The following is a 57,671-nucleotide window of genomic DNA, read 5'->3' on the forward strand; positions in this document are numbered from 1 at the left end:
AACAGTATGCACTTGGGTAAGCCGTACTGCCCTGGGTGAAGAACGTCGGAAAGCCGTATGCGGGAAAACCGCACGTACGGTTTGATGAGGAGGGGCTGGCCAACCCAGCCCTTTACTCTACTTAGTTATATAAGACTTTATCGATGACAAGGCCAAAACTTTGTTTCCTTATATCTCATTTGAAGGGAATATATTATCTATTATAGAATTAAATAAACATGGACTGGAAATTAATCATTCAACAATATAGCTTAAGAATTACGGGTAATGAATGGGATGCCTATGACTTGGCGCAGGATGCTTCGATCAAAGTGATCGAGGCTATTCGTGCTAATCCTGAAAGGACAATAACGAAGGCGTTTCTGTTTCGTTTAATCAAAAACTGCGTAACGGAAACCCACCGCCGCCTTTCTGAATCGGGAGTAGAGGTTGGGGAGATTCATTCGTTCGACGGGATGCAAGGATTCCACCTGCTTGATCCTGATGGCAATCTATTTGGTGTCGTTAAATAGTCTCTAACGACGGTGAGAAAGTCAGCGCTGTAGGAAAAATATCCTTTGAGGAAGAATCACCATAATTTCACCAAATGGAAGATTTGATTTATTTGCCGAGAAACTTCGAAATCAGAAATAGTACTCGTTGAAATTTTGTTCAACTAACGGAGAACGATAGTTAAAATTAGACACAACGGCAGCCGGCCAGATGATCGGCTGCCGTTTTCATTAAGCTAAAGCTTCGAAAATATTAAATATTTACAAACGAACGTGTGTTCGTTACCATTAAAAATGGTTATTGATTCCATAATTATTTGTGGGAGGAATACAAGTGACGGACTTTGTTGAAAAGATGAATGCCCGGATTAATAACGCTTTACAGGTTAGATTAGTTTCGGATCTAACGAAAGCTAAAGAATACTATCAAGATGTATTAGGTTTCAAGGTTGATGGTTGGGGACACGCTGAACGGGATGGATTAGGCTTTTTACTACAACAAGCAGAGAGACCCGATGATATTCGACCGAATGCTAGGCCATCGAAAGTAAAATACTCCAAAGATTGGCCAGGCCCGACAACAAGTTGGGATACTTACGCGTATTCAGATTTTGATGGGGTCCAGTTATTGTATGATGAATTTGTGGCTAAAGGAGCCATTATTGCTTATTCACCACAAATTGAAGATATGGGAAGTAACAGGTGGAAAGAGTTTGCAGTTAAAGATTTAGACGGTTATGTCATTGTCTTTGGTGGTAGTAATTAAGTGCTTATTCAACTTCCTCGGTAAGATATAGTTTTCTCACGAATGCTCGCTAATTCATTAGAATGGGGAATTATTCAAATTCATTAAGTCTTTGGGGAGAATCCTTAGGAGGGATAGTCCGAATGTATATGTGTGAAGTAATCAATAAAAGAAGCATGAATTTTGCAGGAATAAATCATTCTGGTCCATTGTCGGATTTTCCTGACGCTTGCGTAAGAGTCGAATTGGAATTGTATTCGAGAAAGCAAGATTTCACTCAAATAATAAATCCACATATCTGTTACAGCCCGCACTATGAAAAAGGAAACCTTGGCACATACTGGGCATGCTTTGAGGTAGAGGGTTCGGTGGCGATACCGCTAGGAGTTACGACCTTTGCACTCCCTGAACAGAAATATGCTGTGGTGGTATGTAACGGTAGTACAATTGCGGAAGCATATCAATGGGTGTATAAGTGGATCGAAGAAACTGGTATTCAAAGAAAGTTGGACATGTACGAAATCGAGTGTTATTACAAAAATATCGAAGACGATACTCTCGAAGAAAAGGTAGAAATCTGGGTGCCGGTTGCATAAATTAATATAGTCGATTACGCTAACGGAGACGTTAGCGTGGAGCTGCCGCAAGGACAGCTCCTCTTGATGTTTATTGAAGTAACGGGCAGAATAGTTTAATTATGTGACTCGATATACATTGTTGCTCGACCAAATTATTGACAGAATATTCCGAATAACTTATATTGAACTTAAATTAAAGTTTTCAAATGTGATGAAGAGGACAAGTAGATCCGGAAACACCGTTCAGAGAACTGCCGGTTGGTGCGAGGCAGCGGGATATCCGAATCAAAAAATCGCCTCAGAGCTGGCCCCCGAAATAATAGTAGACGGGCCCGGGATTCTACCGTTACAAAGAAGCATCGTTGTTGGACGATGGCTAAGAGGGCGTTTTATATAAACGTCAATCAGGGTGGTAACGCGGAGTAACTCCGTCCCTTATGGGATGGAGTTTTTTTGCGTCTTCATAATTTATTATTAAAATGGGGGTTATCGAATGAGTAAGGTGATGGTTACAGAACGTTTGACATTGCGGCAACTTGAGTTTAAAGATGCTGAAGCTCTGGAAAAATTGGCTAGCGAAAAGGATGTCGCGGATACGACATTGAGCATTCCTCATCCATATCCAATCGGTTCAGCTATAACATTTATCAAGTCAAGGCATGAAGCTGAAGCAAGAGGCGATGGCTACTCGTTCGCTATTACTTTAACTGAAGGTAGCGTGTTCCTCGGTGTCGTTGGCCTACACGTAAATAAGAAACACAATATGGCTGAATTAGCATATTGGATTGGTAAGCCTTATTGGAGAAGCGGCTTTTGCACAGAAGCAGCCGCAAAGGTAGTTCAGTTTGCATTTGATGAGCTTGAGATAAATCGCGTATATGCAGCAGCGATGACGCGAAATCCTGCTTCGTATAAGGTTATGGAGAAAATCGGAATGAAGTATGAAGGGGTTTTGCGTAATCATATTCGCAAGGGAGACGTTTATGAGGATCTAAGGCATTATGGACTTCTCCGAAGTGATGATTAAGCTAACGAGAACGATAGCATCATGATCAGGCTGCCAGTATTATCGGCAGCCTATTAAGATATTGGGCAGCATAGTTCGAATGATGTCAACTCCGTTAGGGGCAGTTGAGGTCAACCCTTCTGAGGAGTATCTATTTGATAGACTCTCGCTTCAAATAAATGAGATATATAAAGATAAACAAAGATCTCATTTTCTGAAAATCCCATAATCAGGCAGGGTAGGGCGAATGTACGTTTCTATTCAGAAAGCGAACGTGAGTTTTTAAGGTTTGTCAATTTAGTAATAGTATAATAACATACTTCGCGATAACCAATTATTGTAAAAATAGGAGGAAGCATTACTATGAATTTACCAGGGAAGCGGCTTATGATTACCATTTATGATTGGTTCGGCTATGAATTGCCGATTAAGGAACGCTATCAGTTAATAAAAGAAGCCGGATTTGATGGCGTTTTATTATGGTGGAGTGATGGCTTTGGTCGTGACTGTTTTGATCGGAACGATTACCGCAACGGGACGCAAATTGCTCGAGAAGCGGGTCTTTTTATAGAAAATATTTACACACCAGTCCAAAACGCAAACAACCTCTGGGTTGACAATCTGGACGGTGAAACCGTAACTGATTGCTATTTGCAATGCGTTGCAGATTGCGCCGAGTTTGAGATTCCGACAATGGTGGTGCGCCTTCCCAAAGATTCCAAACCATATAACGAACTGGGACTGGATAGAATCAAGAGAATCACTGAAAAAGCTGAACAACTTGGTGTCAATGTTGCACTGGAGAATTTAAAGAACCTTTCCAATTTGGCATATGTGCTGGAACAAGTGGACTCCCTGCGTATCGGATTCTGTTATGACAGCGGACATCACTACAGCCACTATCCAGACGACGATTTATTATCCATGTATGGTTCCCGGTTGATGGCACTACATTTACATGATAATAACGGAAGTCATGCCCAACACGGGTTACCCTTTGACGGCACGATTGATTGGTCTACAACTATGAAAAAAATTGCGGAAACGAGTTATTCAGGCTCGACTGCAATAGAGGCAATGAATTGGGATTATGAGGATTTATCGGCTCAAGAGTTTTTACATAAAGCGTTTGAGCGAGCAAAAAGGCTGGATGCATTACGCTAACGGATTACGATAGTTCAATCTCCAACTAAGACTAGGCTGCCGATCAATGTCGGCAGCCTAGCTCTGTCTTTGTCGCCCGGCCGATAGCCGGCGCCGCCGGCTATCCCTGACGGCTGCCGCCGTCCAAGAGAAGCTGCAGCTCGTCGTGGTGGTTGGCCTGCTTCCTCGCATATCCGGTTCTTTCTTATCAGGTCGCGGCTACTGTCGCCTGGCGTCCGCAGGGCTCCGGCGTTCACGGCGCGGCAGCAGCTCCTCGCTTCCGGCTGCGCCCGCATCCGGCCGGGCGATCGACCGGCGCGGTCAACAGCTCCTTGCGTTCCGCCTGGCGCTCGCTGTTAAAATATCTGCTCCGAGGCGTTCCCATCACGCATGTAAACCAAGTTTGGGGCATTGATATTACCTATTGTGGCACCCCCACAGGCTTTGTGTATCTGGTCGCTATCATCGATTGGTATTCTCGCTACACCGTCGGCTATGCCGTCAGCAATACAATGGTCCGACTTTATTCTAAGAGCCGTAAAAGAGGGGGTAAGGGCGCATGGCACGCCAGAAATCATACGTTGCTGGAACAGGAGTGCAAGATGAACCGGCAGTGACAAGCGGAGGGGATTGAGGTGGGAAGTTCGGTCGTCCGAAGGGCGAGACTGATGCTGCACTCGATCTCACCTGCGATGAATGGAAGGTTCCAAGATCCTCGTACATCGCGGTTTTTTGCTTTAACGAACCAAGTTCTTGTCCAAAAAATGATGGACAAGAACTTGGTTCAAGCTTTGATCTTGCTTTCAACCCATATCGTGCCGGTTTACGGTTGGTCCTGCAGGATGCGAACCAGCACCACGACGGCTTCCGCCCTCGTGGCCGTACTGGACGGCTCGAAACGGTTATTGGAGCGACCCTCTATAATTTGTGTCTGGGCTGCTTTCGCAACGTAACCTTTCGCCCAGTCCGGAATGTCCGCATCGTCCGCGAACGAGGTCCCGCCGTTTGAAGCCGGCATTCCCCAGCCGCGGATCAGCATGGTGACCATTTCCGCCCGGTTGATCTTCTCGTTCGGACGCAGCGTGCCGTCTTCGTAACCTTCGATGATTCCTGCTTGGATGGCGGCGGACAATTCGGCATCCGCCCACGCAGGAACCGATTCCCGGTCCTTGAAGCTGTCCAATCCAACGGTGCTTCCCGCTGCCGGCAACTTCTTTGCTCTCGCTACCATCAAGGCGAATTGCAGCCTCGTTACTTCATCGTCCGGCATGAACTTATCGTTCGACGGCCCGTTCACGATGCACAGCTCCGAAGCCAATTCAATATCCGATTTTGTCCAATGGTTCTGCACATCCGTCCACGTCAGTTGCGAGCATGCAGCCCCACTCGGCTGTTCCGGCGGCTTCTCCGTATCCGGCTTGCCTACGGGAGGCGTTGTTGGATTAACGGGAGCCGTTGGCGTCGATATGCCGCCGCCGCCGGAATCCGGGTCCCCATCCTCCGTAGGGGTCGAATCCGCACTATTGCAGGTAACGATAACGGTATACGTCTTCGTTGTCTGACCGTCCTGCGCCGTTACCGTCACATCGATCGCGTTTTCGCCTACGTTTAACGGGATAGCTTGCGATGCCGCGCCGCTCGCCGTCGCGTCCCCGTTCACCGTGATCGTCGCATTTGGATCCGCTGTGGTCGGCGTGACCGTCAGGCTGTAAACACTATTCGCCACGGTTGCCGCGTAGCTTGTCGTTCCGACGCCGAATGCCGGACTAAGCACTCCGTCCGACAGCTTCAGGTTCGTCAAGTCGGCGCTGTTGCTCGCCGCACGGGTCACCGTCACCGTATACGTTTTGGTCGTGATGCCGTCCTGAGCCGCCACCGTCAAATCAATTACGTTATCTCCTACGTCCAACAGAATCTCTTGTGACAGCATACCGCTCACCGTCGTATTTCCGTTCACTTTGATCGTCGCGCCAAGATCGGCCGCAGTCGGCGTAACCGTCAATTTGTACACGCTGTTCGCCACTGTAGCCGAATAGCTAGTCGTCCCTATACCAAACGCCGGACTAAGCGCTCCGTCCGAAAGCTCCAGGTTGGTCAAATCCGCACTGTTGCTCGCCGCACGGGTTACCGTCACCGTATACGATTTTGTCGTCGTACCGTCCTGCGCCGTTACCGTCACTGTGATCGCGTTCTCTCCCACGTTCAACGGAATCGCTTGCGATGCCGTGGCGCTCGTAACCGTCGTCCCGTTTACCGTGACGGCAAAGGTGCTATAACTCGCGGTCGGCGTCACGGTGATCGCATACACGCTGTTCGTCACTGAAACCGTGTAAGCGAGCGAGCCCGAAGCAAACACCGGACTTAAGCTGCCCTCGCTCAACGTCAACCCGCTCAATTCCGGTATCAGCTTATGAAAAGTGTGACCGTTCGCAACCGCATAATCTTTGGCCGGTGAGGGGTCATAACTGATGAAGGTCAGATCGCCCGGGGACGCTTGATTGTTTACGAAAGCAGCCCCCCCGATACTTGTCGCATTTCCGAGGATGGTAACTTGAGTCAATGCATTATTAATAAATGCATAATGCTCGATACTCTTCACGCTTTCCGGAATTTCAATATTTGTCAGTTTATTACCATCGAATGCATAACTACCGATACTCTCTAAATGATCGGGAAGCTCGATGCTGGTTATTTGGTTGTATCGGAAGGCTGAACTCCCGATCCCCGTCATGCTGTTCGGGAACGTGACGTGCGTCAATTGGTTTCTATAGAAAGCGGAGTCCCCCACATACTCCAGGCCCTCCGGGAGAATGACGCTGGTTAGCTTGTTGTTAACTGTGAATGCATAAATCCCGATACTCTTCAAGCCATTCGAGAGCGTCAGACTGGTCAAACTATTGCTCAGAAATGCATAATCTCCAATCGTCATCACACTATCCGGAATCGTGAGACTTGTCAGGTGGTTGGATCCAAAGGCTCTCACTCCGATACTGGTTAAGGTGTCCGGAAGGGTGACACTGGCAAGATTTCTGCCAAAAAAGGCATCTTTCCCGATTCCGGTTACCGCTAGTCCTTCCAATACACTCGGAATGATCACGTCCGTATCCGTTCCCATGTATGACGTAATCGCCGCTGTTCCATCCCCGTTATCCGTGTAACTGAAGTCGCCTGACAATGCCGCTTTGGCTTGTTGTCCAGGGACTAGCGTCCAGACGGCGGTTAGAAAAGCCAACAATGCCATCGTACGAAGCGCCGCTCTTTTCAACATTATTTTCCCTCCAGTTGGGTAATTCTAGATCGCTAGATCCATTCCGCAGTATACCAGACCGCTATGAAAGAATTATAAAAGAAGTATAAAAACATGCAAAGAACCGCCACCCGATCCCACGGAGACCAGAAGCTAGCGGGAAACGAAAGCGCAATAATAACATCAAGAACAAAGGCTGCCGCGATGTGATCGGCAGCCTTGTTGCGCTTACGGGCAGTTTAGCGCAAAAAGTCTTGCTTTAGTGGATATATATGGTAACATAAAATGAGAATGTATGTTCCTAATAATAGAAGGTATCGGATTCTCATGAAGTCTAAATTTCGTAATGAAAGAACAGCAATCAAAGCGAAAGGTGGTTTAATGAATATCTTGAAAAACAAAACCGAGCTACGAATTATGATCGATGAGCCGTGGCAGAAAGAAAGTATTGAAGAAATCGCAAAACGCTTTGAGGCTCTAAATCCGGGAGTAAGCGTGATAATCAATGTCGTTGATAACGGTGTAATCCGCTCCGAACTTTATGCTGGCGAATCCAAAGTAGACATCGTGCAGTTATTTTGCGGCGATATTACGGACGGAAGTCGGGACGGATTGTTGCTGGATTTGTTACCGTGGGTAGAAACGGAAGGTATCGAAGCACTCTTTCACCCTTCGATATTGCGGTTTGTGCGAAATGGCGAAAGCATTGCGGCTATGCCGTTAAGCGCTACAATGAAAGGCATATTTTACAATAAGCAATGGTTCGATAAAGCCGGGATCCCGTATCCAGAAGATGGATGGACTTGGGACGAATTTCAAGAAACGGCACTTAAGCTTCAGAGCGCGAACGTAAGTCCGGGTGAAGAACGTTTTGCAGCCCGAATATCTTTTCACAGGGAATATATGCGTCTTCTTCTTTTAACAGCCGGCACCGACATGCTATCTCCCGACCAGACAAGGGCTACAGGTTACATGAACAGTCCAAAAGCGGTTGAAACGATCTCTTGGGCAGTCGATCTCGTTCGAAAGCACAGGGTAGCTTGGGCTACTCATGACTATTTCAAAAACAGTGATTTGCTTGAAAATAAAACCGGGATGATCCTCGATTACTTCATTATGCTGCATGAGATTGAGCCTAAACTGAAGGAAAACCTTGGGATGGTTGGTTTGCCTTATTTCCGAGGAGGCGTAAGGGTTAATGAACCTTGGGTTTGTGGATTCGGGATTGCATCCCGAACCCAGTATCCGGAGCTTGCCTGGCAACTGCTTCGCGAACTCACTTGCACAAGCAATGAACTCACGCGGCTTGTAACACAGGGCTTTATCGCTCCACTTCATTCGGTTTACAAGGAAGTTGGGCACGAGACTGATCCGCTTCGGCGTGTAGTATTGGAAGAGTTTGCTTATGGAAGCGCTCTCCCGGCTTCAGCAGCAAACACCGATTTCTGCCACTTTCTGGATAGACATTTGAATCCGGCTACTCGTCGAATCGTTTATGAAGGTGCGGACGTTAAGGAGATGCTTGAAACGATCACGGTAAGAATGGACGAAACGCTGGAAAAGAGAAGGCTGATTTGATATACAGCGCGGCCACATTCAAGTTCGAGCAGAACCTTTAGCGAAACTGCGGCGAATCACCACAGCAGAATGGAAAATCCCATTTTATGGGGGCTATAAAATGAATGATACGAACAGTAAATTTCGGGAGATTTGGCCCAACTCCACGGTTCGAGCAAGTAATTTAACAGAAGTATATTTGGAAGGTAATGCGTGGTGGGATATGTGTATTAATCAATGTGATGTTTTGGTTTCATTTTTCCAATGTCTCTCTCCAAGATAATTTGCTGATATGAGGCTTTTCCATTGCGGGGACTAGCTTGTGCAGCAACTACTTATTTGGTAGAGCATGGATTAGGATGGGCAGAAGCCAGGGTTCGATGAACATAACCTTTGAGCGAATATCGGTTTAAGCTGGGAGAGCGTTGCGAAATAGCTATCAATCGCATGATTAAGGTCTATTGCTCCATTCTGGAAAGGCAGTGATTCGAAGGTTCGCACATGACTGTAGTAAAATTTTTCATCCCGTTTGGGCTGTTTGTAGATGGATGGCGGAGTATGCGTGACAACGTCATATGGATTGGCAATACGGTAGCTGTTCTGTACATACTTTGAAAAAGTTTTCGCGAAAGCCGGATCTCCTAGGCGAGGAGATCCATACGTAAACAGTTTGGGCGAGTTGTAAACGGTGTTCGCCGCAATATCAAAAGCGCATAACGTCGCGAGTGCCGCACCGAGACTGTGACCTGTAATGTATAATGCCTTATTAGGTGACAACTCGGCGAGCGCGGAGATAATCCCGTTCCTACCTGAAGAATAGATATTTGTGAAGCCGCGATGCGTATAACAGTCTTCATTAATAAATTTAAACTTCGTTTGTGAGGCCATAATATCAGAAATCCAATCGCTTGTTGAATTGGACCCGCGAAACGCAATAATGATCTCTTTAGGAGATTCAATAATAAATCCGAATCGTTCCCATATATTAGCGACCGATTTCATTTGAAACGTATAGTTGACTGAATAATGTAATGGAACAACGAAGGAACCATCTGTATTGGTAAATTGGGTATAGGTTTGACCGCAGATTGCAGCCAGAAAGATCGCCCGCTCTACATAAACATCATTAATAACCATTTGCATCCCGCCCTTCTTTCCTACCCAATTTATGAAAAGAAGACGTGATTGATGTTTATTATTGAAGCGTTTGTTATCTTCAATTTTGCAATTGGCCGACCGGCTTCCGTTATTTCTTGACTGCATTACTTCTTGCGGTATTTTTTAATAAAGTATTAGACTCACACGGCAGCGCTGAACTAACTGGCAGGATAGCGCAGTAATTGATTATTGGCTCACATACTATTTGACGTTACTTCATGTAAATGTTACTTTTGTGTAATACCCATTTTATGGGTTAAAATTTAAGGAGTGTATGGCATTGAAGTTACCTGTACACGAACGGTTCATTGAGCAGGCAAAAGAGTATGTAAGACAAGATCATCGACTTACAGGTCTCCTTGCAGGCGGTTCCATGATACACGGAGCAATGGATAAGTACAGCGATCTGGATTTAATAATCGTCTACGATTACGCTTTTCGAAATGAGATCATGGAACAACGAATCCGGATAGCAGAAAGGCTCGGCAACTTACTTTCGGCATTCACCGGTGAGCATGTCGGAGAACCCAGATTGCTTATTTGTTTATATGGACCGGCACCTCTTCATGTCGATCTTAAGTTTGTTCTAGTGGAGGAGCTCAAAATACGAGTCGAGAACCCGTTGATTCTTTGGGAAAGAGGTTCAGATATTACAACGGTACTCAGCAAAACAACCCCGACTTTCCCTTTCCCTGATCCTCAATGGATTGAGGATCGTTTCTGGGTATGGGTGCATTACGGTGCGACTAAATTAGGGAGGGGCGAGTTGTTCGAACTGATCGATCACCTAACATTTATTCGAAATGATGTGTTAGGGCCGTTGGTTCTCATTCGCAACGGCCATTCTCCGCGAGGAGTTCGAAAGCTCGAGATATACGCATCAAAAGAACTGGAAGAACTTAAAGGAACGATTCCTTTCCACAGCTTCGAAAGTTGCTACCGCGCGCTAAAAAACACGATTAAGATGTACCAACGATTACGGACTGCTTCAGAGATTGTAACGAAAATGGAAGCTGAACGCGTCTCAATCGAGTTTCTTGACAAAATATATTCAGATAATTCTAGTAGCAACTTGTTCAACTAGGAGACGATAACGGAAAGTAACAAAAAGACTCCTTGGTATGATGTTTATAGGTCCCAGATGCTGGCCAGCTTCGGATCCAAAAACGGCAATCACGCAGGAAATCGGCCTTAATGAGGTGAGTAAGGGGTTCACATGCCACTTGGACTCGTATCTGTTATACTACCTATTAAAGCAATCTTGAAGCGGAAAGTGTGATTACGCATGAAGGTAAGGCAGTATCACGTGGATCAAAACGGACTGCATCAGTTTTTCGGAACGTTGGAAGCCCGAATTATGGAACTGATGTGGAGATCGATGGAAAAGAAGAGTGTCCGGCAGATTCATGAAAACTTACAGCTTGAAGGCCCCATTTCGTTTAATGCTGTAATGACCGTATTGAACCGATTATGGGAAAAGGATTTTGGACAAGGAATCCAAGGTCAGGGAAGAACCAAAACGTCTTATTTTCAGCCCCTTCAATCCAAGAAGAAGGAATTCTCCATGAAGCTATATATGTCCTTAAAAGGCGTGTTTCTTACTATCACCGGATTATCCGTTTGGATCATGTTGCAAATGGGGATATCCGTCTATCATCAAATTAGCGACGTCAATTACTACCCCGATGTATAAAGGGAGAAATGCCTCTGATGATGCGGATGTTGCGGCCGCTTATAGCCGTAATGGGCACCGACATCGGCCGGGATTACGGGCGATCCTTAAACCACACCTTGGACGGCTGATTATTCGAGAGAACAGCCCGGCCCTGTTCGGGGAAATGTATCGCAAAATCGTGCTTGAGCGTAAATGTCTCCTTGACAGCCATGAGAATTAATAAATCCCGCCTGAATGGTTCACACCAATCGGGCGGGATTTGTTTAAGGGAATTCTGAATGCTACTTTACTCCATTTATCAATCCAAGTGCCTGTAATGTCCTTATGAGCACAACAGCCGCTTGTGCGCGAGTCGTTTCGCCTTTCGGATTGAACGTATCTTCGCCTGTGCCTGTCATGATTTGAAGGGCGACCATCGTGCGAACGTCCTCTAAATAGGCCTTATTAATGTTTCCGATATCGTTGTAGCCATTTAAGCTAGCCATTTCCATCGGAAACGGCAGCTTTTCAAGGGAAATGACGGCCGTCAGCATGTTCGCCATTTCTTCGCGAGTCAGCGGTTGATCGGGCTTGAAGCTATTGTCCTTCACGAAGTTCAGTAATCCCAGCTCCTTCGCTTTGGCTACCGCATCGAAATACCATGTGCCGGACTTTACATCGTGATATGGCGCCGTGCCGATCGTTGGTTTGCCGCGTCCCAGCGCCCGGATTAACATAGCGGTAAACTCCGCTCTGGTTACGGTTCGATCCGGGTCGTACAGGCGGTCGTCCACTCCGTCAACAAGTCCTTTCGCTGCGGCAAGCCGGACGAACGACCCACTCCAATGATTTTGCACATCGGAAAAGCTTACCGTATTTTCCGCCACAACGTACACGCTGTTTGAATAAGAGCGGATCATCACATACCATACATCGTCAATCTGCACCTTCTTGGCGGCGACAAACTCGAATGTTCCCGTCGTTTCGTTAAAGCGGAATGCGCCCCATTGCTCCGGCAAGCTGTTCACATTTTTCGGCATCGGAATAACTCTGGTCAGTGCCTTACTGAACTTTTCTGCCGATCCGATAGTTTGCCCGCTCTTCATTATGATAATTTCTATGTTGAAATCGACAATAGCGCCTAAGACTTTACCATTCGGCAGACCGCTGTCAAACGCCGCAACAATATCCTTATCCCCGGTTTTGTCGGCCAAGGTAACTTTGAAGCTGATATCCTCGGCTTTAAGGTTGTTTGCTGCAAGCAAATCTTGCAGCCCCGGAATGAGCGACGCCAGATTGACCGGCACCTGATAGCTTCCGTACGGGGTCTTGATCTCGATGAAGAAAGTGGCGTTTTTGCCCTCCAAGCTTGTCAGGATACTTGCCGGGATGCTGGCAAAGGCCACCCCGTCCTTAGGCGTCGCTTCGAGCGTGACGGACGGCTTCGAAGTGTCGATTTTGCCCGGATCGAGCATGGTTCCATTCAGGTCGATCGCTGGCCCGCCAACGACAGGCTCTGAATCGTATCCGCTGTAGCCGCCGGATTCGCCGTTCACTGTAACCGTCGTGGACTTTCCCGCAACCTCCGCTCCATTAAGATAAACCGTCAACGTATAGGTTTTGGGGCTTGTATCCGTGTTTGGCGGTATAGCGATCGTTGCTTTTGCACTTGTCGCACTAGTTATGGCGGCTGAGGCTGCTTCTGTTCCATCCATATATATTTTAACGGACTGTCCTATAAGATTTGAACCCGTTACGGTGGCTATTGTGCTGCCCCCCGAGCTGGCAAGAGTTGCCGGTGTTATTGTAATATTTCTTACCGCAGGTACGGCTACGGTAAAGCTTGCACTTGCCTCGTCAAGTGTATTGCGGTAGGCGTTTTCCACGATATCGCCGGCAACTTTTACCTTGTAAATGCCATCTAGAAGAGGGGCGTTAAACGTTAAAGTATACGTTCTGGAAATTTCATCATAACTAGCCGTATAACTTGAAAATGGCAAATCGTCCTTCTCCATGATGAACAGCGAAGGCGCATCGGAAGAAGTCAACGGCTTCCCATCCGCCACCCAAAATACGGGTTCGCTGACTGAAACGGCAATTGAGGCGGGCGATACGGTAAAGATCTGGTTGGCCGTGAATCCGACGAATGCAACGGTAGGCTTGGTGCTATCGTACATGAAACTCAAAGTATTAGACTTGGTATTGCCGTTGGCAGCTGCATCGGTTGCTGCGTCCGCCGCAACGTTTACCGTTACCGCCTGACCGCTCGTGGACGGAGTAATCGTGGCGGTGTAATTAAACGCACTGACGGCAATAAAATTGGAAACCGTGCCGTTATCGACAAAGATGTCGTTCGCATTAAAGCCGGTTACAGCTTCGCTAAAGGTGACGGTAATCGGGAAAGCGGCATTTACCGTCGCGCCGGCTGTGCTTGATAGGATAACCGTCGGCTTGGTGCTGTCGTACATGAAACTCAAGGTATTGGACGCGGTATTGCCGTTGGCAGCTACATCGGTTGCTGCGTCCGCTGCAACATGTACCGTTACCGCCTGACCGCTCGTTGTCGGAGTGACCGTGGCGGTGTAATTAAACGCACTGATGGCAATAAAATTGGAAATCGTGCCGTTATCGACAAAGATGTCGCTCGCATCGAAGCCGCTCACGTCTTCGCTAAAGGTGACGGTAATCGGGAAAGCGACGTTTACCGTCGAGCCGGCTGTGCTTGATAGGGTAACCGTCGGCTTAGTGATATCGTACATGAAATTCAAAGTGTTAGATTCGGTATTGCCGTTGGCAGCTGCATCGGTTGCTGCGTCCGCTGCAACATTTACCGTTACCGCCTGATCGCTCGTTGTCGGGGTGACCGTGGCCGTGTAATTAGACGCACTGACGGCAATAAAATTGGAAACCGTGCCGTTACCGATTACGATGTCGCTCGAATCAAAGCCGGTTACAGCTTTGCTAAAGTTGACGGTAATCGGGAACGGTGCGTTCACCGTACTGCCTGCCGGTCCGGACAGATTAACGGTTGGCCGGGTAGCGTCAACGGTAAAAGCAAGCTGCGGCGCCGCAACTGCCGGATTATACGTATCCTTAACCGTAATATGTAAAGTATAAGTTCCGCTGCCGAGCCCTGTCAGCGGGATCATACGGTCGATCGATTGCGTACGGCTGCCGGCATATACGCTATACGTTACGGTTGTAACGGTGGCATTCAAGCTATCCCGAATCGTATAATCGACGGTTAGCTGCTCACCGATACTGTCGCCATATACCGTACCTGTCACTGATAATTGGTTCTGGCCGGGGGATAGGTTATACAATGTTACAGCAAGCGGATCCACTGCAAGTCCCGGCTTGAACGCAAGCAAATACGGATACCTATCCCCATCGCGAAAGCCCCAAATCGAGGTATTCCAACCTGCGAAGATGCTCGTATCTTTCATGCGCTCCGTGGTGACCCCGGTTCCAGCCGCACTGGTGGACTGGCCGGAAGTTTCCGTGTTCCAATACGAGCCCGGGAATGTGTTGCCGGTATCATTCCGGCCCACCAGGCCACCAACCCGAGAGCTCCCGGTTACATGGCCCGCTGCATATGAATTTTCGATAGAACCTGAATTGTGATAGCCTACCAAGCCACCTACTTCTTCGTCCCCGATTACATTGCCCGCTGCATAGGAGTTCCGGATCGTGCCGGCGTTCGTGCCCACCAAGCCGCCATGCCTCCATGACGCCCCGCTGACATGAACGAGCGCATACGAATTCTCGATCGTCCCTACGTTGACGCCCGCCAGACCGCCGGCGGCAGCATCAGACCCGCTCATGCTTATCCTGCCGGTTGCAATCGAGTCTAGAATCTTACTACCGGATAAGAGGTTGCCTACCAAGGCGCCCCCAGGCGCACTGATCCTAGGCTCACCCCTGCCGGTCACATTGATATCGAGCAAACGAATATTCTTCAATTGAGCATTAGCGCCTATGACCCCGAAAAGCCCAACTTGTATAAGAGGACGGTCGATCGTCATATTACGGATCGCATATCCTTTCCCGTCCAACGTTCCTTTGAACGGGCTTGAGCTAGTACCGATTGGCATCCATCCTCCGTTATCCGGACCGGCTCCGTCGAAATCATAGCCGGACAGATCGATGTCCCGCCCCAGTTTGTAATGTTTCGACAAACCATTGCGGATATCGGACAATTGCTGAGCGTTCATGATGATAATCGGATCTGCAGGCGAGTCACCGGGCGCCGCGTGAACTTCACTCGTCCGTATGGCAAGAGAAAGCGTCTGAAAGACGAGCATAAACAAGATTACTGAAACAATTGTTTTTCTCATTATTTTATTTCCTCTCTATCAGGATCAAATCTAACATGGCAGCTCAATAGATCAAGACATCAGCTTGACGAGTCCTTGGATAAGCACCTTCGCATCCGTCCCTCCGAAAAGAACGGAAAAAAGCGTATATCCTTCGTTGAACGCAATGACCTGCCGCGCGATTAGAACGGGATCTTTGTCAGGCGGGATCCACCCTTTCTCTTGCAGGACTACTATCAACTTTTCGATTCCTCCGACCCATTCCCTGTATTTCTGCTTGAGCGCGCTCTGAATGATAGGGTCTCCTTTCGTTTGTTGATAGAAATCGGCCAGCACGACGATCCAATTATCGACCCCCTTGAGCATCTGCCCGAGCCGCGTAAGGACAATCGTGATTACCTCTTCCAGCGTAGTATCCTCCGGGCTATATTCCTTCGGCACGACTGTCCAGCCGTTCGTTATTTGCATTTGGTAATCCAGAACATGCAAGAATAGCTGTTCCTTGCTCTTAAAATGAACATAAAATGCGCCCTTCGTATGGCCGGTCAACTCTACAATATCTCCGAGCGTCGTAGAAGCGTACCCCTTCGCCGAGAAGCTCTTCATACCGGCCTCGAGAAGTTGTTGATAGGTCGCTTCCCTTTTCAATTGAAACTTATTTTTCTTCATCGATAGCTCCTGACAAGTTATTTTTAATTAATTACATTCTGTATAGTATGTATTCTAGTTGCAAAAAATGTAATCTGTCAATAACAGTATTTATCCTATACAGTATGAAGTCGGGATGTATTAATCATGACTTATCTGGAGTCTTATAAGGAATGGGGCGAAATGAGGGCGGGTGAGTTGGTGCAAAGTGTGAGAGTCGAGATCCCCAATGAGTACGGCAAGATAATGGGCAACTGCTCTCTTTATTACTAAGTTAAGAGCATCATTGTTCAATATAATGATTCTTTCAATAGGTCTGCATGGAAAAACTCGGTATACTTAATGAGAGTTGATGAAGTGATTCTGCAGGGAGTGGATAAGTCTGCATTCAGAAAATGATTATAAACAAATTGCGGCCGAAGCCTTAAAAAAATACTCGATAAAGTGTGATGAGCTTGTTTACTTGGGTAAAGGTGACAATGCAACATTTCGCGTTAGTACAAGCTTTTCAGATTTGAAATATCTTATTAAAATTCATTGTTCCACTATGGAAATAATAACGAAAGAGTTTATCGAGTCTGAGCTTTTATGGCTTGAAGCGTTGGCAAGCGTTCCGAATCTTGTCCTACCTACTCCTCTTAGAAATCAAGATTATGAACTAATCACAGAAGTACGAACTAATAATGAAGGATTATGGAGAGTCACATGTTATAGCTGGGTTAATGGCGAAGTACTGAATCGACAACCAACAAGTAAAGAAACAGCACGGTTAGCTGTTTTGATGGCAACACTCCATAAACATTCTATTCAATGGGATGTCCCTAAAAGTTTTGATAGACCCGTATATAATTCCGCGAATTTACTTTCATCACTTACCAAATTAAGACATAACTTTGATCTGATGACTATTGAGCAATTTACTTGGCTCGAAAACACAGTGCAAAAAATTAGAAGTGATATTGAAAAACAAATCGTAACTCGGGATAACTGGGGAATTATCCATTCTGATCTTCACGAGGGCAATTACGTGTTTGATCGAACTCATCCCAGACCCATTGATTTTTCCGCTTGCGGGTATGGATTTTATTTATTTGATATTGCTGAGACTTTCTTACATCTCTATCCTGAAAATCGTAAAATATTTATCTCAACCTATAACAAGGAGCACCAACTTCATGAGATCGATGTAAACCTTTTAGAATCGTTTTTTATATGGGCTATTATAAGGAACTTTGCTTTTCTTTCAGCAAATCCGATTGAATATGAATTTTTATCAAAGAGTATTCCTTCTGTAATCCAAAACTATTGTAAAAAATATCTTAAAGGGGAAAGTTTCCTATTAAATTAAAGCCAGAAAATTAATATGGGCTCGTTTATTTTGAATGGGCAAATGGAGGGAAACATGGTCAGGATTTTGCATGAGATAGCCGATTTGGTTAGGAGCGAAGATAAAAGATTCATCATTGGAATTTCGGGTCATGGTGCGTCTGGGAAGACAACGTTTGCCCAGAATCTCTTAAACATTCTAGGAAATGATAATGTAAATTATATCAATACCGATCCTTATATTATCGGCTCTCATCTTAGGAAGTACACTTTAATCGACTATGAATATAGGAATGAACAGCATCAAGAGAAAATGACAGCTTGTCATCCTGCTGCTCATCATGTATTCGCGCTTGAGAGAGACATGCGTATGATGAGAGATGGTTTAGACTTTTATACAATAGGTTCGAACAACGCAAAGAGTATGCTGGTTTCTTCCGAAAACCAAATAAATATTGTAGAAGGCATGACCGTTGCCTTCACCGATCCCAATTTGTATGATCTAAAAGTTTACTTCTATACAGATGGGGAAACGGAACTAATGAGAAGAAGTATACGCGATGTTACTGAAAGAGGAACAGATCTTAATTATTTAAAAAAATCTCATGAAGAGCGAAGAATTCAATATGATATATTTATGCACCCTTATCATCGGAATTTTGATATAGTTTTAAAAAATTCGAATGAAGGTTACATTCTTGAAAAAGGTAGTAGTAAGTAAGGTTGAGTACCACGTTGCAGTCTGCCGACATAGAACAGCCAATTCAGATAACGAGCACGCTAGCGGAGAGTTCCTGCGAGGGTGCTCCTTTTTTGTTTGTTGACGGGGGCAGTGAAGGAGATGGTTAAATGAAATCGAATGATACATGTGGGTTGTAATTCCATTTTATGGAGGGGTCTTATGTATCATTGGGCATCCCTTAGGAAGTTTCTTGATGTCCCCGCTAATGTAACAGGAAAAGGCGTGCGTATTGCAATCATTGATGGCGATTTTCCCGCCCATCCTGACATTAGTACTGATGCTGTCCGTAAAACGTACTTAGTACGTGCATCCGATCCTAACCCCGCCCCTACCTTGTTGGAATCGACAGAAGGACCTTGGCCCCGCGGCGATCATGGGTTATGGGCAGCAGCGTCGGCAGCCGGCTCTGGATTTCTGTGCCACGGACATTATTCCGGAGTCGCACCGGAAGCCGACTTATTTCTTGTAGCCGGTGGATCAACAAAACAAAAACTGAATGTGGAAACGAGTATTTCCAATGCTCTAAACTGGGTAAAATCCAATTGGAACAAATACAATATTCGTGGTGTTTTAGTAGCGACCTATGGGAAGAAGGATACCGGCTTATTACCGTGGCAGGTCGATCCATTGCGTGTACTTTGCGAAGAAATTGCTAATGAGGGCTTATTGGTCATGGCTGGAACAGGAAATCATTCCGATACAACCTCTGGCGTAACCCAAGCGGCCGCCCCTTCGGTTCTTTCTGTCGGAGGCGTTATTATTCCTGTAAATGGAGACCCAGTCTCGGCGGAACCCTATCATGGCAGCAGGGGGTACACTTTTGAAGAAAAATGGGTTCCTGAAATGTTGGCGCCGGCTGAGAATATCGTATTTCCTTACGGAACTGAAGAACAGTTTGAATCTCATCTATACGCCCGCTCGGATCATCTCCCGAAAGGGTATGCCCGTATCAATGAAGGAACTTCTTTTGCGGGACCCATTGCTTTGGGTGTGGCAGCATGTCTGTGGCAGGCTCGCCCCGAATGGACAACTGATCAGATAAAAGCTGCATTGATAAATACGTCTACTTCCAATATGAAATGGAGTCAGCTCAAGGCTGGATTGCCATCAATAAAAAGAGCAATTGAATCAGAAATAGGCGGAGCATCCTTTAATCAACAGCTGAATAGTTATCGAACTTGGAGAGAGTGGCGTGAAAAGCCATTGTCCTTGCGGCTGCAATCCCTAATGAATCATAATGAAGAAACGGCAATGCCGATTCTTTTATCTTTCTTGCCTGGTGAGCTGCCGAATGAAGCAGCCGGTACAGTAAAAAAGTTATAGTTCATCCATTATTTCGTGTACGTACAGCAGCAATCTGTGTAATGGCAACAAAACCGGATTTATTGACAAAGGAATCTATGATTTCAGCCTTTAAAGACGAATCACCGAATGTCAGATTGGCGGCAATATTTGCACTTCTACAGTGCCCCCGGTTTTGGGCGGACATGAGCGGCCACTTGATTCAAACCTTTACTGATCCGAGTCTTGATGTCAGATGCGCAGCATTTCGACTTGCAGCCATAATAAAGCATCCTGATTTCGTTGAACAGCTTGTGCAGGGATTAGAAGATGATGCACACAACAAAAGGCTTGCAAATTATAGCGCGCGGTGTACAGCCTTAACCTCAATAACCGGCCATCAAATACCGGCTGTACCCGGATGGCAGCCGGGTGAATGTCCATATTCGGAACGCAGCTTTAAAGCTCGGATCATTACGGCGCAGCAATGGAAAGGCTGGCTCTTGACCAGTAAGCGGGCCGAACAATGATTTGGAATTTTTCGCTTCGCGGGGGTTGACCTGGAGTCGCCTCCAGCATGTAGGATGAGGAATGAAAGGAGGCGGGGGGTGTTGTACACGATCGGTCAAGTCGTAGAGATGACGGGGTTCGGACACGATACGCTCCGGTATTACGAGAAAATCGGGCTGCTCAAGCCGAGGCGCAAACGGTCAGGCGGTGCGCGCGTGTTTAGCGACGACGATCTCCGATTGCTGTCCGGACTAAAATGTTTGAAACGGCTGGGATTGTCTTTGGAAGAAATCAAGGCGTTCACGAGTACGAACCGCTGTGTGGTCGAACGCTCGTCGATGCGCGACGGAGACGAAGACATGCTCCGGGATCGAATCAGCCTGCTGACGGACCACTTGGCGCGGATGGAGACGCAGCGCCGCGAACTCGACGAGCTGATCGATCGGACGAAAACCAACATCCTCCTGTACAGCAAGCTGTTGGACGGGACGCCGTAAACGTTTCGAAAGTTCCGGCGTTCGAGCCTCCACAAAACACATGCAGAGGAGATGCGAGCGTGAACATTGCAATGATCGGGTCAGGACATATTGGCGGTACGCTAGGGAAAGCATGGGCGACGAAAGGTCACCGGGTGACGTTCGGCTCGCGAGATCCGCAAAGCGAAAGGATGCGCGCGCTGCTGGGGTCGATTGGCCCGAGCGCCGCCGCGGTGTCCGTTAAGGAAGCGGTCGAGTTCGGCGAAATCGTCGTATTGGCCGTTCCCGGCACGGAAATCGAGCGAGTGCTGGAGGAAGCGGTCGATCTGCGGCGGAAAATCGTCGTGAATGCGACGATGTTGTTCGACGGGCGGTCGGCGGACGCGGAAGTGCGGAGGCTCGCGAATGGCGCTCGCGTCGTGCGGGCGTTCCATACGTCGACATGGGAGGCGCTCGCAAACCCGCAGTTCAGCGGGGGGAACGTCACGCTCTTCATGAGCGGCGAGGACGAAGAAGCCAAGCAAACCGTCGCTTCGCTGGGCGCAGAAGCAGGATTCGACATGGTGGACGCGGACGGCGATGAAGCCATGGCCGAGATCGAAAAGGCGCTTTTTTCGTTCTGGACCGCGCTTTCGCCGCGGTTCGGCCGCGACTATGCAATCCGGGTGCTGAGGAGGGAAGAAGCGCAACCGTTTTAAACCTGCCCTTTACGAGCGAACGTACGTTTGGTAAACTTAAAAAAAGTGCGGGAGCGTGAAGGGTTTGGACAGTTCAACGATAGTGATTGACCATCTCTTAAGGAAATACAAAGCAGACCAGAAGTGGAACCGCATTGCCATTGAACAATTGTCCGATGAGGATATCGTATGGTCGCCAACACCTGAGAGTAACAGCATCGCAAATTTGGTGGCTCACATATCGGGGGCTTTATATCAATGGTTTGAAGTTGCATACTTTGGTGCTCCGCATATTGGAGATAGAAGTAAAGAATTCGAACGCGGTCTGCAAATGACAAAAGAGCAAGCATTGGAGCTTGTGAAGAAATCGTACGATAGCGTTATACAAGTACTTGAAATCATAAAAGCAAACCCAGAAAAGTTGCTGGATCAGCCTTATTTAAACTTTCCTACGTTCAGCAGTGCCGGCTTAGACAATCAATCTACCGTTCTAGAAATGCTTCTGCATCAATTCAGACATTTGTCCAGTCACACAGGCCAAATCATCTATATAGCAAAAATGAGGAAAGGGAATTTGGTTTGGGATTGAAGCATGAATAAGGATTGGAGCAGGCGCCTCGGCGACCTGCTTCAGCTCGTTGAAGTAAGGGCAGGAAGTTTACAGGCTTAGGAATACGGCGTGCGCATGAGGTGATAAGCGCACGGTGAACGATGTCCATGCTGACGAGCATGAGACTTACTTAGTTTCACGATAAACAGTCAATAGCAATGCTCCAATTAAACGAGGGGAGGTTGGTCCAATTAGGAAAGTTAAAACGATACTTTACGTCACCGTTGTTCTTATGGCGGTGATGATTGTACTTCTCTGGACATCCGGGTTATTCGGCTTATGGTTTCATGGAATGGCTTTTGTTGCAAACAATACCAAGCAATTTACAGAAAAGGGTCATCCGGTAGAGGGAGCCTATTCGTTTCAAGTTGATTTGTCGAGCTTGGAAAGCAACATTGGAAAAGAGATCTTTAACGACGGGGAACACAGGATATATGTATCCTGGCTGCAAAAGACATACAACGGAGGATATGATATCGGCTTTAGATCAAGCGGACAGTATTCTTTAGCGGGTGCTACGCTTATCTCCGGTGTTCATCATGAGACGATTAACGATCATTCCTTTACCATGTCCTCAACAGCAAAATTAACAGCAGAATACAAAGGGAACCTATACAACACTCAAGCTACAGGGCAATGCGGCTTGAATTATAAGGACGGGGATTGTTTTTCCTTCTCTTTCTTTTTGAGTGATGGAGCCAATAAAGAAAACGTTGAGAGTCCTGGTATAGTAAGGCTTACGATTACCGATCTCTATCAAAATATTTGGCGGAAAAAATGAGAAGCTGAACATGTCTGTACAATAGCATGATTAAACAAAGAAAAGCGTCTGTTGGTGTTAACCTGCAGTACGCTTTTCTTTCCTTCTATACATGAATTATACCATAAAATAGGTTAAAGAAAGACTGTTCTTTTGTCAGCGTATCGAGTAGATTAGACTTTATTCCAAGGAATACCAGTCGCTGCAAACTAATTTGACGAGTTGATTAAAAGCAAAAACTACGGGTGATGAATCGGCGGTTTTCACCTTTTGCGAACATACGTGCTATAATCATAGTGAATGCAATGAAGGGAGGTGTGGCCGAATTGGTATCAAATCAGGATGCTGTGCCACACAGCTTCCTTCCTTGAAACAGCAATAGGAATGGCTCAAATCCGTCGATAGTATCGCCTTACAATCCGCTGTTCGAAACGTCGCAGACAGTTTTGATCGATTTTTCAAGAAGCAAAACCAAGCTCCACGTTTCAAAAGTCGAAAGAGTCCTGTGCAAAGCTATACGACCAAATACACCAATGGGAATATTGCCGTCGAAGGAAGCTGCCTTAAACTTCCGAAGCTTGGATGGATTCGTTTTGCCCATTCCCGATCTATCGAAGGACGAATCCTATCCGCAACCGTTCGTCGGAATGCGGCGGGCAAGTATTTCGTATCCATCGTCTCGGAGGTGGAGATCCAACCTTTGCGGCGAGTCGCCAAGGAGATCGGCATTGATCTTGGACTCAAGGAATTCGCGGTCTGTTCAGATGGGATGCGGGTTGCCAATCCGAAAGCGTTTCGCAAATTCGAACCCAAACTGGCGATGTGGCAACGCCGTTTGGCTCGCCGTACAAAAGGTGGCTCCAATTGGCGAAAAGCCAAGCAGAAAGTTGCTCAGATCCATGAGATGATTGCCAATGTCCGCAATGATTTTTTGCACCAATTCACCACAAGTCTGATTCGTGAAAACCAAACGATCAGAAGCAGTCGAATTATTAAAACAGGTGGGAAATGGAACAAAGAGGTAATCTCGTTTTACTTAATAAATCCCAAAATTTACTTTGCTCTGATTTCATTAAAATGAAACTGTCACGAAAGCTAGCAAAGGGGAAACAGAATTTACAAAAATCATTGAATAGATGTGTGAAAAATGAGTACAACGTTCATATTTTTTTATATTGGGGATGGTGCTTGCATGGACAAAAATTCTGTTTCCAGAACAAACATAATAGGCGGTAGTGAGGTTGTCGCTATCTCGGTCGACATGGATAAGAGCGTTATTCATGAAACAAACAGCTTATTTTGGGATACAAAAGGAAATGAGGTTTTAGGAGCAACCTCACTTCCCCTTTATGGAGCTTTTGTCTCAGAAGAAAATTGCCAACTTTTTGGCGATGTATCAGGAAAAAAGACGCTGGAAATAGGATGTGGAAGCGGTCACTCTTTGCAATATTTGGGGGAACGCAAAGCATCTGAACTATGGGGGATGGATATATCGGAAAACCAAATCGAAAAAACAAAGCAACTTTTGACGGAGTGCGGTCTTTCAGCTACATTAATCTGTTCCCCCATGGAAGAAGAATGTGGCATACCAGAGGATTATTTTGACTTTGTTTATTCGGTTTATGCAATTGGCTGGACAACCGATCTTGAGGGTACTTTTCGCCGGGTTGCTTCATATCTAAAAAAAGGCGGCGCTTTTATTTTCAGTTGGTCTCACCCTATACACAAATGTGTTGTTGAAGATAATAATGCTTTTGTTTTTAAAAAATGTTATTTCGACGAAACCTGGTATTCGTCATCTCTTGAAGAAAGTACGCTAACTTTATCTGACCGTACACTATCAACCTATGTGAATGCGTTGGCAAAGGCGGGCTTTTTAATTGAACAAATGATTGAGCAATCGGATGATGAAATTATCCAATCGCGGGGGAACAGCAAATTTGCCAAAAAAGCAAAGATGCTTCCTGTTACTTTTGTAATCAAAGCAAGAAAACTGTAGTTAGCGATCTCTGAATCAAGAAAATTATAATAAATCGCGTAGGTCCATAGTGAAATTGAGCAGGCTGCTGCAAAGCGGTCTGCTTTGTCATAGAAATAACGGACTGGATAATTTAAGCCTTGACGCATTTCAATATTATGGCTAATATTACCATTATGTTAGTGAAATGGGGTAATCAAATGTATAATTTGATTTTGAAACAACCTCATCATCATGAGAGGCGTTAACACATTCCTAAAGATCAGGGATGGGTTAACGCTTTCTGCGCTTCCCATCCTGCGACATACAACGCGCAGGACTCAATGGGTCTAGCGCGTTTTTTGTTTCAGCACATAAGAAAACGGAGGGTTAAAGAAATGGCAATCATGACAGATGAAAAGGGAAATGTCTTCTTAGAATTCATAAGAACAGAAGAGGAACAGTTAGATTTAGCTTCACTCGATGCACCACTAACACATTCTTTGATTGTGGTAAAGTGTCAGGATGCTTTTCTTTTTATGTATAACAAATGGAGGAGCAGTTGGGAATTACCTGGTGGTGTTATTGAAAAGGGGGAAACTGCTAGGCAATGTGTTATTAGGGAGTTATTCGAAGAAACGAATCAAAAAATCAGCATTGTTGAATTCAAGGGCTTAATGAAATTTAGACTTCAACCAAGTTATCATGGACCTGAGAGGACTGAGTATGGCGCTTTGTTTTCGGGAGAACTAGATGTACTAGATGCTTTTATTGAAAACGACGAGGCGAAAACAATTACTATATGGGATGGAATATCAGACATTGGAGAGATTTCAGGAATTGATAAAAAACTAATTGAATTTGTTTGATACTAAACTCAAAAATCCGGAAAATTATATGAAGGGGTGGAGGATGATTACTTTGCAAATTCTTTTGATACGTCATGGTGAATCAGAGGCTGACATTATGAACGTACATGAAGGAAGAGCTGATTTTCCTTTAACTGAATTAGGTCGAAAACAAGTAAGATTAATGGCGGAAAAAGTAAAGCATGAATATCCACCGCATTTCATTTTCTCAAGCACACTAAAAAGAGCAAATGAAACTGCCAAGATGCTGGCTGATAAAGTTGGGTGTCCTATTCAGTTTGAGGATGATTTAATGGAACAAAACAATGGGGTACTAGCGGGTTTATCTTTCGAAGAGGCTAAAAAGTATCCTATTCCTAGAAATTTAAAACTACATGAACGTATTGAAGGCGGAGAGTCAGCGATAGAATTTCGAATGAGGATAGAGAATGTGTTTTCTAAAATAATAAGTAGCTCAATCCAGGAAAGAATTGCAATTGTCACACACGGAGGAGTAATAAACTGTCTTTTACGTTCATTTTTTAAAATGCCGGTAAATAAGGAATTTGGTTTTAAAAGTGGTGATACTGCTATTCATTCTATCGAAATTTCCCAAAACGGGAGAGCAGTTAACTTCTTAAACAATATCTCTCATTTAGATGCATTACAAAAAGGGGTTATATGATAATGCTTAATTGGCCGGTTTTAATTTTGTTCTTACTCTTTCCCATTTATATTGTGTTCAGGCTGGAAACCATAGCAAGGAAATTGACCAAGATCGAACGAAGGCAAACTGACCGGGAAAGGGAAAATATAAAGATAAATAATGCGCAGATGATAGCCGACCAACAACTGAGAGACAAGGGTTCTGGCGGCCTATATTGAGCTAACCAAAGACAATAGTTCAGCACAAATACATGGGCCGCCGCGGGATTAACCGGGCGGCCTCATTAAGTATTTGTCAGTTTTAATTATTTGCTACACTGCTTATCATTTTTGAGATGTTATAATTACAAGATCATGCAATTTGCTACAAGGGATGGAGAATAACTGCCGGACCGAGAATAAGTAGATAAGCGGAGGATGGAACCATGACTGCCTATGAGAAACCGAACGTGGCCATAAGCGAAATCGAGGAAGTGTTACGGAATCATTTTGGACCCGGTGCGGCCGAGATTACGCCGTTAACCGGAGGTAACTTGAGCAGCGTGTTTTCCTTCGTCCACCAAGGAAAAGGTTATGTAGTGAAATTCAGCGATCTGGAAGGGGCGTACAGGACGGAAAGTTATGTCTCCGACTTGTTGTCTGGTCAAGGCATCGCTTTTCCGAAAAGTTTGGCGCTAGGGAAATCCGGTCAATTGGCTTATATCATCATGGAACGGATAGAAGGACGCAATCTGGCCGACTGCACGGCAGAGGAACAGGCCCGTCAAGTGCCGGAACTGATCGGAATTTTGACCCAGCTGGCTGCTGTGGACGTTAGGGCAACGAAGGGGTACGGGTGGATCGGGCCTGACGGCAACGGAGCTTATGCATCCTGGAAGGACTTCGTCGTCGCCGTGAATGCGGAAGATCAGACGGGGACGTTCTGGGAGAACTGGCACGATCTTTATCGAACGTCTTGCCTGGAGAGAGACGTATTCGAAGAAATCTATAACCGCTTGCTGGCCTACGTGCCGTATAACGAACCGCACAGGGGCTTTATCCACGGGGATTTTCACCAGTGGAATCTGTTGTCGGACGGCACGCGGATTACGGGCATCATTGATGGCAATTGCCAATACGGCGACTCCCTCGTCGACTTGGCGATTCTCGATCGGCATATGCCGAGGAACGGCATCATTCAGGCGTATCAAGACTTTCAAGCGAAAGCCGGCATTACGATTCCGCATTTCAAAGAGCGATTAATCGGCGCCTATTATTTCAAGGGACTCGATGGACTTCGGTTCTATGCGAAGATGGGGTGGAGGGATGCCTATCAAGGGACGCGTCATTTTCTTTTGAATCTGGAAGCTTGAGCGATAGGTGCAAGCCTCATTTACGTTATGCACCCTTTAGAGCTGGGTGATTGTAGTGAAATAATCTGATCCCAGAGCCTGATTTCATACGTTTTGGAGGAGGGGAATCCGTGAGCATGGAGATCAGCATTTCCAATTCGAGTCATACGCTGCAGGTTGTCGGCTGCCAATTCGGGGTGAAATCGGCGGACTGGTCGTATCCCAGGCATCATCATCATTTATTCGAGCTGTGTTACTGCTGGGAGGGCACCGGGGAATTGACCGTCAGCGAAGAGACGATCGTGTTGCGTGCGGGCGAGCTTTTGCTGCTGAAGCCGGGGATTAAACATCATTCGCGCAATCGCTCGGCCGACCGCTACGCTTTCTTTAACATCCACTTCCAAATAGACGATAAGGAAGTATACGCTCATCTCACCGCGGCTCCTTACCGGTACTTGGATCGAGATCGCATACAGCGGACACGGCTGCCGGCCTACTTCCGGGAGATGGAGGGACTGCTGTCCAAAGAACTGCTGCAATCCGGGCCTCCTCTCACTTCACCGGACTCGGATCACCGCTTTGCCATCCAATTAAGCTACCGGAATCGCTTGTTTTTCCAGGGGCATATTTTGCTGATCATCCAGGAAGTACTCTCTCTGCTGCTCCCGCTTGAGCCGGAACCGGCGGCGGAGCTTCCGCTGCATGCCGGGTCGGTGCTCCAGATCGATGCGGCTCACGCCATCGAAGCCAGTTTGCAGAATACGGGTTGTGTCAAAGGAGCGGTAAACGGCATAGCCAAGGAACAAAATTTGAGCCGCAGTCAATGTTATAAAATATTTACCCACGTTTACGGCATGTCCCCACGGCAATATTTAACCCAGATCAAATTGAATCAAGCCAAGCAGCTGCTGTTAGATAGCGAATTGACGGTTGAGGCTATCTCCCGCAAGCTCGGCTTTGCCACCATAAGCCATTTCTCCAGACAATTCAAGAGATGGACCGGTTCCTCCCCCAATCAGTTTCGTCCCCAGCGCTAAACTCGCTTCCCATAGACAAGAGGAGACAAATGGACAAATAGAAGGATGCTCTGCTAATTGTTCCGCAAGCGGTATCCTTCTTATAATCAGGTTGCGGAATGATTTTCAACCTGAGAGGGGAGTTGTCCCGATTGTCCGAATTTGTCTACATGCTGAGATATACCATGAGGTCCGGCGAGCTGGAAAGCGAACGGTTCGAAGACCTGATGGCGTTTTGCCGCAACGCCGGAATTGACGATGTGATGTTTTTTATTCACCCTATGCATTTCAACCATATGACACTGGAAGAAACCCGGCCATGGCTGAAGGCAATCCAACGGGCCAAGCCGCTGCTCGCATCGATCGGGGTCACGACCTCGATCAATCCGCTAAATACGCTGCTGCATGAATCCGTCGGCGGTGTGTTGAAGCAAGGGCAGCGGTTCCAAGTCATGGTTGACCCGCACGGCAACCGCTCCTCGGCGGTCGCTTGCCCTCTGTGTCCGGAATGGAGGCGGTATATTGTCTCTATGTACGCCGCTTATGCGGAGCTCGAACCTCACTGCCTCTGGATCGAGGACGATTTCCGTTTTCACAATCATCGCCCGCTGCTGTGGGGAGGCTGCTTTTGCGATGCGCATTTGTCCGAGTTTGCCTCTCGTGCCGGGGTGGAGCGGATCGACCGCGACGATTTTGTACAGGGAATGCTCGCGGAAGGGCCTCCTCATCTATACCGCCGTATTTGGCTGGACGCTTGCCGCGAACAACTGGTGGACGTGGCCGCCGAGATTGCCGACGCTGTCCATCAGGTGTCGCCTCGTACCCGCTTGGGCTTGATGACTAGCGATCCGGCCGCGCATGCTATCGAAGGCCGCGATTGGCACGGGCTGCTGGCAGCGCTGGACGGCGTGCATGCGGCTGCGGTTCGCCCTACCTTGCCTGCATACCGGGAGACGACCGGCATGCAATATGCGTGGAACTTTCACGCGGTGTCGCGGCTGACCGCCTCCTTGCTCCCGTTTATGACGCCGCTGTATCCCGAACTGGAGAATGTGCCTTATACCTCTTATGCCAAATCTCACGCGTTTGAACGATTCCAATTGGAAACCGGACTGCTGCTCGGCAGCAAGGGCATCACGCTGAACATCCTCGATATGGCAGGCAACGGAGTTTATCCGGAAGAACGGCATGAGCGCTGGCTGCGCGAGCAAAAAGATTTTGCCGCAAGTGTGGCCGCCATGCATCTGCATGTGCAGGAGCAGAGAGGGGTCGGCGTGCTCGTCAACGAGCGTTCTTCCTATACGCTGGCAACTGCCGGGGGCAAGTCCCCGGGAGATCTGGCCCCCCGGGAGACATTCTGGGCCGGCTGCTTGTCCGCTTGCGGGATCGCGAACCGTTACGTCGTGGACAACGGGGTCGATTGCTCGGGGGCGGTGGCTTTATCCGGGCAGGTGCTGCGTAATTACAGCGAGGCGGAATTGCGGGAGCTGTTCGCCCGGTGTGCGGTGCTGCTCGACGGTGAAGCGGCGTTTACGCTTTACGATATGGGGCTCGGTTCGTTATGCGGGATCGCCCGGGCCGAGTGGTTTACGGCGCAATTCTACGAACGGATTGCCGACGGCCGCAGTTACGCCGGCATCGCGAACGGCAGGATGAGGCCGTTTTATAGCCAGGAAGCGTATCTGCGATTGGAGTACGACGAGGCGGCGACGGTGTCTGTCTTGTCGCGGCTGCATCGTGTAGATGACAGCCTATTATGTCCCGGGATGACCGTCGTCAACGAACGGGTGTTCATCATGCCCTGTGGCTGGGAGAACCAGCAAGCCTTGCTTCATCCGATTCGCAGGGCCGTGCTGCACGATGTGCTGCTAGGTGCGCTACGCAAGCCGGACTGTTTGCCTCCGGTGATGATGGCAAGTTATGCGCCTCATGTCGCCGTGTTCGAATTTGCCGGCGAGCTAGAACGGACGATCTGTCTGCTTAACGCGTCTCTCGACGAAGTGTCGGAGCTGGAGCTCACGGGGATCGGGCCGGATACAAGCGGATGGATGACATACAGCCGCAGCACTCCGTTCGGCCGTCCGGCGGCATGGAGGGAAAAGGGAGAGACAAGCATGCAGCTGCTCGATAACATCATCCCGCCCTTGTCTATGGTTGTGCTGCGCAGGAGCCGAGAAGAAGCGGAGTGTACAGGAGCTCGTTCCTGCACATAGGCTAAGTCCGGAAGTAGAGGGATAAGCCAAGCGGCCATCAACTGAACAGGGAGGTCATAAGAAATGTCGAATCAACGAAGCAGCGCCATATTAGGCTGGGTGGTCGGATTCATGGTTGCGTGCATGATACTGGCGGGCTGCAGCCGGGATACGGCCAAATCGCCGGACGGCGGATCCGTGTCCGACAAGGAGCCTGTTGAATTAACGATCTACTATTTCTGGTCGAGGTCTTACGAGGATTTTATGGCGCTCTACGGAAATGATATCGTGCGCAAGTACCCTCATTTCAAAATCAACTGGATCCAGAACACCAAAGGCAATTCGCCGTCGGAGTTGATCGCATCGGGTATCAACATTGATATGTATTACAGTACGGTAGACAATCTGGCCCAATTGATGGATTTGGGCGTTGACCCCGACCTATCCGACCTCATCAAGAAATACAATACGAATCTGAACGAATTTGAGCCGACGATCGTCGATTACATGCAGCGGATCGAGCCTGGCAAATTTGTCGGCATTCCATTCGCCACGCAAACGCTGTCCCTGCTGTACAATAAGGATATTTTCGATAAATTTGGCATTCCGTATTTGTCTGACGGCTTGACTTGGGACCAGCTGTATACAGCGGCCAGATCGTTGACTCGCGTAGACGGCGGTGCGCTTTACCGTGGGTATGCCGAGACGTGGTTTCCGAACCAGCTGGCGCTGAATCAGTTATCGCTTCCCTTGATCGATTCGACGACGAACCGGGCGATTTTCGATACGGATTCATGGAAGAAATTTCTGAACAATTACATCCGGTTTTACCAAGTTCCGGGATATGAGCCTACCCCTGAGATATTGACGGGCGGTGCACCGGCCACGGCTTTCGTGCGCGACCAGAACATCGCCATCACGGTCCGGAATAACAGCGATTTTCCGAGAAAAAGCGCAGGCGCGAATTTGAATTGGGATGCGGCGACTTATCCGGTGTTCTCCGCAGCGGCCTCGGATGCAGGGCCCCAACCGCAGGTCATATTCTGGACGATACCGAAAAATGCCAAACATAGGGAAGCGGCGTTTCTGGCCGCAACGGCAACGGCCTCCCACGATGTGCAGTTGAAAGGCTCGCGCAATGGTTTGCCGTCCGTGCTGCGCGACCCCGGCATCCGCGAGGCGTTCGGCGCGGACGTACCCGACTTGCAGGGCAAGAATGCCAAGGCTTTGATTCCGAAGCGGTACGCGGCCATCATCCCTCCAACCCGGTTTAACGGCATAGTGACATCCGCCATTAGCGACGCCTACCAGAAGGTTGTGTTAGGTAAGACCGATCTCAATTCCGCGTTTCGCGAAGCGGTCGAAGCGGCGGATAAACAAATCAACGCCACGTTGGGCAGATAGTAATGTCAGGGTCGTAGGTTTAACTATGCCGAGCTCGGCTCATGCAGCCGTCTGCCTTGGCGGATCACCAGAATTGCCACCGACGAAGCGGTGGCTTTTTTTAACGTTTCCGAAAGTTTAAGTTCGCTAAACCTTTTTTTCGATTCGATGTGGCTATTTTACTGCTTCCGGTGTCTAATTGAATGTGACGTCATAAGGAGGTTACCTGCATGCACGCATCTGCCGAACCTGCCGAACGAATGGAAGACCTCTACACCCGGTACCATCAAAGGCTTCGCAAGTACTTGCAACTGAAAGTCGACAAGCAGACGGCCGAGGATTTGACGCAAACAACCTTCGTCAAAGCGCTGGAACATATGCACGCTTTTCGCGATCACGCCAGTCCTTTTACGTGGTTATGGCGCATCGCGAGCAACACGCTCAAGAACGAATACCGCAGCATAAGCCGCAGGCGCGAAAAATATGTCGATCTGGGCCGGCTCGACAGCCGTTTTGTGTCCTGTGAATTCACGAATAACGTGGAGATTCGTATCGATGTCGGCTCTGCTATGCGGCAGCTGAACGAAACCGACCGCGAAATATTCACGCTGCACTACGATATTGGGTGTACGCTGAAGGAAATTTCGGAAATCGTCGGGCTAAAGCTCAGCACGACCAAGAATAGGCTGTATCGGGCGCATGCGAAATTGCGCATCGAATTGGCTGGTCATGGGGAGGTTCCCGCATTCCTTTCGCTCATTCAAACCTTTCTATTCATGGATCGTGTCCATTCCGATCATGCCGCGCAAGTCCGGGAGGATCTGATCGGCGAGCTCGAAAGCCGCGTCGAACGGATTACCAAGCTTCTTCAGCATCAACCGGCCGAGAGGCTGACGATCGAGATTTATCCCGACCTCAATGCGTTTCACCGCGCAGTCGGTGAACTTGACGCGCCGGATTGGTTCATGGGCGTCATCGACGGCGCGACGATCAAGATCGTATCGCCGCTCAATCCCGGCCCCGCTCATACGTATAAATCCGTGCTGCAATCCACCGTTCACCTGTTCACGATCCTTATGGTCAAGGAGGTGAATCCCGTCACACCCAAATGGCTGTATCAAGGGCTCGGCGGTTATGAAGCTGGACTGATGACGAAGGATCATATTCGCCATTCGATCCGCAAGATGGTCGAGCATGACGATGTGCCGACGTTCGAAGACTTGGAGGATCATTCCTGGGATTTTGAGCGGAGGAAGGGGTTCCAATTTGCTTATTCGCTGGCGGAATTTATACTGCGGGAATACGGGGAGGACCGCTTGAATCGGCTCATCCGGAAACCGGCTGATTTTGAGGACGCGTTTCAATGTTCCGAGTCGGCATTCCGAATCCGGTGGATCACCTTTTTGAAGGAGCATTACACGTAACAACGCATCCGACAAAATGGACAAATAATACCGCTGGCGGTGATTGACCTGGAAACAACGCATCAGAATAAGGAAGCATGGAATGTTGGAGCCTATCAAGCATGGGTCAATCGGTTCGGAAATCCTTCGGAAGCCGCGATGAAAATAAAACACGACCCGGCCAAAAGAATCGGTAAAGCTCTCGATTATATGGGGGAAATCCAAGAAAGAAACATCGTGAATCTGCTTGGTTCAAACGCAAATAAAGCCGTCGCTTTAGCGCTAATGGGGGCAAGCGTTACGGTAGTGGATTTTTCTACTGAGAACGAAAAGTATGCGTTAGAGCTAGCCGCCGCTGCTGACGTTCATATACGTTATATTGTATCCGACGTACTCCAACTACCAGATGAAGTGTTGACAGGTAGCTTCGATATTGTGTATATGGAACATGGGATCCTTCACTACTTTACGGATTTACACGCATTGTTCCATGTGGTGAACACTCTTCTTCGCCCAGGGGGAGTACTTGTTACACAAGATTTCCATCCAGTATCAACAAAGCTGCTATCATCGAGAGGCACAACGGCCACTATCCGAAAACATAAAATAACGGGCAATTACTTCGATGCTTCGATAGAGGAAAAAGAAATTTCCTTTTCAAAATTTTTAAGCGATCGAAGTGAGAATGTACAGAAAGTCCTTTTACGTAATTGGACCCTCGGAGAGATCATTACCTCCATAGCAAGCTGTGGGCTATATATAAGAGTTCTTGAAGAATTGCCGAACCAATCCTCAGATGTTTTCGATAAAGGGATCCCCAAAACATTTATCATCCTTGCGGAAAAGAGGGGATAGCTTATATCCGCTGGCGAGTACCAGCAGAATTATTACGTACAAATAAAACGAGGCTGCCGTCGGATCGATCGGCGGCCTTGTTACGTTTACATAAGGACGGCGGCAAATACTGGGTCAACCAAAAAAGAAACCTTAGAATTACCGGAACATTGTACTTGCACGGAGCGTCAAAATGTTTAAAAAATGGAATAGGAGTGAGACCATGAGTAAAAAGTGGGCTGTCAGTATCCTGGCATTTTCCGCGCTGACTATATTGTCGAGTACTATTTTTGCCTCAAGTAATCTTAAGATCAGTATCAATGGAGAAAGTGTGAAATTGCCTAACCAGGCCAGGGTAGAGGATGGTCAATTACTTGTTCCAATTCGGTGGATCACGGAAAAACTTGGGGCAACCCTAGGCTGGAGCGAAGCTGAGTCCTCTATCCATATCAAAACAGCGCATCAAATTCAGCTTGACCGCTTCATGGATGTTAAACGAGATACAACCGCAAGAAAACTTGTTGACTTGTGGTTGCAAGGTGTGCGTACAAGAAGCGGATCTTTGCAGTACGCTACGCTTTCTCCGAAGCTGCAACAGTCGACTTACAAGACATTTGAGGACCAATACTGGGGAACAGGCGGTTCAAGTCCTTGGATTGAAAATATCGTCATTCGTTCAGAAGAAAAGGTACAAGACAATTTGGTCCGATTCGTTGTTGATTACGATCTGGCCTCCTCCAACTGGCATTGGAGCGGAGGGAGAAAAGAGATCACTGTTGAGCGTACTCAGAACTCGCCATATGAATCATGGGAGATCACTTCTATTCATACAAAGTTCAATGAGTATGAAATAGTTACTCCTTCAGAGACTGTAAGTGACACAGAAGCCAACAATAATGAATACTAAAGCAAGCTGTTCTGTAAACCTCACTTTTCTGATGAAAATAATAGATTTCGTAGGTTTCGTGAGAATGGGGAAGCGGCAATCGCGTTTGCTCATTGCGACTACATGGAACGTTACAGCTTCGGTATCGTATTATCAATAAAATGAGTTCTTGAATAGCAGTCAACGAAATAATTAAAAAGGATGAAGAGAGCATGAACCTGACTCCACAGCAACAATCAGTATTACTAGCATTAACCACGGAATGGCAGACACCGGCGCAGATTGCGGATCAGCTTCAGGTAGCTCCGGAGAATCTGTCCGACGTAAATCAGTCATTGAAGGAACTTTTGCATGAAGGACTGGCGCAGGTTAATCCCGTTGTATTCGGCCTATATCGATTAACTGCACTCGGCACGCACAAAAAGGCGGAAGTCTGTGAGAACCAATGAAACTATTGATTTTTGGGTCTTGGAGCAAGATCAGAGTACGATACATGTTCTTGATTCGATCTTAAGCTAATGGCAGGATGGTTGAATTGATGTACAACCCTATAATGGCCACCAAACTTTATATCCCCGCTCCTCGGCCGGAAGCGGTTCTCCGTCCGCGATTGACCGAAAAGCTCAGCGGCGGGTTATACCGCAAGCTTACCCTTATCTCTGCACCTGCGGGTTACGGCAAAACGACATTAGTTAGCGAATGGCTCGCAGGCTGCGGGCGGCGGGTCGCATGGCTATCGCTCGAAGAAGGGGACAACGAATGTACGCGCTTTTTAAGCTGCCTGATTTCCTCTCTACAAACACTTGAGGCGAAAATAGGAGAAGGCGCTCGCGCCATGCTTCAATCTCCTCAAAGGCCCTCCATAGAGTCGATCTTGACCGCTCTTCTTCATGAAATTGCAGCCATCCCGACGCCCTTTATCCTTGTTCTTGACGATTACCACGCGGCAAAATCGCAACCGGTTGACGAAGCGCTGAGCTTCCTGCTTGATCATCTTCCCGCTTCGATGCACGTTGTTATGACGACCCGCGAGGACCCGAGTATCCCGCTCGCCCGGTTGCGGGTCCGGGACCAAATGACCGAGCTGCGGGCAGCCGACATGAGATTCACGCTCTCCGAATCCGAACATTTTTTGAACCGCATCATGAGCCTTAATCTGTCCATGGATACAATAGCCTCGTTGGAATCACGCACCGAAGGCTGGGTTGCCGGTCTGCATTTGGCTGCGATCTCCATCCGGGGGTATCCAAACGCCGACCGGCTCCTTCAGTCTTTCACCGGCAGCCATCATTTCGTGTTGGATTATCTGGTAGAAGAAGTGCTGCAGCGGCAAACCGAAGCCGTTCAAACCTTTTTGCTGCGGACCTCGATCCTCGACCGTCTGTACGGACCTCTTTGCGATGAAGTCGTGCTCGATCCGGCAATTTCCGGCAAGACCGCTTTAGTGGAGCTTGAACGTAAAAACTTATTTGTCGTACCCTTGGACCATGAACGGCGGTGGTATCGCTATCACCATTTGTTTGCCGATCTGCTTCGCAGAAAACTGCAGGAAAACTACGACGACAGTCATGTCGCTGAATTGCATAAACGAGCAAGTGACTGGTATGAAAATAATGGCTTCGAAATCGAAGCTTTTCGCCATGCCGTACAATCCCGAGACATCGATCGGTCCGCACGTCTGCTTGAAGGCAATGGAATGCCGCTGCATCTTCGCGGGGCTGCAGGCTTTTCGCTGAACTGGCTGGAGTCGTTGCCTGCAGCGGAATTGGATGCCAGGCCCGCGCTCTGGGTGATGTATGGTTCAGCTCTGCTGCTTGCGGGCAAGCTGATGGGCGTCGAGCATAAACTGCGAGCGGCAGAGGCGGCCCTGGCGGGTGCGGAACAAGACACCCGCGTAAGGGACCTGATCGGTCTAATTGCCGCGACTCGGGCTGCATTGGCATCGCTAGCGGTGACCGGCAATCCTGACGGCGCTGAACGAAAATTACTGGCAGCCGAAGCAGCCATGCAAAACACGGGACAGGGCGATAAGACCGATGAGCTTGTCGGACTGATCGCGCCCGCTAGCGACGTAAGAATAAGCGAAAACCAAGGAATTGAGAATATTATCTTCCAATCACGCCGCGCGCTGGCGTATCTGCGACCGGAAAATCTCCCCGTTCGGACGGCAGCCGCCTGGATGCTGGGCGTCGCTTGCCAGCGGCGCGGTGATCATTCCGCCGCTCGCGAGGCCTATGGCGAAGTCTTATCGAATGGCCTGATGATGGGTCAGCAACTGATGGCTGTATTGGCCATGATTGGGTTGGGTCAAATCGAGGAAGCCGAGAATCGGACCCATTCGGCGGCGGACTGTTACCATGAGGCACTGCGTCTGGGCGGCGATCTGCCGCTTCCAGCTCTCCATGAAGCTCGGCTTGGTTTGGAGCGTGTGCATAAAAACAGGATGAAGAGCAACTTGATCGAGCCGCTTAGCCAGCGGGAAATGGAGGTGCTGGAGCTCATCGCTAAGGGGCTCTCGAACAAGGAAATCGGCGAGAAACTCTTTTTGGCCTTGGATACGGTCAAAGGGCACAATCGCAGAATTTTCGAAAAACTTCAAGTACAGAGACGCACGGAAGCAATCGCCCGGGCCGGCGAATTGAATTTATTACCGAAGACCCGCAAACCACACTAAAGTGTCTACAGGCCGCGATCCTCTTAGAGCTATACTGCTTATAAATTAGCTAAGAGGAGATCAACATGAATAGAATGGCAAGAGCGGCAGGGGCCATGTTTCTGGTTTCGACGGGGGTTTACATGATAGGCAGCGGACTTCTGGATTCGGTTCTAAATCGCCCGGATTTTCTCGCCGGCTTGTATCCGGACCGAACGACCGTGGTGTTCGGATCGTTTTTGGAATTGATAAACGCTATGGCGGTGGCGGCGATCGCCATTCTGCTTTATCCCATTTTAAAGAAGCATTCCGAAGCGTTTGCGCTGGGGTACTTCGGAGCCCGAATCATGGAGTCTGCACTGCTTATCCTAAGTGCAGCCGTTCCGCTTGTCCTTATCGCGCTGAGCCAATATTACATTTCCGCAGGTACTGCCAATGATTCATACTTGGAAAAGATTGGGGATTTATGGGTAGAAGCGCATGCTTTGCTCTTTCAAATGGCCATGATTGTGCTAAGCTTAGGCAGCTTATTGCTATGTAGTGTCCTTTATCGCTCGAGGCTGGTTCCGCGATTTTTGTCAGGTATCGGTTTCATCGGGTATGCGGCATTGCTTCTAAGCGGCTGTTTGTCGATCCTCGGCCTGGAAATCGGCCCCGTTCTGTATGTTCCAGGAGCCGTATTCGAGATCGCGTTTCCCATTTGGATCATCGTTAGGGGATTCAATCTGAGAAACTCTGATTAAGAAAGACATATGTAGGCAGCCGGCTTTTACGATCGGCTGCCTTTCTCAACGAACGGGTAGTTTAATCGAAGATTAATAAAAGACTCTCCCCTATCACATATTTAATGCTTTTTCTCAGCGGTTCTACCGGAGCATTTAATCATCGGCTTTTGCGAAGTAGCCATGTAAATTAACGACTACACCTACGGGCAAAGTATCCGAAGTCGCCCGAACTCCAAATATAGTGTTTCTCGCAATGACAACCCCGGTTGCTAAGCTGGCCTGTAATCCCCCGGTCCCGGATGAATCGGCGGTTGTAGCATCTTGAAAAGCCGACAACGTATTAGCGCCAAAAAGAAGTAGTTGTACGCTAGTAGATTTATTGGCTGCCGCCCGCCCAAACGTAATATCCATATCCGTTACAATAAATACTTTTTTTTCGGGTATGGCAAAAGGGGATAATGTTGCGTTAGGGTTGACGATCGAAAATGTACTCACTTCGTTGCCGGTCGGATTGGCTCCTAACAAAGTTACGAACTGATTGGGTTTTACTTCATTTGACACTTCGATCCCTCCAAAATTCGAAGTTAAATTCTACCCTATCTTATGCTCGTTCGATTTGTAACGGAACACAGAATCATAGGGAGTAGAGCACATTTAATACTAGATTTGCATAAAAAAGGCCGGCAACCAGGAACGTCTTGACTCATCTCGGACTGCCGCTGTCTTTCTGTCATTTGAAATCATTAATACATTGGATGATGCGGGGATGAAAGGGACAAGTGTTTATGAAAATTAATTATTAACGATTTACGAGGCTGCTGATATGTATTAGCCTTGACTCTTCCGCAGCGGAAGGCTGTACAATTTAAGGAGAGAGGAGGAGTAATAGGAATGGACACGTTAATTAGTATAGGAGAATTGTCCTCAAGTACGGGGATTTCCATTAGGGCAATCAGATACTATGAGGAAATAGGTTTATTGATCCCATATAAAACATCGCAAAACAATTACCGCTATTACAGTGATATGGAGAAGGGAAAATTAGGAGTCATTCTGATTCTAAAAAAAATGGGATTTTCCCTCCGAGAGATAAAAACTAGGAGATCCGTTGGAAGCCTTGCGGGAGGTTTCGATGAAAAAGACGAATGAAATAAATGATCTGCTTCCAACAAAATCTATAGTCAAGGTAATAGGGGTAGGAAGTAATATAATAAATGTATTAGAAGGTTTGAAGGGTGCGGATAAAAAACTAGAAGTCATACATATCCATTACGAAGAAGAACATTTATCAAACTCAAGTTTCGGCAACTCCATTCAAATACAAGGATCTTCTCATGAAATAGGCATTCAAGAAGAAATCCACCACGTCAGGAAAGCGATTGAAGGTGCCGAACTTTTGTTTATTCTTACCGATGTCGATAATGGTATTGCTTCAATTATTGCACAAGAAGCCCGGAGATCAGGTATTCATATTGTTGGTATACTAAACGATTCCCTGATGGGAAACGAGGTCAATCACCGTGTTCAAGAATTTATAAATCATGTCGATCTTTTATTTGATTTCTCGGAAAGTACTTCTGACTCCCATGAGGCTCTAATTGTAGACCAGTGGTATACTTATCATCACTTATTCTAAAAACCCGTATCCATATACGCGATATCCAAGCCCTTATTAAGAAAAAGGGTAGGGCTTATCTGGGCATCGGAAAGGCATCCGGTTTGAACAAAACAACCGTCGCAATGGAACAGCTATTTTCAAATTCATTCCTTCATAAAAACGTTATTGAGGGTACCTCAGGTGCATTATTGAATATTACTGCTTCAGACGATCTGACAATGCCGGATGTGGATCAACTATTATACATGGTAAGGAACAAAATAGGATTTAAAACCAATCTTATATTCGGTACGGTTATTGATAATGAATCTCATCATTCTTCCTTCTGCTGATTTACCCATTCATCCAATAAATCCATTGCTTTTAACCGGAGAAGCCATGTTTTCTCCATAATATCTAATATGTTATGGCTTCTAGGGCGACTAGGGAATTGAACGGTAGACCAAGCTTCTCGGGGAAAACGATACAAGGAAGAAATCATCCTGCGTTCGGTCCGATCTAAAGGGCAAAGTTCTTCGTACCCTTTTAGCAACGAATGTATGAAAACGGGATTAAAGCGAGTCGTGTTCATGAGGGCTGTTGCAACGTCAACATAGATGGATCCTAACTTCATGCGGTCCCAATCGATAATGAAAAGCTGTCCGTCATTAGCAATAATGACATTCTGTGAAGTAATATCGCTGTGTATTAACGCGGGACGTATCATTTCCTTCTCCAAAAGGTCTACAATCTCCGGGCTCTTCAATTCGGTCCAAGACCGATCCGAAAACTGAGTACAGGATTCTCCGAGTCTTTTATACCATCTACGAGTCCATCTATTCGATTGGTTTGCTTTTGCCATCCGTTTGCGAAAGAGACGGTCACGGTTTTGCCATAATCGGATATGATCGTAAAAGTGGCCTTTAATGGGAAGGGAACGACTGGATGTATGCAAGGAGGCAAGAACTCGTCCGAGCTTTTCGAAATCTTCTTGATTTTCCATGCTTCTTCCATTTATCCATGTGGTTAAATAGAAGGGCCTCCCTTGGTCTAAAGTCCATAACTTACCGGAATTGCTCGCGAGCCATTTAGGCATGGAATTGAAGCCATTATTCATCAAGAGTTGTACATGGTCTGCAGTTGTTTTTATTTGATCAATTGTGCCGGAGCGGAGTAAATTACTCCGGAAAAAGGGCTTCATCGCATAGATTCCGCTTCCCGTCAGTACTCGGACGATGGCGCTTTTTCGGTAAAAAGACGCGATCGGATCAGAACGCAATGGAATTAGGCCGAAGCGGCGGACGATTTTACGTATTCGGCTTTTGGCATAGGCATTTGTCATGGGAGAACCTCGCTTCTTCCAAGAGTGCATATGGAGAATAGGGATATTAGCCAGGTTATTCATAGAGGGGGATACGTGTATGGCCTAGCGCCTAAGAAGTATAAAAAACTTGCCGTTTTAGACACTTCGGGGAACCGTCTCATAATCAAGGCCAGATCATTCAAACGGGTAACGATAGTTGAGGAGCTTACATCATGCAGCTCCTCTTTTGTTTTATTCAACTAACCGACGGCATAGGATAATAAGAAGTGCCAGTGAACGAAAGAATTAATATTTGGAGGAATCGGACTTTATGGCGATAGGTCGTTCTCCTGAGCGTATTGTAGTTATTGGGGCAGGGATGGCGGGTTTGGTTTGCACTTTGGAGCTTATGAAACAAGGGTATAACGTGCGTTTATTAGAGGCAAATAGTAGGCCGGGCGGCCGCATATACACCATGCGGGATCCATTTGCCGACGGAATGTTTTGTGAAATGGGGGCTGCCTTCATTGGAGCGCATCATTTTCTCACATTGAGTTATGCCCGCCAAGTTGGGGTTCAATTAATAAATGTACCAGTCCCGGGTAGAAGTTTGTCCTATATCAACGGGAGATTAATCATAGATTCTCCAGATGAACCTGCACTATGGCCTGTTTCACTTACAGCCGAGGAAAGAATGTTAGGATATGCGGGAATCTTGGAAAAGTATCTTGAGCCGGGGCTTCAAGCAACGGGTAATCCTTTTTTGCCGGGCTGGCCCACCAAACAAGCGGTACAGCTCGATTCAATGACAATGGAACAATATCTTATAGGTCAAGGAGCATCTTCGGGTGCGATAAAGCTGTTTGAAATTGGATATATGCAGATGTTAGGTGATGGTATTCGCAAAGTATCTGCATTACAGCGACTGCTTGACCTAAAAATGGCCAGTTCCGAAAGAAGTACACAGACTATAGTAGGGGGAATGGATCAATTACCGAAAAAGCTTGCCCTTACAATTGGCTCAACTATCAGTTATGGATGTGCTGTGACGCATATCGAACAAAGCAATAAAGAAGTAACGATCCAATTTATTCATTCAGGCGAAGTTTTCACGATCAGCTGTGATCGGGTCGTTCTGGCCATTCCCTCTACAGTCCTGCGTACCATTCATTTTTCTCCGCCACTTAGCAAAGAAAAAAATGAGGTCATTCAAAATCAACTCTCTACCTCCGTTACGCGTACCGTCATACAAAGCCGAACTAGATTCTGGCGTAACTTAAGTTCCTTCGCTACAGTAAATACAGATCTGAAAATTGGATGGTTGCTTGATGCTACCTTCACTCAAACGACATCAAAGAGGGGGTTAATTTGTTCCTACTCTTCCGGTGAATCGGCGCGAGAACTATCTAGAGCTGGTACTATTAATTCAGCTATATCAGAAATGAAACAGGTGTTTCCTGAATTGTCGAATCATTATGAAGGTGGAATGGTCTTTTCTTGGGATCATAATCCTTACTCCCGAGGTGCGTATGCTTGGTATCAGCCGAAACAGATGATTCGAATGCTCCCAACACTGTTTTCCGAACAGGGTAGAATTTACTTTGCTGGCGATCATACTAGTCTTTTTCCCGGTTGGATTGAAGGTGCGATCTCTTCTGCGTTACGAACAGTAAATCAAATTGTTTCCAGTAACAGCTTATGAATTGTTTCTAGGCATAGCTGAAGGGATGATTTTCATCAAGGTACCGTATTTGAAATTGTTCCTTAATCCATATCATGAGGCCACCACGGTAGCAGTCGGCAGCCTCATTAAACGATCGGAGGAGAACGGAGGGGATGAAAGGAAGGATTCAGGGCAACTGCATATTAAATGAGGTTGTTATCTTTCATGAACGTTTTGGCCAAGCTTTCCATATGCCGATCCCTTGTATGAGAATCCTCGTAATCTTCCAGTACATCGATAAGATACTCTTCTCCGGGTTTAAACGCTTTGAAAATGAACTTTTCTTTATTTTCTATGCGTACATCGTGACCGCAGTCTTTAAGGCACTTCTCAAAATCTTGCAATGTAGGCTCCTGATTTTCCTCCAAATAAATAAGTCCTCTTAGCAGCCGCGTTCCCGCTTTGCTTATAATTTTAAAATGGACGATATGCTCTCGTTTCACTATAGTTCTCCTCCATTAAGTAGTCGACATTTCGTTCAATTGTATAATAATGAGAGATGTGAAGCCAGTGACATTTATAAGACAGATTTCTACGGGCTGAGCAAGAGGCACACTTTCATCAGGTTGGGAGGAGCAAGCCAGGTTCCCGGTTTTTTATCGACAGAATCCACCAAGATTTGAGACCAGCGCCTTTTGCCGCCTTTTGCCAAGTATGTCTATAATACCAGTAACCCGCGAGAAATAGGTTAGATACATGTTGCGGGCGTATTCATGGCCGGACCGTCGTTAAGGGAGACGTCCCGCTCATACGAGGTCGGCTTTGGAGGAGGCGATTGCCGTGTGAATACGATCTGGTCTATTCGAACCGTAATTCGTGACTTCCTTGAGGCCATCTATTTAACTTGCCAATCCTGGGTTGAGAAATATCCGTTTATTCAAAGAGCGTATGCGATTTTTTCTTGGTTGTCGTTAATCGTATTTGTTTGCAGCTTGTTTTTCGTCAAAGAATCGCGCACGATGATCGTTCAATATGTATGGTCGTTTTACGTGCTGCTGCAATTTTGGTTTCTGTGCCGAAGCAAAACCATGCAGTGGAAACAGATCGTTTGGTTCGTTCTGGCAGGAGTGTTTTTTGTCATACCTTTCACTTCGCTTACGGTCCAAATATTCCATACGCTTTTCGGCGGAAAAACTTCCGACACTTGGTCCATCGCCGTACTTACGCCGATTTTCGAAGAGTTGTGGAAGCTCCTCCCGCTTGGCCTATTTCTGTTGTTCTCGCGCCGTGCTTCTGCGTTGAGCTTAAGCGATTATACGCTCATCGGCGCGGCGACCGGCGTCGGCTTCCAGCTGATGGAGGAGCTTTCGCGAAGATGGCTAAATTCCGGCATTCTTGCGAAAAAGTTCGGATACAGCTTTACGATGCTGGGCGGCGAAACGATTCATTGGGATTTTTTCTCGCTGTTTCCCGGGCGTTTTGAAGAAAGTCTGTTTCCGACGCTAATGACCGTCGGTCATCCCGTACATACCGCTATGATCGCGCTTGCGTGCGGAATTGCTTTTCGGCTGCGCGCCAGACTGACGAAATGGATGGTTCTGTTGCCGGTCATCATTTTACTGTGGTCCATTCTGGATCATGCGGCGTATAACGGCCAGCACAAGCTGCCGGATTGGGTGTTCTGGCTGCATGATTTAGCCGGCAGCGGTTATAAAACTCAGCCGGTATTCTTGCTTATGCTGGCTGCATCGCTGATTGCCGATTATTGGGCGCTGAACAAAATACGAGACCGACTTCCATCGCTGCCAAACGAGCTGATTCTTAATCCGCTTACCGAGCTGTTGAATACGATCCGCTCTTTTTGTACAGATCGGGGGAAATTCCTATATTGGCTCGGCTTTTACCGGGAGCGCAGGGAGCTTGGTTTTCATGTGCTCTACGGGAACGAGGAAGCGGCCGAACGGCAGGAGCCTATTCAGGCCCGGGTAAAAGCTCTTCTCCAGATGCTGACCGGACTTGCGGTGATTTTGCTTGTGACGGGTCTGTTCGCAAGCATTGGGGCTCATACGGGCGGAGGATCAACAGCATGTTTCGCCTGTATGTTCGATTCGCTGCAAAATTGGTGGGATCGGCTGGAATGGTATGAACAGGGCGCGATCGTGCTAGGGGCCCTTGCCTTGTCGCTGTTGTTCGTCGGATTCTGGCCGGCTTTAGGCATCGCGATGACGGGGGCGAGCATCGCCGGGAGCGGACATGAGATTGCCGGCTACATCCGCGATCCGAAGAAGCTGCTCACTCCCGAAAATGCGCTTTCCGTGGCTGTGGGCATCGTACTGAGCCGAATCCCGTTCGGCAAAGCGCTAGGATGGGTAGGAAAGAAAGGACGCCGCTATGTGCGCAAGCTTCTGGACAAGCTCGGTTCCCGGAAGCCGGATGTTGAAGTCCCGGTTCGTCCGAAACCTCCGAAAAGCGACGGCCAAAGCCCGGGTAAGCATTCGGACGATCCCAAGAAGCCGGATGACGATACGCCGAATAAGGAGAAAGCCGAGGAGGGGGCGGGACAGGACGAGACCATTGGCAGCGTAGTTAAGGATGGAAATAAAACGAAATATACGAATCCGGCGGGAAATGAACTTACTTGGGTGGATCAACATCCGAAAAATATTAGGAGAGATATTGATAATACTTTAAATAGCTCAAACGTTGGTAAAGCAACCGAGGCTAAAGTTGCCGACTTTGTAAGAAAAGAAAGCGAAGTAATCGGGTACGGCCAAAAAGTTATGAAGCATACCGGTGAAGCCGCGGGTGATTTAGATGTTGTTACAAAAGATGCGATTATTGAAGTCAAAGCGTCAATTAAAGCGGTGAAGGAAGACCAATTTAATAAATTTACCGATCCGAATCATGATTTATTCTTTAATCCGGACAATAAAAAGGTTATCTTGTATATTGATAAGCCTTTGAATAATCTAAGGCCCGAACATCAAACCATGCTAGAAAACATAAAATCCAAAGGCGTCACAATCGTTAATTCGCTTGAGAATTTGAAGGAGGTTTTGTAATAGGATGGGGACTTCTGCTTCCATATTAACGAGTCCAAACAAATATACGCCGGAACGTCTTTTAGCCGATTCGATCATTTCCGCTTTTCATGCAGATGTGATGCTGAACTTTCATAATAGTAAAAATTACGCCTCGGGCGGACAATTTCTTTCTACGACGTTGAGTATCAGCGATAAGAATGTTCGAGAAAACAATGACTCGTTTTTACTTTATGTAGACGCATTGGACAATCCGCATCTCGATTTTTTTTATAATCAAGACGTAGGCTTGGATTCCAATAATAAACTATATCAAGTAGGAACAATGGAAGACATTTATGGCGTTGAAGAGCTAGTATTTCGTTTTGTGTATCATTATCTCGAGTCCAATCCCGACGACTATTTTTGGGTTGCGGATTATGATTGGGTTTACAGTTGGGAAGACATGCAAAAATTAAAATCCGTACCTTATGACTCGGATTGGTGTTATAAAAACCCTAAACATTCAACAAACGATTAATACATTTTCAAAGGCTTATTCCAACTTGAACGACGAGGAGGAATAAGCCTTTTTTGCATGCGCACGAGCCTACTGAACTAATGGCCAGACGACTTTCCAAATGCCGTTATCGTTCTTATTCAAACGGAAAATAGGTCCACTTATGTTTGATGAATCGGGAGCGATCATTCGAACTGTGACTTGGTTTCCATTTACTTCCTCTTTTAACCGATACATTTTTTTCCAATAATTCCACTGACTCTTTGATCGTTCTTGCAATCCCGGATCTTTGGCTACATCTGATAGATAATCTTCACGGGACGGAATACCATAACCTTGGATAAATAATGCATACAACGTTTCGTAATCGCCTTTTCCGGAGGCATATGCGTATATTTGAAGAATATCCAAGGGCTCCATTCCTATAAGCATTTCATCGGTTTTGTTTTTGGAAAAAGCTTGATAAGCTTCGAAGGTGTTGCTTCGCATGAGCCATTTCTTGTCCATAGCGATTAAATCTCCGTTACTGTCAAATACCTGTTCGAAATCTGAAGGAGGATGGGTTGAGATAATACCCTGATTTTTCATCCAAAAATCCCCGGTAGTCAATAGGACAACTACAAGGCAGAGTGCAAAAGGTATCCAAATAAGGCCCTTTTTAGCTTTTGAGGTCCGGGTACGGATTACTCTTCTTTCAATATCGTTAATGATTTCTAATGTGGGTTCAGAAACGCTTACTATAGGTCCATTTTTCAAATCGTTATACCACTGTGGTTTATTCTCTGACATATCCGTCCTCCTCCTTGAATTTTTTAGTTAAAATTTTACGTGCGCGGTGAATACGTGACTTCACTGTACCTTTCGAAATACCCAGGAACGAAGATATTTCTTCAACCGACATCTCGAATTGTGCATCAAGCACGACAACTTCCCGATAATGCCGCGGAAGATCCATAACAGCTAACCAAACTTCATTGATAAGGTTTTTGTCAAAGAATTCTTTCTCTGCCGAGTCCCCGCTTGCGTTTAAGAGCACAACTGGAGATAGGGTTACTTTTCGGAAAAAGGCGGATCTTAGGTATGTATACGCTGTGTTACGCGTGATGGCCAGAAGCCACGCTTTGACGGAACCTTCGCCTCTATAAGAACCGATCGATTTGAAGGCTTTCACGAATACGTCCTGAGCAATATCGTTGGATTGATTAGGATCCTTCGTAATTAGAAAAGCGTAATTCCACACATCCTTCCAATAGGTCTTCGTAATATCACTAATAACCGAATGATCAATCTTAGTGATATGCCTCAAATAGTCGTCATTCATGTTTTCACCTCTTTATTAAAAAGACTAAGTTAACCGTAAAAGGTTCCCAAAAAAGAAATAAATACCGCTCATTTTGCAAACCGCGTGTCTGGAGACGGATAGGGGCCAGAATTGCCCTGCTGGTTTGTCAAGAATGTGCAAATGCAATTTGCCAATGCGATGTGCAAAGTATCGTTAGAATTCGATTCTAACTCTTGCTCTTATATGCAAGATTAGGATAGATACTACAAAGACGCCATCGCGGCTTTTTAATATGATAGGGACATCCGATAAAGCAGATGAATGGAGGTGAGATTGGTACGAAGGCTTGATTTGGAAGCGTTCTCAATACTAAAGCTGGAAACAGGCTTCAACAGCATCCATTACTTCTCTTGGCTGTTCAAACGGACATACGGGGCCAGCCCGCAGCAGTGGAGGGCGGAACGGTGTTGCGCGGCAGAAGAGCTCACGGATTAGTGCGGAGCCAAGTGCTTGTGATTAAGGTGCTTGAACGTGCCAGGCACTGAACGGCTAATATTCCGCGCGGTTCGTGCTGCGCAGAACAAGGCTGCCAATTCGTATAAGCAAGATTTTGAAGAATCATGTAGAAATAGTCTACATGGTTCTTTTTATTAAGGGTTAATAGGGATGATGAGTAAAAATGTTGCAACTCTGTGCCAATTTGCTCGAAAAAGATTGACAACCTAGTTGCAATTTGAGACGATATCATAATTTCTCTATGTTATTATGAGGTGATCAAATTGGAAGAGTCCATTCAAGCAGCTGCCGAGCGAATCAATTTAGCTGTGCGCGACATCATGTTACATCATGTTAAGTCCTCTTTTAGAGGATTGATAGTACAGGGATCGGCTGTTAAAGGCGGTTTCATTGCTGGTAGCAGCGATATCGATTACGTGCTTTATGTGGATGAGACAGGCCTTAACGAATCAGGTGCTTTGCCTATTGAAACCTGCATCAATCTCCATCAAGCTTTAAGCGAAATAAACGTTCATCCGTTCCGTTATATTCAATTCAGTGTTATATCTCCAAAAACAAATAAATATTTGCCGCCTATTCCCGGCAGTTATCAGCTATTGGCCGGGCAATTACTGGAGCCTGAAGCGACCAATGATCAAATTTTTCAGGATGCTGTAGCCTCACTGAACCGACTACAGCCAGAAGCTGCCTTTCATCCGCATCAATTATTGGACCATGGGGAAGATCGAATTGAACGTTGCGCCAGATTAATGTGCACGGTAGTCTGGCCTGTTGTTTTTCAGTTACTTACTGTAATTCATCAAGATGGAATTCGTATATGGAATTTGAAAAAACAAGAGGCGGTCTCTCTGCTCTCTAATGAAGTAGAAGTAGGGGGCATGGCGGCAAACTTCCTTAGTTCGGTGCAGTCTTACTACCCGCAAGAACAATCACCGGAAAAGGCATTGCGGCTAATTGAAGAGGGTTTCGCATTCTTAAACGCAACAAAAAGATTCTGGTCGACACACTGCACAAGACTTTTGTTTCGAGAAGATACTACTAACTGATATAAAGACAGCAATCAAAAATAAATCGGAACTCAGAATGTGTGCTAGTATTTAGTCATTAGTTAGAACACAGATCTCAAAGAAGGAGAGTAAGGATCAAACGACAGATACACATAACGCTAAGGAGTGGAATTATGAAATTACTGCTTACATCTGCAGGCATCAAAAACAAAAGCATACACGAAGCGCTGGTTGATATGCTGGACAAACCGATTGCCGAGTCTAGCGCCCTCTGCATTCCTACTGCGGTATACGCCATACCCGGCGGTGCAAGCCACGCATGGCGGTTCTTCAGCGGGCAAGCCACCACACCGATGTGTGAACTGGGCTGGAAGTCCCTGGGGGTGCTGGAGCTCACCGCGCTGCCCAGCATCGATGAAGAGCTGTGGGTTCCTATGGTCAAGGAGACTGACGTTCTGCTAGTGAATGGCGGTGACCCCTTGTATCTGTGTTACTGGATGCGGCAGTCCGGACTGGCAGAGCTCTTGCCGTCGCTGAACGCGGTCTATGTGGGACTAAGCGCCGGGAGCATGGTGATGGCACCTAATATCGGGGAATATTTCGTTGGCTGGACTCCACCCGACGGTGGCGATGAAACGCTGAGACTGGTTGATTTTGCAATGTTTCCGCATCTGGATCACGAGATGTTGCCGGGAAACACCATGGCTGCTGCAGAGAAATGGGCCGCCGGGCTGCAGGGGCCGGCGTATGCGATTGATGATCAGACCGCCATCAAAGTGATCGACGGAGCGGTCGAAGTTGTCTCCGAAGGGCATTGGAAACTGTTCACGCCCTGATCTTAGTCCGCTGCTAAAAACGTAGGCGGAAGGAACCGTCATTCTGAGGTTCGAACCATCTTAGCTCCATCGTTACAGAAATAGAATTCGCGCTCGGAATGGAGTTGTTGCCGTGACAACAACATTGTCCATCTTGAGCGTTCGAATTCCTTTCTTTTTTCAATCAGGGGTAGTCCTATTCCTAGTCATCTTAATAAATGATAATCGGAGCAACGAATATGATTGAGAAGGGGGAAATACCGTTTACATACTAGCTCATGCTTGGGACGTCATATGCACATGAGCGCTGATTCGAATTGCGATGCGCGGAGAGGTCAATTGTATTCCATAACCCAATATTTTTCGTGCGGGTTACCTTCTTCAACGATTTTCTTCCAGCCCTTACTCTCATAAAATTTCATCGCCGCATGATTTTCTGATACACACTTTAATCTAATCGGTTTTTTCATTTTTTCTATAGAGGCATAGAGCAACAGACCACCAACACCCTTACCGAAGAAATCGGGGTGGACGAATACATTATGGATAAAGTTATCCGGCAAGTACAGAGAAGCAAATCCGAGGATTTGCTTATTCTCCTCTACTAAAAAGATATACTCTCCTTCTGTATGCTTATCAAAATCATCTAAAGTCATTGCTTCTATATCCGCCCAATGAAAACTTTTACGGCGGGATTCCAAATATATCTTTCTTAAAGCTGGTGAGTCATATTCATTTGCCACTCTAATATGCACATCTTCACTCTCGTTTCCTTTGTATATGTACCATGATATGAGAAATGGGGGGCTTTTTTTATATAATTATGATAGACGACAAAAGCTAATTTATTCAACTAACGAAGAACGATAGTTGAATCACATATGTCCAGGCCGCCGATTATGCTAGCTCCAGATTTCGCCCTATAGATGATATGCTGAACCCTTCCATAAGTGACGGCGAAATAATCGTCCCTAACCTCGTGGAGTGCGAAAATGGCATCTTTCAAAAATTGATTACTATGCGGTCGCTTTATCTTCAATGAGCTCTACAGGCCATAGTTATGGTCCATTATTTGTTCCCCAACACCTCCACTCTCTCCTGTAACCTTTCTACAACTTCTTTCGGTATTTCCTTGACCTTGATATCTCCACCTAAGAAAAGCAGCCAATTTGTTATTTCGGTCAATTCATCCGGGTGATGAACATGGATGAACGTCTTTAAAATAGCGGTAGTCTGATAAGGATTCGTATACGAAATTGTAATTTTTAAAGGATGGTACTTTTTGAACTGGGCGATCGCCTTTGGACCGAGTTCGAGGACTAAGTTGATGGCATCTTCCTGCTTTCTTAGTTGCTCTACAATTTTCTTCTTGCTTATTCTTTTTTTCTCGGGGTATGGTTTGACATCGGTGAGATTGTCGACAGGAATAATCCGCCTTTTCCCCTCCACTAGATCGAAGCCTTCAATTTGCCAAGAGCTTTTTTCACGATATAGGCGCATGAGATAGATGGGATGAGACTTTAGTTCTCCCCCTTCTTCGACGAATACCACTAAGTAGCAGTCTTCAAGAAGGATCTGAATGAGTTGCTCTAGCATAGGATGGGGCAAATCTGATAGATCAAGCAGGTCTGGATTGTGGGGGTTGGTGCCTTCGAAGAGTAAGATTTGATTTAACAGGACAAGATCATCTTGTTGGTTTTGAGAGATGAGGCCAAGCAATTTTTCTGCTAAAGAGTGGCGGCTTTTGAGATAAGGGAGCTCCAGATTTCTTGTGGCCATGAAGGCGATAAAAAGAGCTTTAATCTCATTATCGGTAAAGCGGACAGTGGGCAGGACGGAGTTGTTCATCACAAAATAGCCCCCATCCCTTCCTACTTCGGCGACTAGAGGCATTCCCATCGCTTCAATTTCCCTGATGTCTCGAATCGCCGTCGAACGGGAGATGTTAAACTCGTGCATGATTTCCGAAATGGTAAAATGGGCGCGGTTGTTGATGTACCGCATGATGATGTTAATCCGTTCTACTTTTTTCATGGGGCCCTCTAAATAGTATCATATTTTGACATGATTTATTGTTATTATAAACTCATCAAGTGGAAGAACAAAAGACTTGATCCATTCAAATAAACGAGATCAAAGGAGGAATTGGAATGAGTACGTTTACCGGTAATGAAAAGATCGCGAAGGTTGAATCCCGTCCTATCGGAAGGACGGTCGCTTATTGGATCGTCACGATCGTTCTCGCATTCTCTATTGCATTAAGCGGGATCGGGCAATTGATGCGATATGGCGGCAATGTCGATTTAGTCACCGATATTGGATTCCCTTTATATATCACGAACATTCTCGGGACTTGGAAATTGCTTGGAGTCATTACGATCGTAATACCAGGTTTCCCGCGGCTTAAGGAATGGGCTTATAGCGGTATCTTTTTTCTAATGACAGGTGCTGCCTTATCTCATGTGTTCGCTCATGATTATGGGGATGGGGGATTCCATGTTATTCTTCCGCTTTTCTATGCCGCTCTTGGCATCGCCTCCTGGGCGCTGCGCCCGAAAAGTCGCAGACTCTAATGAAAGTGGAATCAACGCCAGTCCACTCCTGAATTCGATAAACAGTTTCATATTTTGACATTATTAAGGCTTATGATAAACCTATCAAGTGAATAAACAAATCAATGGATTCATTCAATAAAGGAGCTGGAATCATGGCAACCTATGCCTTTGAAGAGAAAGACAGCTTTATCGTTCTGGGTATTGGAACGGAGCTGAAGAGCGATTACACGGATTATGTCGGCATGAATAAGGAGAAGGAAAACTTTTGGCGGTCAGTGGAGCAGGATGGAAGGCTTGACGCGTTAAGGGCGATTGCTGCGAACGATTATATGTTTGCCGTAAACGAAGCGGTCAATCACAAGATGATGTATTACGCTGGCGTGATGACAGATGCATCAGTACCGGAAGAACATAGAGTGATTCAATTTCCTAAGGGACAGTATCTCGTTGTTAAAGGAGAGGGGAAGTCGGCTGATGAGTTGAGTAGCATGCTTACTGGCATTGCCTTCGGTCAAGTCTTGCCAGCAGCCGATAATTACGCCTATGTGGGCGGGCCCAATGCAACCGTTGAGATGGGGCAGCGGGATAGCCTCGTATATGGGGAAATGTGGATTCCGGTTGTGGAGAGGTAAACGAAATTAGAAGGAGGAATGAGGAATGTCCACTATCGTTGATTTTAAAAATGTGTCTACGGTTGGTCTGGAATCTTCGCCGGTAGCAAAAGCGTTAGCTGGTATGCGTGCGAATGAAGCCCGTTACTTCATGAACAAATACAAGCACGAATTTACGACCGTACCAGCCGGCGAGAGCCAGGAGACGCTTGATTATGTGAAACGCATTTTGAAAGAAGAACGTGGTATTGAATTTGCGGCTCAACCGCTGGAAACATCGCATTTTCAAGTAGATAATATCAGATGGGCCTTCGTCTTTTATGAGGACGGTCTAGCGGTCAACGTCCTTTATACAGTGGATGATCCTAAGAAGCGGGCCGTAGGCTTCAAGCTTTCTGAGGGGATGGAAGTACCTAAGGAGCTAGAAGAGAAGAAGTTCAAATTTGCAAGACAGAAGTCCAAACTGGCCGGGACCATTCGAGGTTCGTTCTTCGTCATAAAAGGAGAATATTAAAGCAAATATATGAAATGAAACAAAGTTAATAATAACTCTTGGCGGCCACAAGGCCGCCATTTGTTTTCGCCGATGGACCCGATATGCTGAACGGTGACCAGAGGACTCTTGCTCTATAGCTCAGAGATCGGGAGAATATTTTAACTATAACCTTACTTTCCCACCTCAAAAGTAAATAATTGGTTTATTCTAAAGTCAAGATTTTGAATTGGGGAGTGGAGATAGAATGAGCTTTATTCGCTTCTTTTAGTACGGGAATTTACATTAAGTACAAAATCAAGAATTAGCGGAATGACAGAGGCTGGAAAACAAATGCTGCTGACTAATAAAAAAGGGGCTTACTATTATTATGAGAGATCCTAGGATGGAACAGCTAGCCAGTAATCTCATTCATTATTCTGTAAAACTCCAGCCCGGAGAAAACTTACTAATTGAACTGGACGGTTTAGAGACGCCGCTAGCAAAAGAATTGATTAAACAAGCCTATAAAGTTGGCGGTAATCCATATCTAGTCATACACAATCATGAGCTGCTGCGGGAAATAATAAAAGGATGTAATGAAGAACAAATAGCAGCAATGGCGGCGTACGATCTTTCTAGAGTAAAAGATATGGATGCTTATATTCTCATTCGTGCCGGAGAAAATGCCAATCAATTGAGCGGAATAAATTACGACAAAATGAGTTTGTATAAAAAGCATTATGCACGTGTAATCAATGCCGAACGATATGATAACACGAAATGGTGTATTCTTCGTTACCCTAACCATGCGATGGCCCAGCAAGCTAACATGTCGACCGAAGAGATGGAAGAGCTTTATTTTAACACCTGTAATTTCGATTATTCGAAATTGGACAAAGCTATGGACAGCTTGGTGGAACTGATGAATCGAACAGACCGGGTAAAAATAATAGGGCCCGGAACAGAATTGCAGTTCTCCATCAAAAATATGCCGATCGTTAAAGATGCGGGAATTATGAATCTGCCCGATGGAGAGGTTTACACGATGCCTGTCAAACATTCGGTTAATGGGTACATTTCATACAATACCCCTTCAATGAAAGACGGTTTTTTGTACGAAAACGTTCGACTTGAGTTTCAAGATGGAAAGATAACGGATGCAACAGCAAACGATGTCAACAGGATTAATCAACTATTAAATACCGATGAGGGCTCAAGATACATCGGGGAATTTGGTATCGGACTCCATCCTTATATTGAAAAACCGATGAAAGATACGTTATTTGATGAAAAGATTTGGGGGAGCTTTCACTTTACTCCGGGATGTGTTCCGATGAAGTCCCCTGGGAACGATAACTGGTCCCAGCTTCATTGGGATCTAGTCGCAATCCAACGGGTAGAATATGGCGGAGGGGAAATATGGTTTGATGATACGCTCATTCGCAAAGATGGGATTTTCGTACCTACTGAGTTACAAGTTCTGAATCCGGATCATTTAAAATAGTTGGTATGGGTTGAAATTGTGAAAGTTAGTGAAGACGATACGTGAAATTTGCTGGAGCAGGGGGATAAGAACATGAAAAATCTAAAAATGGAATTCCTCAGATTAATGATTTTTCTGATCTTATTCGCCTTAATCTTTTTTGAATTGGTATCCTTCGTAACTTTAGTGGATTATATGGGACAGTACATTGCAGGGTATGACCCGGAATATTATTTGTACTTGATAGTAGGGTTGTCGATAGTATCACTAATTCTTAATTATCTTTTTATTCAAATTCAGAATAAAAACTCATGGAATGAATTAGTTTATCTACAACTTTTAGCTGTAATCTACATTATTTTTTCAATGATGATAATGCTACTTGGAGTTTGGTTATTTGGAGATTACAGATATGATTACGTAGTTTATTGGGGAACGGTGATTATTACTTTTTGCAATATCATTTTGAATGTTAGAAACATAAGAAGAAACTACAGATTCAGGTATTCCAAGAAAGGCAAGAGACTCACATAGCACTGTATTCACGCTGCGGGTCATTCGGCCTTGGTCCGACACCGATCTTCAATCTTCTGTATCTCTCAAGGTGGAATCCTGCGGACAAGCGGCACTCGCGAGATCAGAATCGTACTGAGGTCATTATTATTTGGAAAATAGCTGGAAACCGATAATCCCTGTATTCAATCCATCCATTCAGCCGTTAGAATCCGAAGCTGTTATTCCAAAATCACATAAAGATGGATTCAACGGTACAGTGCTCGATTATTATCTAAAAACATGGAATATAGATACGATAGTTGCTGCAGGATTTCATATAAAATCATGTTTATTCCATACTTGCATTGGCGCTCGTCATAATAATTATCGTGTTGTGATGTTGAGAGATTGTACGAATTCAAGTGAATTTCCAGACACGATTGATACTGAAAATCCTGAAGGCGGTTGGATGAGGTTTGTATTTTTAAGGATTTATGAAACCGACATCGGTTATACTACCACTTCGACAGAATTAATGAAGGCGGCATTGAACGACGCTTAAGGTAAATACACGGGGGGGTCATCACTTCTTGAAATATGAACTTGGACGTTGCTTGCTGAATGAACGATTGATGGAATCCGGAAAGTCGGTGGAATTGCTGGCTAAAGAGTTGCTCTTTAAACCGGAACGAATTTACGATTTTATTGAAAACAAAAGAGTGATGCCTCTCAAAATCGCCATATCGATCGCCGATTCCATCGGTTGCGATGTTCGTGCTTTGTACGAATTAATTCCGAATGAGTAGTCGTTTTTGATTGCGGCTTTACCGCCCAAAAAGTATTGCGTGACCCAAGCCGTCGCTCATCCCGGCATTGGGTCATGCCGGGAAAGAGTGCTGATGCAAGAACTAGAAGTGGCGCAAAGCGACGATGAACGCAGCCAGAGAAGCCAGGGACGCGATCGTTCGCACATGGTTCCAGGCTACCCAACTGGACAGATAGCGCTGCCAGACTTCCGCGCCTTCTGGACTCTCGGGAGCGACGGCGGCAAGAGCGTCGTTAAGCGGCACGTTAAAGAGGATCGTGGCGAGAAAGGTGCCGACCAGATAAAGCAAGCTGCCGATCAGCAGGTACCAGACGCCAGGCGTACTTAGCCGTAACAACGATACGACACCTAGCACGATGGAAGCAACTGCCGTTCCCATGAAAACAAAGCTGAAAAGTGTCCGCAAGATGGTCGCGTTGATGGACTGCATCGCGGCGATCCCTTGCATCGCCGGAAGACGAGTGAGCGCGGCCATCACGAAGGTCGAAAATGCGAAAAAAATGCCCGCGATCAACCCCGAGCCAAGCGCGGAGACAAAGGTGAGGCCGAAGATCCATTTATCTATAAACGTTCATCCCCTTTAAAGACTCGTATTCAACCCAATCTCTGCATAGCGGCAGTACCGAAGAAGACGCCATCGCCTTAAGCGATGAGCGTCTTCTTCGGTATGGGAGTAGAAAGGTG

Annotated in this window: 57 protein-coding genes, 2 pseudogenes and 1 other annotated feature; of the genes and pseudogenes, 47 read left to right on the plus strand and 12 right to left on the minus strand. The window is 46.4% G+C overall.

The window, feature by feature from the left end; translation table 11 throughout:
- Nucleotides 1-218: 218 nt before the first annotated feature.
- The 6 genes from D7M11_RS30115 to D7M11_RS38190 all read left to right on the plus strand — a co-directional run bounded on the left by D7M11_RS30115 (nt 219) and on the right by D7M11_RS38190 (nt 4,580).
- Nucleotides 219-512: a sigma factor gene (locus D7M11_RS30115; RefSeq protein WP_120750990.1), complete on the plus strand. Its 294-nt coding sequence runs from the start codon at nt 219-221 to the stop codon at nt 510-512.
- Between the two features lie 313 nt (nt 513-825).
- Nucleotides 826-1,257, plus strand: coding sequence for a VOC family protein (locus D7M11_RS30120; RefSeq protein ID WP_120750991.1), 432 nt, complete (start codon nt 826-828; stop codon nt 1,255-1,257).
- Nucleotides 1,258-1,379: 122 nt separating this feature from the next.
- Nucleotides 1,380-1,832 (plus strand): GyrI-like domain-containing protein, encoded by a 453-nt coding sequence (locus tag D7M11_RS30125; protein ID WP_158606912.1) that lies wholly within the window; start codon nt 1,380-1,382, stop codon nt 1,830-1,832.
- Nucleotides 1,833-2,016: 184 nt separating this feature from the next.
- Nucleotides 2,017-2,253: a binding site (T-box leader), on the plus strand.
- Between the two features lie 54 nt (nt 2,254-2,307).
- A complete protein-coding gene (locus tag D7M11_RS30130; protein ID WP_120750993.1) occupies nt 2,308-2,841 on the plus strand; it encodes a GNAT family N-acetyltransferase in 534 nt (177 codons plus the stop codon).
- Nucleotides 2,842-3,183: 342 nt separating this feature from the next.
- The gene (locus D7M11_RS30135; RefSeq protein ID WP_205127133.1) at nt 3,184-3,984 is read left to right on the plus strand and encodes a sugar phosphate isomerase/epimerase family protein; all 801 of its coding nucleotides are present in this window, start codon (nt 3,184-3,186) and stop codon (nt 3,982-3,984) included.
- Between the two features lie 311 nt (nt 3,985-4,295).
- A complete protein-coding gene (locus tag D7M11_RS38190) occupies nt 4,296-4,580 on the plus strand; it encodes a DDE-type integrase/transposase/recombinase (protein ID WP_420818452.1) in 285 nt (94 codons plus the stop codon).
- A gap of 206 nt (nt 4,581-4,786) precedes the next feature.
- Here D7M11_RS38190 and D7M11_RS30145 read toward each other — a convergent pair whose 3' ends face one another.
- Entirely contained in the window at nt 4,787-7,231 is a 2,445-nt protein-coding gene (locus D7M11_RS30145) for a cadherin-like beta sandwich domain-containing protein (RefSeq protein ID WP_120750995.1), read from the minus strand.
- A gap of 306 nt (nt 7,232-7,537) precedes the next feature.
- Between D7M11_RS30145 and D7M11_RS30150 the strand changes: the two genes are divergently transcribed.
- The gene (locus D7M11_RS30150; protein WP_158606913.1) at nt 7,538-8,788 is read left to right on the plus strand and encodes an extracellular solute-binding protein; all 1,251 of its coding nucleotides are present in this window, start codon (nt 7,538-7,540) and stop codon (nt 8,786-8,788) included.
- A 333-nt stretch (nt 8,789-9,121) separates the two neighbouring features.
- Here the strand turns inward: D7M11_RS30150 and D7M11_RS30155 are convergent, their stop codons facing one another.
- Nucleotides 9,122-9,910, minus strand: coding sequence for a lipase family protein (locus D7M11_RS30155; RefSeq protein ID WP_338042522.1), 789 nt, complete (start codon nt 9,908-9,910; stop codon nt 9,122-9,124).
- Nucleotides 9,911-10,205: 295 nt separating this feature from the next.
- On the opposite strand from D7M11_RS30155, the gene D7M11_RS30160 reads away from it, so the two are divergent.
- Together D7M11_RS30160 and D7M11_RS30165 are read left to right on the plus strand one after the other, a co-directional pair.
- Nucleotides 10,206-11,009, plus strand: a complete 804-nt coding sequence (locus D7M11_RS30160) for an oxalate:formate antiporter (protein ID WP_120750997.1) — start codon at nt 10,206-10,208, stop codon at nt 11,007-11,009.
- 201 nt (nt 11,010-11,210) lie between these two features.
- Nucleotides 11,211-11,618 (plus strand): BlaI/MecI/CopY family transcriptional regulator, encoded by a 408-nt coding sequence (locus tag D7M11_RS30165; RefSeq protein ID WP_120750998.1) that lies wholly within the window; start codon nt 11,211-11,213, stop codon nt 11,616-11,618.
- Between the two features lie 263 nt (nt 11,619-11,881).
- Here D7M11_RS30165 and D7M11_RS30170 read toward each other — a convergent pair whose 3' ends face one another.
- Together D7M11_RS30170 and D7M11_RS30175 are read right to left on the minus strand one after the other, a co-directional pair.
- A complete protein-coding gene (locus tag D7M11_RS30170) occupies nt 11,882-15,916 on the minus strand; it encodes an Ig-like domain-containing protein (RefSeq protein ID WP_120750999.1) in 4,035 nt (1,344 codons plus the stop codon).
- Nucleotides 15,917-15,967: 51 nt separating this feature from the next.
- Nucleotides 15,968-16,564: a TetR/AcrR family transcriptional regulator gene (locus tag D7M11_RS30175; protein ID WP_120751000.1), complete on the minus strand. Its 597-nt coding sequence runs from the start codon at nt 16,562-16,564 to the stop codon at nt 15,968-15,970.
- Nucleotides 16,565-17,006: 442 nt separating this feature from the next.
- On the opposite strand from D7M11_RS30175, the gene D7M11_RS30180 reads away from it, so the two are divergent.
- The 22 genes and pseudogenes from D7M11_RS30180 to D7M11_RS30290 all read left to right on the plus strand — a co-directional run bounded on the left by D7M11_RS30180 (nt 17,007) and on the right by D7M11_RS30290 (nt 38,837).
- Nucleotides 17,007-17,891 carry a phosphotransferase enzyme family protein gene (locus tag D7M11_RS30180; protein WP_240041369.1) on the plus strand — a complete coding sequence of 295 codons (885 nt, stop codon included), beginning with the start codon at nt 17,007-17,009 and terminating at the stop codon, nt 17,889-17,891.
- A gap of 54 nt (nt 17,892-17,945) precedes the next feature.
- On the plus strand, nt 17,946-18,590 hold the full coding sequence (locus D7M11_RS30185; RefSeq protein ID WP_120751002.1) for a uridine kinase family protein: 645 nt from the start codon (nt 17,946-17,948) through the stop codon (nt 18,588-18,590).
- A 180-nt stretch (nt 18,591-18,770) separates the two neighbouring features.
- The gene (locus tag D7M11_RS30190) at nt 18,771-19,934 is read left to right on the plus strand and encodes a S8 family serine peptidase (protein ID WP_158606915.1); all 1,164 of its coding nucleotides are present in this window, start codon (nt 18,771-18,773) and stop codon (nt 19,932-19,934) included.
- A gap of 41 nt (nt 19,935-19,975) precedes the next feature.
- A complete protein-coding gene (locus tag D7M11_RS30195; protein ID WP_120751004.1) occupies nt 19,976-20,422 on the plus strand; it encodes a HEAT repeat domain-containing protein in 447 nt (148 codons plus the stop codon).
- Nucleotides 20,423-20,500: 78 nt separating this feature from the next.
- A complete protein-coding gene (locus D7M11_RS30200; RefSeq protein ID WP_240041370.1) occupies nt 20,501-20,899 on the plus strand; it encodes a MerR family transcriptional regulator in 399 nt (132 codons plus the stop codon).
- A gap of 38 nt (nt 20,900-20,937) precedes the next feature.
- A pseudogene (locus D7M11_RS30205) lies at nt 20,938-21,576 on the plus strand (NADPH-dependent F420 reductase); the annotation flags it as partial.
- A 64-nt stretch (nt 21,577-21,640) separates the two neighbouring features.
- Nucleotides 21,641-22,144, plus strand: a complete 504-nt coding sequence (locus D7M11_RS30210; RefSeq protein WP_158606916.1) for a DinB family protein — start codon at nt 21,641-21,643, stop codon at nt 22,142-22,144.
- A gap of 253 nt (nt 22,145-22,397) precedes the next feature.
- Nucleotides 22,398-22,946, plus strand: a complete 549-nt coding sequence (locus tag D7M11_RS30215; protein WP_120751008.1) for a hypothetical protein — start codon at nt 22,398-22,400, stop codon at nt 22,944-22,946.
- 322 nt (nt 22,947-23,268) lie between these two features.
- Nucleotides 23,269-23,901, plus strand: a pseudogene (locus D7M11_RS30220) (RNA-guided endonuclease TnpB family protein); the annotation flags it as partial.
- Nucleotides 23,902-24,117: 216 nt separating this feature from the next.
- Complete coding sequence (locus tag D7M11_RS30225) at nt 24,118-24,924, plus strand: class I SAM-dependent methyltransferase (RefSeq protein ID WP_120751009.1); 807 nt, start codon at nt 24,118-24,120, stop codon at nt 24,922-24,924.
- A 356-nt stretch (nt 24,925-25,280) separates the two neighbouring features.
- Nucleotides 25,281-25,751: an NUDIX domain-containing protein gene (locus tag D7M11_RS30230; protein WP_158606917.1), complete on the plus strand. Its 471-nt coding sequence runs from the start codon at nt 25,281-25,283 to the stop codon at nt 25,749-25,751.
- 52 nt (nt 25,752-25,803) lie between these two features.
- Nucleotides 25,804-26,415 (plus strand): histidine phosphatase family protein, encoded by a 612-nt coding sequence (locus D7M11_RS30235; RefSeq protein WP_120751077.1) that lies wholly within the window; start codon nt 25,804-25,806, stop codon nt 26,413-26,415.
- 406 nt (nt 26,416-26,821) lie between these two features.
- On the plus strand, nt 26,822-27,748 hold the full coding sequence (locus tag D7M11_RS30245) for a phosphotransferase family protein (protein ID WP_120751012.1): 927 nt from the start codon (nt 26,822-26,824) through the stop codon (nt 27,746-27,748).
- Nucleotides 27,749-27,864: 116 nt separating this feature from the next.
- Nucleotides 27,865-28,764, plus strand: a complete 900-nt coding sequence (locus tag D7M11_RS30250; RefSeq protein ID WP_240041374.1) for an AraC family transcriptional regulator — start codon at nt 27,865-27,867, stop codon at nt 28,762-28,764.
- A 149-nt stretch (nt 28,765-28,913) separates the two neighbouring features.
- A complete protein-coding gene (locus tag D7M11_RS30255) occupies nt 28,914-30,956 on the plus strand; it encodes a hypothetical protein (RefSeq protein ID WP_205127134.1) in 2,043 nt (680 codons plus the stop codon).
- A gap of 63 nt (nt 30,957-31,019) precedes the next feature.
- Nucleotides 31,020-32,339, plus strand: a complete 1,320-nt coding sequence (locus tag D7M11_RS30260; RefSeq protein WP_120751015.1) for an ABC transporter substrate-binding protein — start codon at nt 31,020-31,022, stop codon at nt 32,337-32,339.
- A gap of 209 nt (nt 32,340-32,548) precedes the next feature.
- Nucleotides 32,549-33,742 carry an RNA polymerase sigma factor gene (locus tag D7M11_RS30265; protein ID WP_120751016.1) on the plus strand — a complete coding sequence of 398 codons (1,194 nt, stop codon included), beginning with the start codon at nt 32,549-32,551 and terminating at the stop codon, nt 33,740-33,742.
- A gap of 48 nt (nt 33,743-33,790) precedes the next feature.
- Nucleotides 33,791-34,576, plus strand: coding sequence for a class I SAM-dependent methyltransferase (locus D7M11_RS30270; RefSeq protein ID WP_120751078.1), 786 nt, complete (start codon nt 33,791-33,793; stop codon nt 34,574-34,576).
- A gap of 202 nt (nt 34,577-34,778) precedes the next feature.
- Complete coding sequence (locus D7M11_RS30275) at nt 34,779-35,462, plus strand: stalk domain-containing protein (RefSeq protein WP_158606918.1); 684 nt, start codon at nt 34,779-34,781, stop codon at nt 35,460-35,462.
- 191 nt (nt 35,463-35,653) lie between these two features.
- Complete coding sequence (locus tag D7M11_RS30280; protein WP_120751018.1) at nt 35,654-35,890, plus strand: MarR family transcriptional regulator; 237 nt, start codon at nt 35,654-35,656, stop codon at nt 35,888-35,890.
- A 161-nt stretch (nt 35,891-36,051) separates the two neighbouring features.
- Entirely contained in the window at nt 36,052-38,115 is a 2,064-nt protein-coding gene (locus tag D7M11_RS30285) for a winged helix-turn-helix domain-containing protein (RefSeq protein WP_240041371.1), read from the plus strand.
- 74 nt (nt 38,116-38,189) lie between these two features.
- The gene (locus tag D7M11_RS30290) at nt 38,190-38,837 is read left to right on the plus strand and encodes a DUF4386 domain-containing protein (RefSeq protein WP_240041372.1); all 648 of its coding nucleotides are present in this window, start codon (nt 38,190-38,192) and stop codon (nt 38,835-38,837) included.
- Between the two features lie 135 nt (nt 38,838-38,972).
- On the opposite strand, the gene D7M11_RS30295 is transcribed toward D7M11_RS30290, so the two are convergent.
- Nucleotides 38,973-39,380 carry a hypothetical protein gene (locus tag D7M11_RS30295; protein ID WP_120751020.1) on the minus strand — a complete coding sequence of 136 codons (408 nt, stop codon included), beginning with the start codon at nt 39,378-39,380 and terminating at the stop codon, nt 38,973-38,975.
- 330 nt (nt 39,381-39,710) lie between these two features.
- On the opposite strand from D7M11_RS30295, the gene D7M11_RS30300 reads away from it, so the two are divergent.
- The 3 genes from D7M11_RS30300 to D7M11_RS38195 are packed head-to-tail and all read left to right on the plus strand — an operon-like array spanning nt 39,711 to nt 40,769.
- Nucleotides 39,711-39,968, plus strand: coding sequence for a MerR family transcriptional regulator (locus tag D7M11_RS30300; protein ID WP_120751021.1), 258 nt, complete (start codon nt 39,711-39,713; stop codon nt 39,966-39,968).
- Complete coding sequence (locus D7M11_RS30305; protein WP_120751022.1) at nt 39,952-40,455, plus strand: FtsZ/tubulin family protein; 504 nt, start codon at nt 39,952-39,954, stop codon at nt 40,453-40,455. The genes D7M11_RS30300 and D7M11_RS30305 overlap by 17 nt, the downstream gene beginning before the upstream one ends.
- Entirely contained in the window at nt 40,428-40,769 is a 342-nt protein-coding gene (locus D7M11_RS38195) for an FtsZ/tubulin family protein (RefSeq protein WP_120751023.1), read from the plus strand. The genes D7M11_RS30305 and D7M11_RS38195 overlap by 28 nt, the downstream gene beginning before the upstream one ends.
- Here the strand turns inward: D7M11_RS38195 and D7M11_RS30315 are convergent.
- A complete protein-coding gene (locus tag D7M11_RS30315; protein WP_120751024.1) occupies nt 40,751-41,758 on the minus strand; it encodes an aminoglycoside phosphotransferase family protein in 1,008 nt (335 codons plus the stop codon). The two genes, D7M11_RS38195 and D7M11_RS30315, sit on opposite strands and share 19 nt — an antisense overlap.
- 292 nt (nt 41,759-42,050) lie before the next feature.
- On the opposite strand from D7M11_RS30315, the gene D7M11_RS30320 reads away from it, so the two are divergent.
- On the plus strand, nt 42,051-43,421 hold the full coding sequence (locus D7M11_RS30320) for a flavin monoamine oxidase family protein (RefSeq protein ID WP_120751025.1): 1,371 nt from the start codon (nt 42,051-42,053) through the stop codon (nt 43,419-43,421).
- Nucleotides 43,422-43,585: 164 nt separating this feature from the next.
- Here D7M11_RS30320 and D7M11_RS30325 read toward each other — a convergent pair whose 3' ends face one another.
- Entirely contained in the window at nt 43,586-43,885 is a 300-nt protein-coding gene (locus D7M11_RS30325; protein WP_120751026.1) for a hypothetical protein, read from the minus strand.
- Between the two features lie 339 nt (nt 43,886-44,224).
- Here D7M11_RS30325 and D7M11_RS30330 point away from each other — a divergent pair, with 339 nt between their 5' ends.
- Together D7M11_RS30330 and D7M11_RS30335 are read left to right on the plus strand one after the other, a co-directional pair.
- The gene (locus D7M11_RS30330; RefSeq protein WP_158606921.1) at nt 44,225-46,444 is read left to right on the plus strand and encodes a PrsW family glutamic-type intramembrane protease; all 2,220 of its coding nucleotides are present in this window, start codon (nt 44,225-44,227) and stop codon (nt 46,442-46,444) included.
- Nucleotides 46,445-46,448: 4 nt separating this feature from the next.
- Nucleotides 46,449-46,943 (plus strand): hypothetical protein, encoded by a 495-nt coding sequence (locus tag D7M11_RS30335; RefSeq protein ID WP_120751028.1) that lies wholly within the window; start codon nt 46,449-46,451, stop codon nt 46,941-46,943.
- 69 nt (nt 46,944-47,012) lie between these two features.
- On the opposite strand, the gene D7M11_RS30340 is transcribed toward D7M11_RS30335, so the two are convergent.
- Together D7M11_RS30340 and D7M11_RS30345 are read right to left on the minus strand one after the other, a co-directional pair.
- Nucleotides 47,013-47,711, minus strand: coding sequence for a hypothetical protein (locus D7M11_RS30340; protein ID WP_120751029.1), 699 nt, complete (start codon nt 47,709-47,711; stop codon nt 47,013-47,015).
- Entirely contained in the window at nt 47,698-48,243 is a 546-nt protein-coding gene (locus D7M11_RS30345) for an RNA polymerase sigma factor (RefSeq protein WP_120751030.1), read from the minus strand. Before D7M11_RS30345 ends, D7M11_RS30340 begins: the two co-directional genes overlap by 14 nt.
- Before the next feature lie 294 nt (nt 48,244-48,537).
- On the opposite strand from D7M11_RS30345, the gene D7M11_RS36585 reads away from it, so the two are divergent.
- The 3 genes from D7M11_RS36585 to D7M11_RS30355 all read left to right on the plus strand — a co-directional run bounded on the left by D7M11_RS36585 (nt 48,538) and on the right by D7M11_RS30355 (nt 50,563).
- Nucleotides 48,538-48,699: a helix-turn-helix transcriptional regulator gene (locus D7M11_RS36585; protein ID WP_158606922.1), complete on the plus strand. Its 162-nt coding sequence runs from the start codon at nt 48,538-48,540 to the stop codon at nt 48,697-48,699.
- A 284-nt stretch (nt 48,700-48,983) separates the two neighbouring features.
- Nucleotides 48,984-49,766: a hypothetical protein gene (locus D7M11_RS30350; RefSeq protein ID WP_120751031.1), complete on the plus strand. Its 783-nt coding sequence runs from the start codon at nt 48,984-48,986 to the stop codon at nt 49,764-49,766.
- A gap of 134 nt (nt 49,767-49,900) precedes the next feature.
- Nucleotides 49,901-50,563, plus strand: coding sequence for a Type 1 glutamine amidotransferase-like domain-containing protein (locus tag D7M11_RS30355; RefSeq protein WP_120751032.1), 663 nt, complete (start codon nt 49,901-49,903; stop codon nt 50,561-50,563).
- Between the two features lie 314 nt (nt 50,564-50,877).
- On the opposite strand, the gene D7M11_RS30360 is transcribed toward D7M11_RS30355, so the two are convergent.
- The gene (locus tag D7M11_RS30360; RefSeq protein ID WP_120751033.1) at nt 50,878-51,297 is read right to left on the minus strand and encodes a GNAT family N-acetyltransferase; all 420 of its coding nucleotides are present in this window, start codon (nt 51,295-51,297) and stop codon (nt 50,878-50,880) included.
- A 313-nt stretch (nt 51,298-51,610) separates the two neighbouring features.
- The gene (locus D7M11_RS30365) at nt 51,611-52,576 is read right to left on the minus strand and encodes a helix-turn-helix transcriptional regulator (RefSeq protein WP_120751034.1); all 966 of its coding nucleotides are present in this window, start codon (nt 52,574-52,576) and stop codon (nt 51,611-51,613) included.
- 116 nt (nt 52,577-52,692) lie between these two features.
- Between D7M11_RS30365 and D7M11_RS30370 the strand changes: the two genes are divergently transcribed.
- The 6 genes from D7M11_RS30370 to D7M11_RS30400 all read left to right on the plus strand — a co-directional run bounded on the left by D7M11_RS30370 (nt 52,693) and on the right by D7M11_RS30400 (nt 56,967).
- Nucleotides 52,693-53,115 carry a DoxX family protein gene (locus D7M11_RS30370; protein WP_120751035.1) on the plus strand — a complete coding sequence of 141 codons (423 nt, stop codon included), beginning with the start codon at nt 52,693-52,695 and terminating at the stop codon, nt 53,113-53,115.
- 134 nt (nt 53,116-53,249) lie between these two features.
- Entirely contained in the window at nt 53,250-53,729 is a 480-nt protein-coding gene (locus D7M11_RS30375; protein WP_120751036.1) for a GyrI-like domain-containing protein, read from the plus strand.
- Nucleotides 53,730-53,754: 25 nt separating this feature from the next.
- Nucleotides 53,755-54,222, plus strand: coding sequence for a phage tail protein (locus D7M11_RS30380; RefSeq protein ID WP_120751037.1), 468 nt, complete (start codon nt 53,755-53,757; stop codon nt 54,220-54,222).
- 349 nt (nt 54,223-54,571) lie between these two features.
- Complete coding sequence (locus D7M11_RS30385) at nt 54,572-55,687, plus strand: aminopeptidase (RefSeq protein WP_120751038.1); 1,116 nt, start codon at nt 54,572-54,574, stop codon at nt 55,685-55,687.
- A 643-nt stretch (nt 55,688-56,330) separates the two neighbouring features.
- Nucleotides 56,331-56,723, plus strand: a complete 393-nt coding sequence (locus D7M11_RS30395) for an isochorismatase family protein (RefSeq protein WP_120751040.1) — start codon at nt 56,331-56,333, stop codon at nt 56,721-56,723.
- Between the two features lie 28 nt (nt 56,724-56,751).
- On the plus strand, nt 56,752-56,967 hold the full coding sequence (locus tag D7M11_RS30400; protein WP_120751041.1) for an XRE family transcriptional regulator: 216 nt from the start codon (nt 56,752-56,754) through the stop codon (nt 56,965-56,967).
- 102 nt (nt 56,968-57,069) lie between these two features.
- Here the strand turns inward: D7M11_RS30400 and D7M11_RS30405 are convergent, their stop codons facing one another.
- The gene (locus D7M11_RS30405; protein WP_338042523.1) at nt 57,070-57,366 is read right to left on the minus strand and encodes an anthrone oxygenase family protein; all 297 of its coding nucleotides are present in this window, start codon (nt 57,364-57,366) and stop codon (nt 57,070-57,072) included.
- Between D7M11_RS30405 and D7M11_RS37560 the strand changes: the two genes are divergently transcribed.
- Nucleotides 57,365-57,571: a hypothetical protein gene (locus D7M11_RS37560; protein ID WP_240041376.1), complete on the plus strand. Its 207-nt coding sequence runs from the start codon at nt 57,365-57,367 to the stop codon at nt 57,569-57,571. The two genes, D7M11_RS30405 and D7M11_RS37560, sit on opposite strands and share 2 nt — an antisense overlap.
- Nucleotides 57,572-57,671 lie beyond the last annotated feature (100 nt).

This window comes from Paenibacillus ginsengarvi (genome assembly GCF_003626695.1).
Taxonomy (GTDB): Bacteria; Bacillota; Bacilli; order Paenibacillales; family NBRC-103111; genus Paenibacillus_AB; species Paenibacillus_AB ginsengarvi.

What these genes read in the sequence shown, in the direction of transcription:
- D7M11_RS30115 (WP_120750990.1), top strand. Translation starts at nt 219, where the DNA reads ATGGACTGGAAATTAATCATTCAACAATATAGCTTAAGAATTACGGGT.
- D7M11_RS30125 (WP_158606912.1), top strand. Translation starts at nt 1,380, where the DNA reads ATGTATATGTGTGAAGTAATCAATAAAAGAAGCATGAATTTTGCAGGA.
- D7M11_RS30130 (WP_120750993.1), top strand. Translation starts at nt 2,308, where the DNA reads ATGAGTAAGGTGATGGTTACAGAACGTTTGACATTGCGGCAACTTGAG.
- D7M11_RS30135 (WP_205127133.1), top strand. Translation starts at nt 3,184, where the DNA reads ATGAATTTACCAGGGAAGCGGCTTATGATTACCATTTATGATTGGTTC.
- D7M11_RS30145 (WP_120750995.1), bottom strand. Translation starts at nt 7,231, where the DNA reads ATGTTGAAAAGAGCGGCGCTTCGTACGATGGCATTGTTGGCTTTTCTA.
- D7M11_RS30150 (WP_158606913.1), top strand. Translation starts at nt 7,538, where the DNA reads ATGAAGTCTAAATTTCGTAATGAAAGAACAGCAATCAAAGCGAAAGGT.
- D7M11_RS30155 (WP_338042522.1), bottom strand. Translation starts at nt 9,910, where the DNA reads ATGCAAATGGTTATTAATGATGTTTATGTAGAGCGGGCGATCTTTCTG.
- D7M11_RS30165 (WP_120750998.1), top strand. Translation starts at nt 11,211, where the DNA reads ATGAAGGTAAGGCAGTATCACGTGGATCAAAACGGACTGCATCAGTTT.
- D7M11_RS30170 (WP_120750999.1), bottom strand. Translation starts at nt 15,916, where the DNA reads ATGAGAAAAACAATTGTTTCAGTAATCTTGTTTATGCTCGTCTTTCAG.
- D7M11_RS30175 (WP_120751000.1), bottom strand. Translation starts at nt 16,564, where the DNA reads ATGAAGAAAAATAAGTTTCAATTGAAAAGGGAAGCGACCTATCAACAA.
- D7M11_RS30185 (WP_120751002.1), top strand. Translation starts at nt 17,946, where the DNA reads ATGGTCAGGATTTTGCATGAGATAGCCGATTTGGTTAGGAGCGAAGAT.
- D7M11_RS30190 (WP_158606915.1), top strand. Translation starts at nt 18,771, where the DNA reads ATGTATCATTGGGCATCCCTTAGGAAGTTTCTTGATGTCCCCGCTAAT.
- D7M11_RS30195 (WP_120751004.1), top strand. Translation starts at nt 19,976, where the DNA reads ATGGCAACAAAACCGGATTTATTGACAAAGGAATCTATGATTTCAGCC.
- D7M11_RS30215 (WP_120751008.1), top strand. Translation starts at nt 22,398, where the DNA reads ATGGCGGTGATGATTGTACTTCTCTGGACATCCGGGTTATTCGGCTTA.
- D7M11_RS30225 (WP_120751009.1), top strand. Translation starts at nt 24,118, where the DNA reads ATGGACAAAAATTCTGTTTCCAGAACAAACATAATAGGCGGTAGTGAG.
- D7M11_RS30230 (WP_158606917.1), top strand. Translation starts at nt 25,281, where the DNA reads ATGGCAATCATGACAGATGAAAAGGGAAATGTCTTCTTAGAATTCATA.
- D7M11_RS30245 (WP_120751012.1), top strand. Translation starts at nt 26,822, where the DNA reads ATGACTGCCTATGAGAAACCGAACGTGGCCATAAGCGAAATCGAGGAA.
- D7M11_RS30250 (WP_240041374.1), top strand. Translation starts at nt 27,865, where the DNA reads ATGGAGATCAGCATTTCCAATTCGAGTCATACGCTGCAGGTTGTCGGC.
- D7M11_RS30255 (WP_205127134.1), top strand. Translation starts at nt 28,914, where the DNA reads ATGCTGAGATATACCATGAGGTCCGGCGAGCTGGAAAGCGAACGGTTC.
- D7M11_RS30260 (WP_120751015.1), top strand. Translation starts at nt 31,020, where the DNA reads ATGTCGAATCAACGAAGCAGCGCCATATTAGGCTGGGTGGTCGGATTC.
- D7M11_RS30265 (WP_120751016.1), top strand. Translation starts at nt 32,549, where the DNA reads ATGCACGCATCTGCCGAACCTGCCGAACGAATGGAAGACCTCTACACC.
- D7M11_RS30275 (WP_158606918.1), top strand. Translation starts at nt 34,779, where the DNA reads ATGAGTAAAAAGTGGGCTGTCAGTATCCTGGCATTTTCCGCGCTGACT.
- D7M11_RS30280 (WP_120751018.1), top strand. Translation starts at nt 35,654, where the DNA reads ATGAACCTGACTCCACAGCAACAATCAGTATTACTAGCATTAACCACG.
- D7M11_RS30290 (WP_240041372.1), top strand. Translation starts at nt 38,190, where the DNA reads ATGGCAAGAGCGGCAGGGGCCATGTTTCTGGTTTCGACGGGGGTTTAC.
- D7M11_RS30300 (WP_120751021.1), top strand. Translation starts at nt 39,711, where the DNA reads ATGGACACGTTAATTAGTATAGGAGAATTGTCCTCAAGTACGGGGATT.
- D7M11_RS30305 (WP_120751022.1), top strand. Translation starts at nt 39,952, where the DNA reads ATGAAAAAGACGAATGAAATAAATGATCTGCTTCCAACAAAATCTATA.
- D7M11_RS30315 (WP_120751024.1), bottom strand. Translation starts at nt 41,758, where the DNA reads ATGACAAATGCCTATGCCAAAAGCCGAATACGTAAAATCGTCCGCCGC.
- D7M11_RS30320 (WP_120751025.1), top strand. Translation starts at nt 42,051, where the DNA reads ATGGCGATAGGTCGTTCTCCTGAGCGTATTGTAGTTATTGGGGCAGGG.
- D7M11_RS30335 (WP_120751028.1), top strand. Translation starts at nt 46,449, where the DNA reads ATGGGGACTTCTGCTTCCATATTAACGAGTCCAAACAAATATACGCCG.
- D7M11_RS30340 (WP_120751029.1), bottom strand. Translation starts at nt 47,711, where the DNA reads ATGTCAGAGAATAAACCACAGTGGTATAACGATTTGAAAAATGGACCT.
- D7M11_RS30345 (WP_120751030.1), bottom strand. Translation starts at nt 48,243, where the DNA reads ATGAATGACGACTATTTGAGGCATATCACTAAGATTGATCATTCGGTT.
- D7M11_RS30355 (WP_120751032.1), top strand. Translation starts at nt 49,901, where the DNA reads ATGAAATTACTGCTTACATCTGCAGGCATCAAAAACAAAAGCATACAC.
- D7M11_RS30365 (WP_120751034.1), bottom strand. Translation starts at nt 52,576, where the DNA reads ATGAAAAAAGTAGAACGGATTAACATCATCATGCGGTACATCAACAAC.
- D7M11_RS30370 (WP_120751035.1), top strand. Translation starts at nt 52,693, where the DNA reads ATGAGTACGTTTACCGGTAATGAAAAGATCGCGAAGGTTGAATCCCGT.
- D7M11_RS30375 (WP_120751036.1), top strand. Translation starts at nt 53,250, where the DNA reads ATGGCAACCTATGCCTTTGAAGAGAAAGACAGCTTTATCGTTCTGGGT.
- D7M11_RS30380 (WP_120751037.1), top strand. Translation starts at nt 53,755, where the DNA reads ATGTCCACTATCGTTGATTTTAAAAATGTGTCTACGGTTGGTCTGGAA.
- D7M11_RS30385 (WP_120751038.1), top strand. Translation starts at nt 54,572, where the DNA reads ATGAGAGATCCTAGGATGGAACAGCTAGCCAGTAATCTCATTCATTAT.
- D7M11_RS37560 (WP_240041376.1), top strand. Translation starts at nt 57,365, where the DNA reads ATGAAAACAAAGCTGAAAAGTGTCCGCAAGATGGTCGCGTTGATGGAC.
- D7M11_RS30405 (WP_338042523.1), bottom strand. Translation starts at nt 57,366, where the DNA reads ATGGGAACGGCAGTTGCTTCCATCGTGCTAGGTGTCGTATCGTTGTTA.